Origin of the sequence: Segatella bryantii (genome assembly GCF_022024215.1) — a bacterium.
Taxonomy (GTDB): Bacteria; Bacteroidota; Bacteroidia; order Bacteroidales; family Bacteroidaceae; genus Prevotella; species Prevotella bryantii.
Genome location: NZ_CP091798.1, coordinates 288,358 through 346,028, shown reverse-complemented (window position 1 = coordinate 346,028; position 57,671 = coordinate 288,358). Strand labels below are relative to the sequence as shown.

At 38.2% G+C, this 57,671-nt stretch carries 35 protein-coding genes and 1 pseudogene (1 of these 36 running past the window's edge); 12 read left to right on the top strand and 24 right to left on the bottom strand.

Features of this window, described 5'->3' with window-relative positions; translation table 11 throughout:
• The first annotated feature begins 39 nt into the window (after nucleotides 1-39).
• Nucleotides 40-1,017 (top strand): family 43 glycosylhydrolase, encoded by a 978-nt coding sequence (locus tag L6471_RS05495; protein ID WP_006282891.1) that lies wholly within the window; start codon nucleotides 40-42, stop codon nucleotides 1,015-1,017.
• Nucleotides 1,018-1,355: 338 nt separating this feature from the next.
• Here the strand turns inward: L6471_RS05495 and L6471_RS05490 are convergent, their stop codons facing one another.
• The 12 genes from L6471_RS05490 to L6471_RS05435 all read right to left on the bottom strand — a co-directional run bounded on the left by L6471_RS05490 (nucleotide 1,356) and on the right by L6471_RS05435 (nucleotide 26,370).
• Nucleotides 1,356-2,216: a helix-turn-helix transcriptional regulator gene (locus tag L6471_RS05490; RefSeq protein WP_074550291.1), complete on the bottom strand. Its 861-nt coding sequence runs from the start codon at nucleotides 2,214-2,216 to the stop codon at nucleotides 1,356-1,358.
• Between the two features lie 180 nt (nucleotides 2,217-2,396).
• A complete protein-coding gene (locus L6471_RS05485; protein ID WP_237797538.1) occupies nucleotides 2,397-4,715 on the bottom strand; it encodes a glycoside hydrolase family 43 protein in 2,319 nt (772 codons plus the stop codon).
• 84 nt (nucleotides 4,716-4,799) lie between these two features.
• Nucleotides 4,800-6,608, bottom strand: a complete 1,809-nt coding sequence (locus L6471_RS05480) for a bacterial Ig-like domain-containing protein (RefSeq protein ID WP_237797537.1) — start codon at nucleotides 6,606-6,608, stop codon at nucleotides 4,800-4,802.
• A 71-nt stretch (nucleotides 6,609-6,679) separates the two neighbouring features.
• On the bottom strand, nucleotides 6,680-8,425 hold the full coding sequence (locus tag L6471_RS05475; protein WP_237797536.1) for a RagB/SusD family nutrient uptake outer membrane protein: 1,746 nt from the start codon (nucleotides 8,423-8,425) through the stop codon (nucleotides 6,680-6,682).
• A 49-nt stretch (nucleotides 8,426-8,474) separates the two neighbouring features.
• The gene (locus L6471_RS05470) at nucleotides 8,475-11,681 is read right to left on the bottom strand and encodes a SusC/RagA family TonB-linked outer membrane protein (RefSeq protein WP_237797535.1); all 3,207 of its coding nucleotides are present in this window, start codon (nucleotides 11,679-11,681) and stop codon (nucleotides 8,475-8,477) included.
• Between the two features lie 376 nt (nucleotides 11,682-12,057).
• Complete coding sequence (locus L6471_RS05465; RefSeq protein WP_237797534.1) at nucleotides 12,058-15,030, bottom strand: two-component regulator propeller domain-containing protein; 2,973 nt, start codon at nucleotides 15,028-15,030, stop codon at nucleotides 12,058-12,060.
• Nucleotides 15,031-15,184: 154 nt separating this feature from the next.
• The gene (locus tag L6471_RS05460) at nucleotides 15,185-17,098 is read right to left on the bottom strand and encodes a glycoside hydrolase family 13 protein (RefSeq protein WP_237797533.1); all 1,914 of its coding nucleotides are present in this window, start codon (nucleotides 17,096-17,098) and stop codon (nucleotides 15,185-15,187) included.
• A 16-nt stretch (nucleotides 17,099-17,114) separates the two neighbouring features.
• On the bottom strand, nucleotides 17,115-19,019 hold the full coding sequence (gene pulA, locus L6471_RS05455) for a type I pullulanase (RefSeq protein ID WP_027453072.1): 1,905 nt from the start codon (nucleotides 19,017-19,019) through the stop codon (nucleotides 17,115-17,117).
• Entirely contained in the window at nucleotides 19,016-21,148 is a 2,133-nt protein-coding gene (locus L6471_RS05450) for a glycoside hydrolase family 97 protein (protein ID WP_237797532.1), read from the bottom strand. Before L6471_RS05450 ends, pulA begins: the two co-directional genes overlap by 4 nt.
• A gap of 15 nt (nucleotides 21,149-21,163) precedes the next feature.
• A complete protein-coding gene (locus tag L6471_RS05445; RefSeq protein WP_237797531.1) occupies nucleotides 21,164-23,845 on the bottom strand; it encodes a 4-alpha-glucanotransferase in 2,682 nt (893 codons plus the stop codon).
• A gap of 139 nt (nucleotides 23,846-23,984) precedes the next feature.
• Nucleotides 23,985-25,286, bottom strand: a complete 1,302-nt coding sequence (locus tag L6471_RS05440) for an SLC45 family MFS transporter (protein WP_006282880.1) — start codon at nucleotides 25,284-25,286, stop codon at nucleotides 23,985-23,987.
• Nucleotides 25,287-25,344: 58 nt separating this feature from the next.
• The gene (locus tag L6471_RS05435; RefSeq protein WP_006282879.1) at nucleotides 25,345-26,370 is read right to left on the bottom strand and encodes a LacI family DNA-binding transcriptional regulator; all 1,026 of its coding nucleotides are present in this window, start codon (nucleotides 26,368-26,370) and stop codon (nucleotides 25,345-25,347) included.
• Nucleotides 26,371-26,699: 329 nt separating this feature from the next.
• Here L6471_RS05435 and L6471_RS05430 point away from each other — a divergent pair, with 329 nt between their 5' ends.
• The 7 genes from L6471_RS05430 to L6471_RS05400 all read left to right on the top strand — a co-directional run bounded on the left by L6471_RS05430 (nucleotide 26,700) and on the right by L6471_RS05400 (nucleotide 38,498).
• Nucleotides 26,700-29,792 (top strand): SusC/RagA family TonB-linked outer membrane protein, encoded by a 3,093-nt coding sequence (locus L6471_RS05430; protein ID WP_237797530.1) that lies wholly within the window; start codon nucleotides 26,700-26,702, stop codon nucleotides 29,790-29,792.
• 20 nt (nucleotides 29,793-29,812) lie between these two features.
• Nucleotides 29,813-31,426: a RagB/SusD family nutrient uptake outer membrane protein gene (locus L6471_RS05425; protein WP_237797529.1), complete on the top strand. Its 1,614-nt coding sequence runs from the start codon at nucleotides 29,813-29,815 to the stop codon at nucleotides 31,424-31,426.
• A gap of 31 nt (nucleotides 31,427-31,457) precedes the next feature.
• Nucleotides 31,458-32,666, top strand: a complete 1,209-nt coding sequence (locus L6471_RS05420) for a SusE domain-containing protein (RefSeq protein WP_237797528.1) — start codon at nucleotides 31,458-31,460, stop codon at nucleotides 32,664-32,666.
• Nucleotides 32,667-32,717: 51 nt separating this feature from the next.
• Complete coding sequence (locus L6471_RS05415; RefSeq protein WP_237797527.1) at nucleotides 32,718-33,737, top strand: lipoprotein; 1,020 nt, start codon at nucleotides 32,718-32,720, stop codon at nucleotides 33,735-33,737.
• Between the two features lie 232 nt (nucleotides 33,738-33,969).
• Nucleotides 33,970-35,976, top strand: coding sequence for an alpha-amylase family glycosyl hydrolase (locus L6471_RS05410; RefSeq protein WP_094448348.1), 2,007 nt, complete (start codon nucleotides 33,970-33,972; stop codon nucleotides 35,974-35,976).
• 114 nt (nucleotides 35,977-36,090) lie between these two features.
• Nucleotides 36,091-37,206 carry a glycosyl hydrolase 53 family protein gene (locus L6471_RS05405; protein ID WP_237797526.1) on the top strand — a complete coding sequence of 372 codons (1,116 nt, stop codon included), beginning with the start codon at nucleotides 36,091-36,093 and terminating at the stop codon, nucleotides 37,204-37,206.
• Nucleotides 37,203-38,498, top strand: a complete 1,296-nt coding sequence (locus L6471_RS05400) for a glycosyl hydrolase 53 family protein (RefSeq protein ID WP_083331674.1) — start codon at nucleotides 37,203-37,205, stop codon at nucleotides 38,496-38,498. The genes L6471_RS05405 and L6471_RS05400 overlap by 4 nt, the downstream gene beginning before the upstream one ends.
• A gap of 91 nt (nucleotides 38,499-38,589) precedes the next feature.
• On the opposite strand, the gene L6471_RS05395 is transcribed toward L6471_RS05400, so the two are convergent.
• The 6 genes from L6471_RS05395 to L6471_RS05370 all read right to left on the bottom strand — a co-directional run bounded on the left by L6471_RS05395 (nucleotide 38,590) and on the right by L6471_RS05370 (nucleotide 45,678).
• On the bottom strand, nucleotides 38,590-39,711 hold the full coding sequence (locus L6471_RS05395) for an efflux RND transporter periplasmic adaptor subunit (protein ID WP_237797525.1): 1,122 nt from the start codon (nucleotides 39,709-39,711) through the stop codon (nucleotides 38,590-38,592).
• Nucleotides 39,712-39,753: 42 nt separating this feature from the next.
• Nucleotides 39,754-40,998, bottom strand: a complete 1,245-nt coding sequence (locus L6471_RS05390; RefSeq protein WP_094448345.1) for an ABC transporter permease — start codon at nucleotides 40,996-40,998, stop codon at nucleotides 39,754-39,756.
• Complete coding sequence (locus L6471_RS05385; RefSeq protein ID WP_006281284.1) at nucleotides 40,995-42,257, bottom strand: ABC transporter permease; 1,263 nt, start codon at nucleotides 42,255-42,257, stop codon at nucleotides 40,995-40,997. Before L6471_RS05385 ends, L6471_RS05390 begins: the two co-directional genes overlap by 4 nt.
• Nucleotides 42,258-42,269: 12 nt before the next feature.
• Complete coding sequence (locus L6471_RS05380; RefSeq protein ID WP_006281285.1) at nucleotides 42,270-42,995, bottom strand: ABC transporter ATP-binding protein; 726 nt, start codon at nucleotides 42,993-42,995, stop codon at nucleotides 42,270-42,272.
• Between the two features lie 115 nt (nucleotides 42,996-43,110).
• The gene (locus tag L6471_RS05375) at nucleotides 43,111-44,787 is read right to left on the bottom strand and encodes an ABC transporter ATP-binding protein (RefSeq protein ID WP_237797524.1); all 1,677 of its coding nucleotides are present in this window, start codon (nucleotides 44,785-44,787) and stop codon (nucleotides 43,111-43,113) included.
• Between the two features lie 3 nt (nucleotides 44,788-44,790).
• The gene (locus tag L6471_RS05370; protein ID WP_237797523.1) at nucleotides 44,791-45,678 is read right to left on the bottom strand and encodes an NAD kinase; all 888 of its coding nucleotides are present in this window, start codon (nucleotides 45,676-45,678) and stop codon (nucleotides 44,791-44,793) included.
• Nucleotides 45,679-45,772: 94 nt separating this feature from the next.
• Between L6471_RS05370 and L6471_RS05365 the strand changes: the two genes are divergently transcribed.
• Genes L6471_RS05365 through recG form a run of 3 tightly spaced genes read left to right on the top strand, consistent with a single transcriptional unit; the run spans nucleotide 45,773 to nucleotide 49,125 of the window.
• Nucleotides 45,773-46,342, top strand: a complete 570-nt coding sequence (locus L6471_RS05365) for a DJ-1 family glyoxalase III (RefSeq protein WP_074548194.1) — start codon at nucleotides 45,773-45,775, stop codon at nucleotides 46,340-46,342.
• A gap of 9 nt (nucleotides 46,343-46,351) precedes the next feature.
• Complete coding sequence (locus tag L6471_RS05360) at nucleotides 46,352-47,020, top strand: 2-C-methyl-D-erythritol 4-phosphate cytidylyltransferase (protein ID WP_237797522.1); 669 nt, start codon at nucleotides 46,352-46,354, stop codon at nucleotides 47,018-47,020.
• 2 nt (nucleotides 47,021-47,022) lie between these two features.
• Nucleotides 47,023-49,125 (top strand): ATP-dependent DNA helicase RecG, encoded by a 2,103-nt coding sequence (gene recG, locus L6471_RS05355; RefSeq protein WP_237797521.1) that lies wholly within the window; start codon nucleotides 47,023-47,025, stop codon nucleotides 49,123-49,125.
• Nucleotides 49,126-49,631: 506 nt separating this feature from the next.
• On the opposite strand, the pseudogene L6471_RS14250 reads toward recG, so the two are convergent.
• Nucleotides 49,632-49,719, bottom strand: a pseudogene (locus tag L6471_RS14250) (transposase); the annotation flags it as partial.
• Nucleotides 49,720-50,053: 334 nt separating this feature from the next.
• Here L6471_RS14250 and L6471_RS05350 point away from each other — a divergent pair.
• The gene (locus L6471_RS05350; protein WP_027453087.1) at nucleotides 50,054-51,022 is read left to right on the top strand and encodes a M23 family metallopeptidase; all 969 of its coding nucleotides are present in this window, start codon (nucleotides 50,054-50,056) and stop codon (nucleotides 51,020-51,022) included.
• A 53-nt stretch (nucleotides 51,023-51,075) separates the two neighbouring features.
• Here the strand turns inward: L6471_RS05350 and L6471_RS05345 are convergent, their stop codons facing one another.
• From L6471_RS05345 to porU, 5 genes are all read right to left on the bottom strand, one after another.
• A complete protein-coding gene (locus L6471_RS05345) occupies nucleotides 51,076-51,852 on the bottom strand; it encodes a glycosyltransferase family 2 protein (RefSeq protein ID WP_006283573.1) in 777 nt (258 codons plus the stop codon).
• Nucleotides 51,849-53,123: a glycosyltransferase family 4 protein gene (locus tag L6471_RS05340; RefSeq protein WP_006283574.1), complete on the bottom strand. Its 1,275-nt coding sequence runs from the start codon at nucleotides 53,121-53,123 to the stop codon at nucleotides 51,849-51,851. The genes L6471_RS05345 and L6471_RS05340 overlap by 4 nt, the downstream gene beginning before the upstream one ends.
• A 390-nt stretch (nucleotides 53,124-53,513) precedes the next feature.
• A complete protein-coding gene (gene ispF / locus L6471_RS05335) occupies nucleotides 53,514-53,993 on the bottom strand; it encodes a 2-C-methyl-D-erythritol 2,4-cyclodiphosphate synthase (protein ID WP_006283575.1) in 480 nt (159 codons plus the stop codon).
• Nucleotides 53,994-54,010: 17 nt separating this feature from the next.
• Nucleotides 54,011-55,177 carry a type IX secretion system outer membrane channel protein PorV gene (gene porV / locus L6471_RS05330; protein ID WP_006283576.1) on the bottom strand — a complete coding sequence of 389 codons (1,167 nt, stop codon included), beginning with the start codon at nucleotides 55,175-55,177 and terminating at the stop codon, nucleotides 54,011-54,013.
• A gap of 49 nt (nucleotides 55,178-55,226) precedes the next feature.
• Nucleotides 55,227-57,671: the 3' portion of a type IX secretion system sortase PorU gene (gene porU, locus L6471_RS05325; RefSeq protein ID WP_237797520.1), read on the bottom strand. It continues 1,101 nt past the right edge of the window; 2,445 of the gene's 3,546 nt are visible here — the last part of the coding sequence; the start codon falls outside the window, past its right edge; it ends in the stop codon at nucleotides 55,227-55,229.

Sequence of the window (57,671 nt, the reverse complement as noted above, 5' to 3'; positions counted from 1 at the left end):
TGTATATTTACACCAAATATAACCTACAAAACTTACAACATGATATTAACTCTTTTATTCAGTCTTTTTACCTCATTTACAACGGATACAGCATTCGTTCATGACCCCGTTATGGCCTACGAGAACGGCATCTACTATATGTATTCTACTGGTCGAAATATCCAAGTGATGACATCGCCTAATCGAAAAAGCTGGACACTAAACCAAACTGGAGTTCTCCCCAATATCCCTTCCTGGACTCACGACAGTGTACCAGGATTCAAAAATCATATCTGGGCACCAGACATTATACAATGGCATCAACAATGGTGGATGGCCTACAGTTGCTCTACGTTTGGTAAAAACACTTCAGCTATTGGATTACTACAAGCTTCCAATTTAGCCATCAATCAGTGGACCGATAAAGGATGCCTAATAAATAGCCATGCAAAAAGAGATAACTGGAATGCTATTGATCCTAATTTTGTAAAAGACGAGGATGACAATCTCTGGCTTACATTTGGCAGTTTTTGGGATGGCATTCAACTTATCAAATTACAGGAACAAAACGGAACCTTAACTCAAGATCCTAATGTAGCTCAACTAACTATAGCAAGGAGATATCACAACAATGCTCCAAACAATATGAAAAACCCAACTTCAAAAAATGCAGGTATCAATGCCATAGAAGCCCCATTTATATTCAAACATGACAATTGGTATTATCTTTTCGTAAGCTGGGATTATTGTTGCCGAGGCGCAAAAAGCAATTACCGTGTAGTAGTAGGAAGAAGTAGGAGTATTACAGGGCCTTATATCGATGAAAATGGCATTTCCATGACAGAAGGTGGCGGAACACTCGTTTTAGAAGGAGATAAAAAAGTATATGAAGCTGCTGGACACTGCGCTGTATATCATTTTAATCACCAAGATCTATTCATATGTCATGGCTACAATCTGCAACTCGACGGAATGAGCACACTGATTCAGCGCAAAATACATTGGAAAGAAAATGGTTTTCCACAACTAGAAGAATAATGATGTTCAAAAAAGATGGGAGCGTCCCCAAGACGTCCCCATTGCTCTTATAAAATCCCTAAAAAACCTTTTTAAACTTAAAATACCTATTAAAAAGATCGATTCTAAATTTAAATAATGCGAATAAATTAACCTTTATAAACCTAATAAAACCAATTATATATTTTTATTCCATAAATAGAATGTTCTGTTTATCTTATATTGCAAATATAATTAATAATAAAATAAATATTGTAAGATATTTTTACGCAAACTATCATATTTGTGAAAACTTTTATCGAATATGTTGTTTAAAAGTAAATAGTACACTTGTGTGGTCGATAACATAAGTGGAGATTTTACAATTGTTCTCGCAAAATTCTTGCTGTCATTCCAAAATGTTTTTTACAAAACTCATTAAGATGGGTTTGCGAAGAAAAATTCAATTCATCAGCAACCTGCTTCAATGGCATATTCGTGTTATGGATATAATACAAAATTCGTTCTGCTTTACGTTTCTGTAACCAAACCTGTGGAGTCTCATTAAACTCCTTCTTAAATAAACGATGAAAATGACTTCGCTCTAATCCCATTTTCTCAGCAATAATAGTAATAGAAGTTTCTTGATCAGCCAGTAACTTTACTTTAGTCTTAAAATCGGAAGAATTATCATGAGTAACTTGAAATAGTTTTAAAAAGTCATGATTTGAGAACTGTGAATTTAAGACTATAAAAAGTTCACACTCTTTGAGACGATAAATAGCACTATAGACCATATCCATTTTGATATATGAATACACCGTTCTCAAAATATTTCGCACTAACTGAGGACTATTATAAGCAGTCTGCTGCTTATGAAAAAACATGGTTGGCTGTTTATCATCTTCAGGATGACTAAACTTGAGCCAATGACATAAAGTCTCAATAAACCCCGTTTGAAGTATGATTACTTCTGTTACCTGAGTTGCCTGCAAACATACATCAAACTCATTGGAGACAAATGCAAAATATCCCTCAGACACTTCTTCAAAAACCTCCTGCATTATGGAAAAACGCAAATGCCCGGAAAATACATAGATGAAGCGACTTTTAGTAGTGGCCAATACACGCATAGACTCGCCTGCAGCCAATCTATGCAACCGAAAACCGACTTCAGAATCATTTTCACTGCAATATTGGCCCACCAACAAGTTTAGACTATTATTCAAAATTGGTCTCATGGTATTCTATTAATGCGATAATAAATTTAGTTCGTAAAGATAAATTATATTTTCGAAAAATGCAAATTTATTTTTGACGACAGTTACAAAAAAGATGGGGATGAGCCTACTTCACAGTATTTTCACCCCCTATTTCATCAAGAAAAATATTTTCTATAAAAGTACAAAATCTATAAAAGACTATTTGCTAATTCTCTTTTTACCATTCCGGATAACAATTCCCTGATAATTATCATCTACAAGTTGCCCCTGCATATTATAGGTTTTACCGTTCTGTACCAAGGTATCATCACACGAAATAGAATTAATCCCAAGAGTCAATCCATCAATATAAGAGCCTTCATTTACAAAGAATAGAAGTATATTAGATGGAGCACCATCTATAGTTTTCTCAAAAGAATAATTATACTTTTTGCCAGTATCTGTATTTATAACCGATTTCATTGTGAACAAACCATCTTTAGAATAAGTAACGGTCATATCTACTAATGAACCATCCATATCCTCCTTGAAAGTATCCCAATTAAAATCAGACGTACATCCCGTATTATTGGCAGCCGTATTATTATAATTATCATTTCGTACACCAAAATACTCCTTATAGCCACCATCATTAGGAGCTACGTTTGCACCATAAAGGCACCAGTTATGCCAATTATTAGCCTTATCACTATAATTATAAAAATGAAAGTTGAGCTGATCACCGAGCTCTATAGCATACTGGTTTTGAGAGAAATTCTGCCACCAACCAGAATTTGTATTTTTTATCACAGATGTAGGATAAGCAGTAGTTAGTTTATCACTGCTATTTTCTACTTTATAAAGCCACATCGCCTGTTGGTAATTATTCGTACCACACACTGCAGAAATAGCAACAGCTGGCGTGTTAACCATTTTATCTACATTCTGGCGAATCATGACACCAAAATAATTCAAACCTCCTATTGTTAACTTGATATACGACTTCGAATTATCTGTAAAGCTCCATGTGCCAGTTTTTCCACCTGTTATTTTACCATCAGACGTTAATGTAACAGTTATAGCCTCAGAGACCTGTTTTTTTTCATAATCCAATCGATATGGATGAACTATCAATTGGTAAGAACCCGCTATCTCCGTTTCATCAAAAAGGCGTTTACTCTCAATATCTTTTTGAGTAGTCTGCTTACCTGTATAACGGAAAGGAGATGCGACAAGATACCCATTCTCATTAACAAACAGCTGACGAACACGTACCTGATGACCTTCGCCACCATCTACAAAACGACTATGGTAAACCAAGAAAGCATCACCATTCTCATCCACAAGTACAGAATTATGTCCTTGAGCCAATTCCCCCTCATTATTTGCGCCCCATGCACCCATTGCGCCAAGAATACGAGCACCACGCTTATCACCACTAGTACCAAAGTTCTTCACATAAGAAGAATATATCGCATTATCATAAGGACCATCAATGCTCTTAGAACGGAATACACGCATTTCATATCCTCCCGTAGAAGTAAGACCACCATAAGAAAGGAATAGATAATAATATTCACCGATTTTCTCTATATATGGACCTTCGCCAGAAACATAATAACCACCAGCTATCTTTTTGCCAAAATAGGGGTCAGAAGTACAGTTTGCATTAGCTGCTCCAGGAGTAGTAACTTCTCCATTTATCTCATAAGGATAAATTGCGGTATAATCGCGTAAGCCCGTATTTTGATCTAACTGTATCTGGAAAATTCCACCCGACCATGAACCATATGTAAGATAAAGTTTACCATTATCATACTTCACACACGGATCTATACAGTTTGGCCAATAGGTGCCCCAATGGGTAGAAACATTATAACGTTCAGGAAGAGATGTTGCACCAGTTGCTATAGCTAAATCTGTATGTTTCCAATCATCAGAAGCACTATAGCCATTATGGATATACGTTCCCTGAAAACCAGAAAAGACAACCGGTCCCTGATAGATATAAGGACCTTCTATCTGATCAGCTGCAAGACATACAATAGCAGAGCACCAATTGCTACCATTAACAGACATATACATCAACCACTTCCTCATGGTTGGATTCCAAATAACATCTGGAGCCCACTGATTACCTTGGATATTATCACCAGTATACTGCCAGTCATGAATATTATAAGTACCAAAAGTTACTTCATTTCCCTGGTAATCTTTTACCCGTGTTACAGCGTTAGAGTTATAAGCATCAGCATAGGTTACTTGATGACCAGAAGGATTAGCAAAAAGTGTACAAGCACTTGTTTCACCACCACCAACACCAGAGGTCCAGTTAATCAAATCTGTAGTCTTTGAAACGGCCAAATGGGAACCAAAAATATAATATGTTCCTGCATTGTCATAGACAACAGACGGATCGTGGACAGTCGTCTCTGCATAAGATTCTCTTAAATTGGAAGCCTGTTGACCATCAGTCTGTGCTAAAGAAGTACAAGCCAAGGATAGAAAAGCTATTGATATTAAAAACGGTTTATTCATGATTATATTTTTTCTTGAATGAAAGATAAGAGAAGGAGTGGAAACTTGCTATTTCCACTCCCTGGTTATAAAAATTAAGTATTGTCATCTACGTATAAAACAATGATTGCTCTTAGCCTGGGCACTATTAAATATCAAGTGGCTACCATCAACCGTAAATGCAAACTGCAAATCATTCGGATCTACAGTGCTGAGACCAATATAATACTGTGTATACAGATTATTGTCAGTACCAGTCATTACTGCTTGAACGTCTGCAGTACCATTATTACAGTTGGTGATATAAACTGTTACATCAGAACCATTCATAGCAGCAAGCCATGTTGCCCAATCACTTTGTCCGCCACTCAAAAGAGCCGTAGAATAGCCATTTCCCCAACCATAATTATCTGCACGAACAACAGCATATTCTGTTAAAGCGGCATTACGAAGAATAACAACGAAGTTATTCCAATTGGCAGAGCCCGCATAGTTTTTGAAAGAAACAACATATGTCTTACCTGCAGGAACCTGAATATCATTAGAGAATGCAGTCCACCAAGCGGTAGAATTATCCTCTGCACCTATATTAGTTGGAGTAGGAACAACACCGACTTCTTCTGAAGCTTCAACGTTTACATTGACAGTTGCAGTCTTTCCATTATTAGTAGAAACAGTAACCGTATGTGTACCAGGGGCTGCAGAGACAGCCGAGAATGTAAGTTTTGAGTTATCAATAACTGCAGTTTTTCCACTTACATAAGTAGCAACAACTTCCATGCCTGTAGGATCAAAAGCCATCGTTCTATTTACGAGATCTGAAGTAGCAATTGACTCATAAGTATAATAAGTTGTACGAGTAGGCTGTTGAGTAATCGAAATAGATTCTATCTGCTGCACAACATTAAACTTGGTGTTAGCAACAATTGGAGTAGAAGCAAGTTCACCCTTAAATGTCTTGTTATAAATGGCTACGAGAGTTTTTTCACCTTCGACATTCATATCATTGATAGCAGAGAAATAAAGTTCAGAAGCAGGCACGTTCTTCACGACACCTTCCTCGAAGGTAATATCTGCAGATACATTGGCCATTGCCTCATTAAGATCAGAACCAATATTAACTTCATCAGGTACATTATTCAATACCATAGAAATAGGCTGTTTATCATTAGCTGATGTATAACCACCTATAGGTTCGATATTTGACTGTAAGAAGTTAATATAAGAGCCTTCAGGAACAAGGAAACAACGAATGTTAGCATTCGCTGCATCTGTATTAAGATTACTCAATTTATAAGGTTGGGTATATGTCTTTGTCACAGTACCATTGGTAATTTTGATAAAGAATGTATCAGCTTTAGAACGGTCTACAGTCAAAGTTACTTTACCACCTAACTTTTGCACATTAGCATCTAAATTACTAGCATCAGGCGCCATCAACATGCTACTATTCGTATATTTAAAATATAAGTTACCCCATTGTGAATTATAAGTAGCAGAGTCACCAGTTGCATCAAAACGAAAAGCTCCATACTCTGCATAATTTGTTGCGCCACGATCTTCATCGTTTGTAATAACAAGAGCAAAATTTTTATAATAGGTATTATCAGAAGGATTAATATTCAAATTGAACACAGCATTCCATTTCTGATTATCAGGGATGACATAATACTTTGAGAATGCAGACCACCATCCTGAGGTAAAATCGGTTTTGCCAATGGTATATACATCTTCCTGCATTCCTTCAAGAACTTCTTCGTCTGTTGTTTTAGAATTTTCGATAGAATCAATCTTCGCTGCAATCCAATCTGGTGAATCTATTTTATACAGATCACCCCCCTCACAACTTGTCATCGCCAACAATCCTAAGGCTGTTGAGCAAAATAGAGTTGCTATTTTATTGAGATATTTCATATTTTTAAATTATTTAGGTTTGGAATGCTACCTCATAGCCTATATCTACTCCATGAGGTAACATAAAATCATTATTTACTCAAGTCAACAACAGGATGAACGGTCCATCCTTTCTGTTCAAAGTATGATTTATTACTTTCACTATTATTTGCAGAGTTGCCAACAAGATTAGGATTACTATTCATCAATGTCTGAACAATAGGAATAAATTCGTGTCCCTGAACATATGTATCAAAAGAACACTTCAACTCAGAATCAATTCCTACCTGCGCATAACTTACAGGATCTTTTGCACGATGCAAAGAACGACGGAAGGTTTCATGTTCTTTCAACTGCTGCTGACGATCTGAAGTAAGGAAGAATCCCCAACGTATCAAATCAAAGCCACGACCAAACTCACATCCAAATTCCTTAGGACGCTCTACATTAGCTATTTGCTCAAAGAGTTTATCCTTGGTATCAAAGTCAGTCAAGTTTAAATCGGCCAAGTTAGCACGCTCACGCACCTGATTAATCCAGTCAATAGCCTGCTGTGTAGGGCCATTTACTTCATTCTCACATTCTGCAGCACGAAGCAACACATCAGAATAACGCATCATACGAAGATTGATACCATCATGTAAACCAGTGGCTACACTTGAATATAGACCTGTACGCATATTGGTATTCTTGGCAATAGGAAGACCTCCATTGGTATTATTGGTCATGATCGTGTCTGTGGCTGTCATTGGTACAGTGTAGCCAACATTGCCATATTCAAACCCCTCCCAATCTGCTTCATAAGTACCAATAGTCCAATACAAACGCGGATCGAGTTTACCTGCAGTAGTACGTTCTGCTTTAAACAGATTATAAAGCCATGGAGAAGCAGATAAGTCAGCCCAACCTCCATATACACCTGGACAGAAATTACTTTCTACAGCAGAACCTTGAGTTGCATTTTTACTCGTATTTACAGGAGTCCACTCGTCATCTGTACCTTGCGAACCATAATCAAGGAATTGAATCTCGAAGAGGCTCTCATCATTATTCTCATATTGTGAACCTTCACGGAAGTTATCACCATAATTAGCCATAAGCTTATAAGTACCATACTTTTTGTTGATAATATCCTTAAGTACGGTAAGAGCCTCGCTATATTTGTGGCGTTGCATCAGAGCACGAGCATAGTAACCTGCAGCAGCTCCACATGTTGCTCTACCTTTAGCCCACTCACCACCAGCATCACGTGAAGGAAGCAAAGTCATAGCCTCTGCTAAATCTTTCTCTACCTGATCAAGAACTTCATCGTAAGAGGAATTTTTAGCATAAAGACCATCGAGGGTAGAATATGTGCTATAATCCGTAATCAAAGGAGGATTCTGGAAATATCCTGCCAGATTATAATAGGCAAGTCCACGAAGGAAAAGGAATTGTCCCTTAATACGTTTCATTGACTCTGAAAGCACAGTATCATCATCACCACATTTAGAAAGACCGAAATTACAAACATTAATGGTATAATACCATTCACGCCATATCCACCAACCAATATCACCATCTTCTGGAAGATTATAATCATCGAAAGGCATATACCACACCTGCGATGAATTCCAAACCTCGTCGCCACGTGTTACGTCAATCGTATAACCAACACGGGCATACGATCCCTCCATACGAATATGGTTATAAGCAGCTACTACATTTTCCTCCAATTCGTCAACACCAAAGTTGGCTGTAGTCTGTTCATTTGGATTTTCTACATTCAACTTGTCACTGCACGATGTCAATGTACTGATACCTAATAACATCGCCAAGGAAATATTATATAATTTCATATTTAATGATTCTTATTTAAATAATTGTCAATTCTGTTTCTCTTCATGATTAGAAGGTAAAGTGGACACCACACATAAAGGTACGAGGTGTTGGGAAAGAACAGAAGTTATAACCTGGAGTAAACGTTCCACCTGCATAGTCTACATTATAGCCTTTATATCCAGTGAAAGTATACAAATTCTGAGCAGATACATATATACGTGCATCTGTTACCACACCACCAAACCATTTATTAGGCAAGTTATAGCCTAATTCTACATTAGCTATTTTCCAATAGGCAGCATTCTGAATCTTACGTGAACTGAACAAATTGTTCCATGCCATACCTGTATTTACAGCATATGTACGTGGCACATCAGACAGATATGTTAATCCATCTTCAGAATAACGGTTAGCATCAAGCATAGCAACATCCTTGTTTCCATAGCCATAACAAGAGTTCAAACTATTATAGATTTCATCTGATACATGATAGTTAAGTGCACCAAAAGTCTGGATACTCAAGTCAAAATTCTTATATTCAAAACGGGCACTGATACCAAAGTTTACCTTAGGAAGTCCACTTCCCAATACGACACGGTCTGCAGAGGTTATTTCGCCATCACCATTTACATCTTTATAAAGACAATCACCTATACCAGCACCAGTTTGTGTTATCACAGTACCATTCTCATTGACATGGTTGTCTAAATCCGCCTGAGTTCTGGCAATACCCTCATAAACATAACCATAGAATTGACCTATTTCCTGACCAACAATGGTAATATAGTCACCAGAAATATAGAAATTAGGACCAAAACCTAAAGACTTAACCCGATTTCGAAGTGTACTGACATTAGCACTTAAATCATACTTTAAAGGATGATCATGGTTACGATAAGTGGCAGAGAATTCAAAACCACTATTGTCCATGGTGGCTGCATTCATGGTCACGGTTGTATTAGAAACACCTGCATTCTCTGGTACAGGAACACTATAGAGCAAATCTTTTGAACGATTTCGATACCACTCTGCTGTAAATTCTAAACGGTTATTAAACATGGCTAAGTCGATACCTATATTAGTCGTAACTTTCTTCTCCCAAGCTATATTCTCATTAATAAAGGTAGAGATAGCAGAACCTGTAACTACAGTATTACCAAAGCTATAGGTCATATTATTACGAGCCATCGTTGCCATATACTGATATTCACCAATATTCTCGTTACCTAATTCACCATAACTTGCACGAATCTTAAACAGATTTACTACATCATGACTAATCGGGAAGAATTTTTCTTTATCAAAACGCCAACCTGCTGATACAGAAGGGAAAGTACCCCAACGAATATTACGAGAAAGGCGAGAACTTCCGTCACGACGAATGACTGCAGAAAAAAGATATTTCTCATCAAAGTTATAATTCAAACGACCAATAAAAGAAGCCAAAGCATGCTTATATTCGTATGAAGAAGCATCACGGGTTGCAGCATTTTGTATCTGTAGAAAATAAGGTTCATCAAATTCAATACCCCATGCTGTCAAAGTATTGGTATGTTCCTCCTCATAAGTCTGGCCAAGAACCAAATTAATATTATGTTTAGCAATATGCCCATCATATGTAAGTGTATTCTCTATCAAAGCATCAGAATAATCGCGTGATCCTTTGGTTAAACGTTCATTGGCCTTGGCCAAATATACACGGTTACTCTGAATCCACGAAGGAACCCAGGTTTCATCTGTTGCATGAGTTTTGCTATATGACAAGTTGATGTTATAATGTAAACTATGATTCTTGCTGTGCAAACCAACCATATTCATAAGATCAACATCTGCAGATGCAGTACCTACAAATCTATCAGCTATAGTATTACGAGTTAACAAATTATTGATTAACAATGGGTTTGAAGCTGATATATCACCATGAATAGTGTCATAGTATACACCATACCCGTAAGCATCATATTTATAACCATTAGCAGAACCTACTTGATCATCCAACACCCATGTTGAATTATCGTATGCCTTAATAGTTGGCTGCATTAACAAAGTACCACGAAGCACATTAGTAACATCACCATAAAGACCCTGTACATATTCTGAAGCATTAGAAATAGCCATGTTATCCTGGTCTGAGTGAGAATATACTACACTCGTACGGAACTTAATAAACTTAGTATCCATCGTGTTATTTACACGAGCTGTATATCGAGTATAGTTAGGTCCGGCACCTTCGATTGTACCTTTCTGCTGGAAATAATCAAGACCAATATTATAGGTATTATTGGCACCACCACCACTTAAATTGACATTGTGGTTCTGACGAATACCAGTTTTAAAGACTTCATCAAACCAATCAGTATTGGTATCGTCCATAAAATGATATTTGCCATCTTCCCCTTTGCTATAACCACTAGGGATCGTTGTAGCTGAATTTTCTAATGCTTGACCAAGATACTGACTATACTGATCAGCATTCATGACGTCATATACACTTTTAGAAATTTTATCGACACCAAAATAGCCTGTATAGTCAACCTTCAGAGGTTGATCTTTTCGACCACTTTTTGTTGTAATAATAACTACACCATTTGCAGCACGAGAACCATAGATAGCACCAGCTGCTGCATCTTTCAATACCTGAATAGTAGCAATATCATTAGGAGAAAAATCACGGATAGTAGTACCCACAGGCACACCATCAATTACATATAACGGAGCAGTACTACCGAAAGAACCAATACCACGAATACGTACAGATGGGTCTGCACCAGGCTGACCATCAGAAGTTATCTGAACACCAGGAACTTTACCTTCAAGCATCGTAGAGATATTTGAATTAGAAACCTTCTTCATCTCCTCCGCATTCACAATAGATACAGCACCCGTTAAATCGGCTTTTTTCTGTGTACCATAGCCGACGACAACCACCTGATCTAACACATGATCATCTGTGGTCAACTGAATTTGCTCGATTTCAGAACGGCCTCTTACGGCTACTTCACGGTCTTTATAACCAACATAGCTGATAAGTAAGACAGCTTGAGATGGTGCCTCCAACTGGAAACGACCATCAAGATCTGTGACCGCCCCCTTATTTGAGCCTTTCACTTTAACAGTTGCTCCAATAAGAGGATTACCTTGTTCGTCAACAACCAGGCTACTTACCTTAATTGTTTTTGCCTGTGTCACTGAAGCCATTACTGGAGTTGGACAAATAGTAAGTCCACTCATAGCGCCTAGACATAGCATAGCTGAGAATAGTTGTTTTCTCATTTTACAAGTATTTAGGTTATTAATTGATAGAATAGTTATCTTGTTTTTCTTGACCAAAAGATTATTATACAATTCTAAAACTGGTAAATATTCACTGTCGATTTATTTTACATCCGAAAGTTTACTATTATAATTGAAATAAGAACGATTCCAATACCAGTCAGAAAGATATATTATGTTTTTACAGCATAATTTTATTAGGTTTTCATTCTTAGGTCATTAATTATCTGAGATACACTCATTTGTCTATGCCGCAAATATATACAAAGTGCAGTTTTGCAAGGTGGACAAAATAATCTATTAGGTGGACAAATAAAGATTCGTGTTGTAAATTCTCTATTTATCCACCTAGCATTTATTAATTCTCGATATCTTCTTAATTTACAGGTGCTTCTCCATTATAAACCGATGGAGATACACCATACTGTTTTGAAAAACAACGAGTGAAATATTTCGGATCATTGAATCCTACACTATAGGCAATCTCTGTAATATTTCGTCCACCTGTAGCATCCAACAATAATTTACTTGCGACTTCCAAACGATAACGACGTAAAAATTGTGCTGTCGAATCTCCAGTCTCATTAGTTAATTTTCTACTTAGAGCACTTCTACTCATTCCTAACTGATCGCCTAATTCAGACACACCAAATTCTGAATTTTGATAATTTTCTTCAACAATACACATTACCCGTTCCATAAATGGAACATTATTTTTCTCAACTTCCTTAAGTGTAGCCTCAACGCTTTTAGACTGGCTCTCTGCATATCGCTTTTGAGTTTGAAGAATCTCTTGTATACGCGTCTGTAGCTTACCAGGTTCATTACTTTCTTTTAAAGCTACTTCCAATGGACGATAAAGCTTTTCGACTTCACGATCATGCAGCACTTTAATTCGACGCTTATACAAATAGCGAGCTATAACTACAACCAAAAGTAATATTAATAGGAAAAACCACCAACTCTTCCAAAAATAAGGAATTACATGCACATTTATAGAGATACTATTCTCATCAGTTTGTAAAACAGATGAGTATTTCACCTCGAAAGTATAATCGCCCGAAGGCAGACTCGTATAACGTACACTATGCTGTCCTGGTTGTAACTGAATCCAATCATTATCAAACCCCTTAAGACGATAGCTATAAACACCTTGTGTTTCGCTACCAAAATTTAAGGTCGAGAAATCAATCATAAATGCCTTGTCACTCTCATGAAGATAAATATCATGAGCTATAGATATATCTTCCTCTAAAAAACGAGAACCAGCATATGCCTCCCTCTGATCGATCGTAAGTCCAGTAAAACGTAAATGTCCCTTATAAATACGTTCTACATTTTCTCCATTCAACTGTATTAATCCAGCGGTGGTACCTAAATACAAAGCTCCAAAAGGCGACTTCACTGCTGAATTAAAATAGAATTGTGAAGAAATTAATCCATCATCCTCTGTATACTTCGTAAATACTCCGGTTTTAGGATTTAAATGAGTTAAGCCATAATCTGTAGTTATCCATAAGTTTCCTTTCTGATCTTCTACAATTCCTTTCACACTATTATTAGAAAGGCCTTGAGCCATAGAATAATTTTCATAAGATACCTTTCCATTCTTATTGACAACCCTTTTGTAAAGTCCATAGCCATTACTTCCTAACCATAAAGTGCCATCTTTCGCTTCGTAGAAGCTACAGATTTTATCAATGATTTTACTTTTAGGATTATCCAATTTATGTCGAATATGGCGAAAAGAAAAATACCCTTTTCTACTTTTACGAGATTTTAAGTCAACTACAACCATTCCTTCTACACATCCTACATAAAGCATCCCCCCTCGAGTTATAATAGAACCTATACAACCACGAATGGTTCGATTTTCTAAAAACGGCTGCTCCAAGGAATTAGATTTGAAATTATAAAAGAAAAGACCGTCATTCGTTCCTATCCACAATCCATTATTTATGCGATCATACGTCAGCGTTCCCACAAAGAGCAATGACTCCTGAAATTTTGCAGGTATCTGAAGAGGACGAATATCTTGCGGATAATCTATTTGCATTTGATGTACACCTCCTCCCCAGGTACCAACCCACATCATATTTCTCCCATCAGTAGTAAGACAAGAAACACTATTATGGGTAAGAGCAGAGTTAGACTTATTAATATGCAAGAAAGACGACTCTCCACTTTTCTTCATATTCAAACCACCCTCTACTGTACCTACCCATAATTGCTGACGCGAGTCTATTAACATTGAGTTTACTGCATTCGGTGAAATCGAAGCAGGATTATCTGAGTGAATATAATTAGTCAACAGCAATTGACGAGGAGATAACTTGGTTATACCTCCAGACTCTGTACCTATCCATAAATTACCATGACTATTCGAGATGCAATGAATAAAATTACTACTCAACGGAACTGTTTTATGACATACATCCCAAACATCAAATACTGTTTTACCAACTTGCAATACATCTATACCACAATATGTACCAACCAACAAAGACTTGCCGAAAACAGATAAACACGAAATAAAATCATGAGACAAATCTCCTTTTTTTCCCGTATATCGAAAAGCCTTTAAAACAGTACCATTAGGGTTCATTATATACAAGCCATGATTAGTCCCCAGCCAGTATTTTCCTTGATACTTAATAAGTGCTGACAAAAAAGCGATTCCTGTATTTTTAAGAGATGATATTGTTTTAGCCACCTGAAGCCTCCCACCTTGAGCCTTCAATTTCACCAATGTACTATTAAGACAAACCCAAGGACAACCATCCTGATCGATATCAGTAATTATCACATCTGGTGTATTGGCCTTATAGCTAAACGAAAGTATCTGCACAACTTCACCTTGATTATTAAAAGCTATACGATAAATATAACCCATCGTAACCAACCAAATACATCCTTTACTATCTGTCATAACTCTAACAGAACGTTCGGATATTATTTTATTTAAGTCTAATATACCAGGCTTTACTTTTGGCATAACCTGTCGCATCATATCCAAATCTACGATACTTGTACCCTCATCAAAAGAGACCCATAGACGATGAAATCGATCTTCAGTAAGATTTCTACAAGAATTACTTCGAAGTGACAAGCCCTGAATTCTTGTTCCAAAATAACAATTATAGCCATCATAGCGTACTAATCCTCCACTTTGAGTAGCAATCCATACAAAACCACGACTATCCATAAAAATATCATTAACAAAGTTATTAGGAAGCCCTGTCATAATATTTAAATAGGATACATCATATTGCTCAAAAAGTTGTATTTGAGCGACACTATTCGCCATGGATAATAGTTCTATCAGTAGTGTTAGTAGTACATACTTCATAGGATTTTTCAAGTATAATTGGTTTAGGTCGACTACAAAAGTACAAAAAAACTAATAATATAAAAAAAAAATCGCTTAAAATTCCGAGACCTTCCCAAAATAATCTCATGAATTTTAAGCGATTGCAATAAATATTTCTATACGATAAATATGATTATTTTATCTCTATAATCAATGTTTGTCGAGGAGATAAACGAATATTCTGATCCAAACGGACAGTGTCTCCCGAAATAATATCAGTAGCCTTCAAACGCCCACCAATAATCTCAGCATAACGTTTCACCTGACAAATCGCATCATGATCGGTACCATTCAATATTGTCATGACCGCCTTACCCTTATACTGACGTGCAACGACATAAACACCATCCACAGGAATAAACTGAGTCTGTTCACCATGAACAATCACCTCGTTTCCTTGACGCCAATGCAACAGTTTGCTTACCCAATCAAACATGGCATTTTCGTCATGAGTTCTTCCATCTTTACTGAAAGCATTGTGAGTATCTCCAGGAAAACCTCCAGGAAAATCTTTACGTACATTTCCATCAGTAACCTCTTTGGTACCATTCATCAATATTTCAGTACCATAATAAAGTTGAGGAATACGTTTAATAGTCAATAACAAAGCCAAAGCCTGTTTCAGATTATTTACATCCTTTCCATTACCCAAAAAACGATCAGTATCATGATTCTCTATAAAAGCCATTACACTGGAAGGATTAGGATAGAGATAATCATAACACAAACTATTATAAATTCGATGAAATCCCTTTGACCAATGATCAGTTTCCTCTGTCTTAGCTTGATTAACTCGTTCAAAGAAAGCAAAATCCATAACGGTTTTCAAATAGCTATTCTTTTTACTCAATTTACTATCTTTCTGCCATGCAGCCGTATAAGCAGGTTCAGCTACCCACGTTTCACCTACGGTATTAAAATTAGGATACTCTTCATTGAGACATTTCATCCACTCAGCCATTCCGTCTCTATCGGCATACGGATAGGTATCCATACGGATACCATCAATACCAACAGTTTCTATCCACCATTCAGAATTCTGAATAAGATAACGCATCACATGCGAATTACGTTGATTCAAATCGGGCATAGAGGGAACAAACCAACCATCCACTGTCTCATGCATATCTATCTTAGAAGCATACGGATCGAGAACAGGAGTTAACTTATAAGATGTCTGCAAATATGAAGAAGCAGTCTTTTTATCGCCCATTCCCGTATTACGATCTACACCTGAAGCATTGGCATCCTGCGCCTCACTCAGCCATTCTGGGGTATTAAACCAGTCTTTGCTTGGCATATCCTTTACCCAAGGATGCTCAAAACCACAATGATTAAAGATCATATCCATAACCACTTTCAAGCCCTTAGCATGCGCATCTTGAACAAGTCTGATATATTCCTCATTCGATCCAAATCGAGGATCCACTTGATAATAATTCGTTGTGGCATAACCATGATAAGTAGAATAGCCATGACTATCTGGAGAATTATTTTCTAAAACAGGAGTAAGCCAAAGTGCCGTTACACCCAATTGATTAAAATAATCTAAATGTTGACGTATGCCTTCCAGATCACCTCCATGTCTCAAAGATGGCTCTGAACGATCATTAACATATGGATTCATTCCCTTAATCTGATCATTTTTACTGCTTCCTGAAGCAAAACGATCAGGCATCAACATATAGAGAACATCTGCATTCGTAAAACCTACATGATCTTCACCGGCCATCTGTCGATTATTTAACGGATAGTTGACAATTTGTTTATCAAACTTCAGTTTCATCGTTCCAGCCTGAGCATCTTTCACATTCAGATAAACCAACAAATAATTTGGAGAATCCAATCGTACAACAGAATCGACCTTCACTCCTGGGTAATCCGTAGAGAATTTAGCTTGACGGATATTTTTACCATAGACCATCAGTTGCAATGACGGGTTTTTCATACCCACAAACCAATTGGCAGGCTCAATTCGTTTTACTTTCGTCGCTGCACCTACATGTAAGCAACCGCATAACAATGCTAATAAAAATATTTTTTTCATAGTTGTATTCGTTCTATTAATCATGAAATATTAACGCAGACTGTCCATCTACCATCACCTTTCCGCCAGTCATCTTATCGATACCATCTTCATTGATTATTCCATCACAAGCTACTACTGTATATAATCCCTCAGGAATTATTATCTCCTGTGCATCACGATTACCATTAAGGATGACATATATCGTTTTCCAAGAATCCCCCCCAGCATACTCCTTTAATACAAATCCAACCATCGCAGGCTGTACCGGCAAAAAAGAAAGATGCTTACGCACTAAATCTGCATCACCTAGTCGGAAAGCAGGATGATGCTTACGCAAGCAAATGAGATTCTTATAATAAGAAAACACTTGAGGATATTTTTTCAGATTATTCCAGTCTAGCTGATTAACTTCATCTGAAGAATTATAACTGTTATGAACCCCTTTCTTGTCACGAAGCATTTCCTCGCCAGACAATACAAATGGTACTCCCTGAGAAGTAAACACGGCAGTCTGAGCTAATTCATCCAACCGAATCAACTCATCGTCCTTGATACCTGGCAACTCTGCACGGAGGCGATCTACCAAACACATATCATCATGACAACTAACATAGCTAATTTGCTGGGTAGGTTGCAAAGCAAATGGCTTTTTATCATAATTTACCTTACTCATATCGACATCATCATGTGCAATACCTCCAACGATACCAAATTTCAAGCTTTCTTCTTCACCTGACAATCCCGCCAAAAATGCACCTTTCCTATCATCCGAGAATGGACCACGCAAGGCATCACGCATATCATCACTAAAGACTGCAATACCCGGCATTTTATAAGTAACCGCTTTCATCGCCAACATATCTTGTGGATAAGCACAACTACCAGCACTCCACCCTTCACCATACACAAAGATAGAAGGATTAATTCGATTTAATTCAGTGCGTACTTCATTCATCGTCTCTATATCATGCACCCCCATCAAGTCTACACGAAAACCATCGATGTGATATTCTTGAGCCCAATACTTGAATGATTCTAACATAAACTGGCGCATTAATGGCTTATCAGATGCTGTTTCATTACCACACCCAGAACCATTTGAAGGCGTCCCATCGGCATTAAATCGATAATATGCATTCGGATATGTCTTCTGAAAATTACTATTATCTAAATCAAAAGTATGATTATATACCACATCCAAGATAACACGGATACCCGCCTTATGCAAAGCCATAACCATCGCCTTAAACTCCTTGATACGAGTAGATGGATTATATGGATTCGTGGAATAAGAACCTTCTGGAACATTGTAGTTCAAAGGATCATATCCCCAATTATACTGAGGCTGATCTAACTTGGTTTCATCTACAGAGGCATAATCAAAAGAAGGCAAAATATGAACGGCATTTATACCTAATTCCTTCAAATGGGCTATTGCCTTCGGTTCTGTTAAAGCCAAAAATTTTCCTTTGTTTCGTATGCCCGAGGATGTGTCGATGGAGAAATCACGATGGTGCATTTCATAAATGACAAGATCTACTGGCGAACGAAGATTTAGAATATGATCCAACTCCCACCCTTCAGGGTTAGTGGTTGCCATATCCAGTATGAAACCTCGTTTGCCATTTACACTCACAGCCTTAGCAAAGACACCAGGAGTTTCTCCCTTCCCCATATCAAAGGTATAATATTTACCTACCAGATTACCTCTTACCGTTTGTATCCAAAGATCTTTTCCTGATTTCTTTAGAGATATGGTTTTCCATGGTTTATGAGTTTTGTCATTCTGATATATTCGCACTTTCACCTTACTAGGTGCATGAAGTTTAAACACAGTCTGCTCAGGACTGTAAGATACTTCTTTAAAAGTATCCTGCGCCTGAGCAGATGACATCAACATGAGAGCTGTCATAACAGCTATTAGTCTATTTACTTTCATTTAGCTATCAATGAGATGGCAAAGCCACCACCAGGAGCCTCAGTTAACTTGAGGGTATCACCTTTTTTAACGATGCGATGGGTAATGGTATATGCCTTTGGATTTTTTTGATAATGTGCATTTTTAGCGTCTGCATAAATGGTACAGTCGTACTTCCTTCCCTTATCCAGGAAATCGAGTTTAAGGGTACTCTTATGACCATTTTCGTCGCATTTACCACCAACAAACCAATTATTAGTACCTTTTGCCTTACGGGCTACAGTAATATAGTCTGCAGGCTCTGCTTCCAAATACTTACTATCATCCCAATCACAGGCGACGTCCTTGATAAACTGAAAGGCATCACGATATTTGGCATAATTTTCTGGAAGATCAGCAGCCATCTGCAATGGTGAATACATAGTGACATAAAGGGCCAACTGACCAACCAATGTAGTACGAACCCATGAAGTATTGTCACTCCAAGTATTCAACTGAGTTTCCAATATACCAGGAGTATAATCCATTGGGCCACCTTGCAAACGAGTAAATGGAAGTATCACGGTATGATCTGGTTTATTTCCACCAAAAGCTTCATACTCTGTACCTCGCGCACTCTCGTTGCCAACCAAATTAGGCCAGGTTCTGCAAAGTCCCGTAGGACGAGTTGCCTCATGCCCGTTAACCATAATATGATGTTTAGCAGCAAGCTGTACATTATAAAGATAGTGATTATTCATAGACTGCGAGAAGTGATGGTCGCCGCGAGGAATTATATCACCAACATAACCCGTTTTTACAGCATCATAACCATACTTATTCATCAGGTTGAATGCATTTTCCATGTGACGTTCATAATTACCAACACTTGAAGAAGTTTCGTGATGCATCAAGATTTTTACCCCCTTTGAATGTGCATATTCGTTCAAATACTTAATATCAAAATCAGGATAAGGAGTAACAAAGTCAAATACATCACGTTTCCAATGATTAGCCCAATCTTCCCAACCTACATTCCATCCTTCAACCAATACTTCTTGCAATCCATTAGCAGCAGCAAAATCAATATATTGCTTTACTTTTTGTGTATTAGCAGCATGTCGACCATTAGGCTTTACACTATTCCAGTCAATCTGATCTAACTTAATTGATGGAAAATCATCTGTGTAATGCCAAGAACTCTTACCTACAATCATTTCCCACCACACACCACAGTATTTAGTAGGATGAATCCAAGAAGTATCTTCAATCTTACATGGTTCATTCAGATTCAGTATCAAGTTACTTGAGAGCATATCACGCGCATCATCACTAACCATTACGGTACGCCAAGGACTCTGACATGGTGTTTGCATATAGCCCTTCATTCCTGTGGCATCAGGAGTTAACCATGACTCAAATACCATATTTTTATCATCCAAATTCAAATGCATTGTAGCATAGTCGATGCAAGCGGCCTCATGGATATTGATATAAAGTCCATCTTGAGATTTCATCTGCAAAGAGGTCTGTACTCCAGTTGGTGAGAATACTGATACAGAAGAGTTATCCCAGTTGACTGCATCATGGAAGCGACTGCGAATCTGTGAAAGCTTGCTTTCCTGTGTTTCCTGCTCTTGTGTATCATAGTCACCTGGCAACCACCAAGCAGTATGATCACCTGCCATAGCAAACTGTGAATGTTCCTCCTTAATCGTAAAGTAGGTTAACGAATCCTGTTGTGGAAATTCATAGCGGAATCCCATACCATCATCATATACCCTAAATCGAATTATCATCTTACGCTTACTTTCCCCTTGATTCAGATCTACTTCTAATTCGTTATAATGATTACGAATGGTAGCAGTTTCACCCCAAACAGGTTTCCAAATTTCATCAAAAGTAGATGATTTTGTGTCTAAAATTTGAAAACCATCCATTAAACTGGTTTCACGAAGTCCTTTAGAGGTATGCTTGTCTTTTGCCAGTTCCAGTCCTAAATGAGAAGGTTTTACCACGGCCCTACCCTTGTAAGTCATTTCATAAGTAGGCTGCCCATTTCCTGTTAATGAGAAGTTGACAATAATCTGTCCATTAGGAGATTTGACGGTCTGAGCCGACACGAGAAAAGGTGTCAGCAACAGACTGAGTAATAATGTTACTTTTTTCATTTTTGTGTTATAAGGTTACTTTCTTCCAGCCTCGAGTATCAATTCTGATACACAATGCGAGAAATCTTGGTTATTTATTAAATCCTCAATATTCACATGCATACGATAACGCCAGTAATGGCGTGGATTAGCCGGTATATTGATTCGCTCTGCATTTTGGTCTGCCAAACGAAGTTTTTCATCGATAGCCATCCAGTCTTGAATGCTCAAAACACAGAGCATAGAAGGTGATGCAAGATGGCGACTGATAATATTGCGAGCCAGCCATCCTGGAAGTGGATGTGGTGCAGGCCCCTCACGATGCAACATCGTATTATAGTATTCTTGAGTACGTTCCCAATCTTCATCCCACCATTGACGCAATGTTGGCATATCGTGAGAAGATATTGTACATACCGAACGGTATGGATTTCTACTCAAATGCCCAAACTTAACGGTAGGGTCCTTTGGCATACTCTGTAGTTCTAGGCTTAAAATGCGAAGCTGATTCATAACCCATGGCACACAATCAGGAACCATTCCCAGGTCTTCTGCACAAACGAGCATACGAGTAGCCTCTACAAGTCTAGGCAATTTCTTCATAGCTTCACCATACCAGAACTGATTGTTTCTACGATAATAATAATCATTATAAAGCTTATTAAATGCGGCTTTGTCATTATCCCAAAGTGCTTCATAAACAAAATCAAACTGCACCGAGATTCGTGGGTGAAACTTGCTTGGATCTTTACTGTCACGTATAAAGAGTACATCACTAATAAGTGAGTATAACCCATCTCTAATCCAGATATCCTGATCTGAAGTTTTACCTTCAAATATCGCCTCAATCTTACGCTGAGTATCGTATTCTGGTTTCATTTCTAGAATATCATCATGTACACGATTCAGATATTTGGCTTTGACTTCATCCGCATGTTCTTTGAAAATACGCTCTACCACCCAGTCTGCAATAAATGGTTTAGTAAACTGTTCTTCCTGAAAATGAAGTCCATATCCCTCGATTTCGTCACGGGTCATCCCTAATGATGGAGCAAACTGACCTAACAAACCATGGACGGAATTAACAGGTATTTCCCATATGCGGAAGAAACCAAGTACATGGTCGATACGATAAGCATCAAAAAACTTCGACATATTCTGGAAACGGTGAACCCACCAGACGCAACCATCCTTAATCATTTCATCCCAATTATAGGTTGGGAAACCCCAGTTTTGGCCATTGACGGAGAAATCATCAGGTGGAGCTCCTGCCTGTCCATTCAAGTTGAAATATTTTGGCTCCATCCAGACATCACAACCATATCGATTTACCCCAATAGGAATATCACCTTTCAGAATAACACCCTTTGATTTAGCATATTCATGTACGCTTTGCATCTGTCGATTCAAGATAAACTGCACATAATAATAAAAAGCTACATGTTGATACGCTTGCGATTTATGATCTACTAGTATATCTCGATCAGCCTCATTCCAAACTTGATGGTCTGGCCAAGTAGAGAAATCAGCAGTACCATACTCTTCCCTCAAATAACTATACTGTGCATAAGGCACTAACCACCATTCAGCCTCCTTGAAGAATTGTTTAAAGTCGGTAGACTTAAGAACCTTCTCTCCCTCCTGAGCAAAGAGTTCCTTAAGATATTCATTTTTAGCCTCATTCACACGTTCATAATCTATTTGCTTCAGAGCATTCAATTCCTCACGAAGTTTCTCGAAGTCATTTTTCTTCTTTACATTCTTCAATGATGGTAAAACTGTAAAGTCAACATATTGCGGATGTATAGCAAAGATACTAATACAACTATAGGGATAACTATCCGTCCATGTATGCGTTATTGTCGTATCATTGATTGGCAACACTTGAAGAACTCGCTGATGGGTCTGTGCCACAAAAGTAATCATCTTCTTCAAATCACCAAAATCACCGACACCAAAACTTGTTTTTGAACGAAGCGAGAATACAGGCACAAGAGTACCAGCCAATTTTCGATCGTATATTTCGAAGAAAGCCTGGTCTAATTCATACACTTCTACATCACCAGCTTTCATTTCTGGTAAATCTATAGTACGATTATACCCCGTTTCCCATAAAGGACTATAATCAGCTTTCTTATTCTTTGCAATAAACTTAAATTCGAGATGATAAGTATTCAAAGCCTCAACATTGAGGTCAACTACCCACTCATTATAATTATGCTCAGCCATAGGAATAGCTTTATCAGCATTCCATTTTCCTAAAGCTTCAATACTTCCACAGAGAAATAAAGCTTCATTCTCACGCAATTGTGGAGCATGAACCTTTATCTTTACGGTCTTTGGATAAGCATGAACCGGTTCTTCTCCTAACACAATATGGTTAATACAATCAGTGTAAGCTGAAGAATATAAATAAGAATCAGCAGGAATATCATTCCATCGGTCGTAAGTAACATAGTGCTCGCCTTTCAAAGAAGACAATTTCAAGATATGCGGAGCCAATTTCCATTCAGATCGCACCTCCTGATTTCCTCTTACTACACTATAATAATAAGACAATATCTTTAACTCCTTATGACTACCTTTAATAGAACCACTCCAATGGAGTCCATCGCATGTTGACAATCTACATTGGCTTTTGGCATTACTGTTTATTACATTCAGCACCAATTCTTCTCCGAAGACGGTCTGATAAGCTATATTGAATTCTATTTTCATAGACTAGTTATTAATTTTGTTGCTAAGTTAGTAAAAAAATCTAATAACTTGTTTGCACAATTTACATGATTTCTGAGAATTCGTGCGCTAACGATTGCACACTATTCTTTTACTAAACAAAAGAAGCTGTACCACATGTCTATTTTTCCTTAATAATACTTACAGACAGCGCACCCAAAATAAGCAGAATACCTGCTAAAATCATCATGTTGCTCTGTACAGAACCGACCATATTCAATAAGATGCCACCCACAATGGCTGCAACTATCTGAGGGATACAGATTGTACCATTAAATAGTCCCAAATAAGTACCCAAATGACCATATCCCTGGAGGGCATTGGTAACAAAAGTAAATGGCATGGCCAACATAGCGGCCCAAGCACATCCGATGAGCACAAATGGAGCAAACATTAAATACTGATCATGAATAAAAGCTGTCCAAGCAAAGCCGATACCACCAAGAATAAGACTCAACGCATAAGCGAATTTACGATTTTTAAACTGCGGTAACACTGCAGCCCAAATTACAGAGCCAATAGCTTGTACTGCAAAAAGTATACCTACCCAGTTTCCTGCTTCCTGATAACCTTTACTGGCTACGTCTGTTGTTCCCCAACAGTTATCAGCGACAGTACCATTCGTATAAGTCCACATATACATAAAAGCAAACCAGCAAAAGAATTGTACAAGTCCCACTTTCCAGAAAGTAGAAGGTGCTTTCTTTAACAAACTTACCAAGTTAACTTTTTCAGCATTCAAAGGTTCTTTTAAACCATTATATTCTGCATATTCCTGTGGATTCCACTCTTTTACTTTTAGTGTGGTATAAATCACACAGATAATCAATATCGCTGCACCTATATAAAAACTATAAATCACAGAATCTGGTACAACACCTTGAGGAGCGACATTAGAAATTCCGATATAGGTAAACACAAATGGGAACACATATCCTACAAGGCTACCAGCATTACAAAGAAAGCTTTGTATCGAATAAGCCAATCCTTTCTGTTTTTCGTTAACCATATCACCTACTAGCATTTTGAATGGTTGCATGGCCATATTAATACTAGTATCCAAAAACATTAAAGCACACAAGCCAAAAATCATGGCCGTTGAAACATGCATACCAAACGAACCTGCATTAGGTAACAGGCACATCACCAATACTGCAGCTGCTGCACCTACAAAAAGATAAGGAATACGTCGACCTAATTTGCACCAAGTCTTATCACTACATGCACCAACAATCGGTTGAACAAGAATACCCATCAATGGAGGTAAAATCCAAAAATAACTCAGATTGTGTGGGTCTGCACCCAAAGTTGCAAATATACGAGAAATATTTGCACTCTGTAAAGCGTATGCAATTTGTACGCCAAAGAATCCGAAGCTCAAATTCCACAGCTTCCAGAAACTCATATTAGGTTTTTGTTTCATATAGGTTTTGTTTTAGATTGCTTAAGACAACATTTTTCTCCAAGAGAAACTACTATATTTATCGAGTAGTGCCACGAATCACGAGACGAGTACGCACCACTCTCTTTTCAACTTTATCTTTAGGAATAGATCCTTCTACATGACCTATCAAAATATTGGCAGCTTCCTCACCAACCAGTGTACCTCGTTGCTCAACAGTAGTAAGCATCGGGTCACAAGCCTTAGCACGATTACCATTAGTAAAACCACAAATGGAAATATCATCAGGTATACGAAACCCCATGCGTTTAGCTGTATAGAGAATACCTATAGCCGTATCATCATTGATAGCAAAAAATGCATCTGGACGATTCTCTTTCGATAGAAGATCTGGCGTAATCGCTTCTGCCGAAGCACGATTATCACAGATATGAATCAAACTTTCGTCCAGTTTGAGACCATGCTGCAACAAAGCATCTTTATAACCATTATAACGATTCTTAGCAATTTCCATCGTCATAGAAGAGCCATAGTATGCAATACGTTTACACCCAGTATCAATAAGATGTGTTACAGCTGTAAAAGCGCCCATATAATCATCGACTACTACACGAGAACAGTCTACTCCCGTGCAAATGCGGTCATAAAAAACCAAAGGTACACCACTATTTATTAGTTTCTGAAAATGGTCATGCTTCGTTGTATCTTTAGCTTGTGATACAATGATACCACAAACCTTATTTTTATAAAAAGAATCGCATATTTGCACCTCACGCTCATAGCGCTCATCACTTTGGGCCACCATAATACGATACCCTCTAGCACTAGCCTCTTCTTCAATGCCTGTCAGAATAGAAGCAAAATAATAATGGATAAATTCTGGAATAATCACACCGATAATCTTCATCGGCATAATTTTGCTAAGACGGAGCGCTTCACCTATCACATTCGGATAAAAGTTGTGCTCACGTGCATAAGTTTGAATACGATCCCTTTGTTCCTTACTGATACGGGGACTATCCTTCAATGCTCGCGAAACGGTAGCGACTGATACATGCAGTTCGCGAGCTATATCTTTCATTGTTATAGGCGATTGTTCTTTCATAGGTTATGTGAGCAAAAAAATACTTTTTATAGCATTCCATGCAAAGATATACAAAAGTAAGATATGTCGTTTTTATTGGATATTAAATTGAAAAGGAAAAGTGCGCAAACGTTTGCGCAAATTAAGATGCAATTTTAATATTGAAAGAGAACAAACAATCGTTAATTAGTATATATTTGCATCGAAATATTATGCCAAAAGGACATACCGCCAGAACCTAGCGAGACATATATATACTATCTTTATGCGACGCTTATCTATGTCCAGGCCTATTAAATACAGAATAATAACTAAAAACAATAATACGTTAACTAAAAAATCAAAGCAAAATGAAGCAGGTAAATTTCAAATTGCCTCTAAGGAGTTTCGCTATTGCTAGTGGAATATTCCTTTCAGCTACAGCCCTTGCACAATCTAATACTGCAAAAGGACAAGTTAAGGATGCTACTGGAGAACCTGTTATCGGTGCAACAATCATGGCTAACGGTAAAGCTGTAGGTGTAACCGATTTCGACGGTAACTATTCTGTAAACGTCCCTAAGGGAACTGAGCTTACTATTACTTATGTAGGCATGATACCTATGAAAGTAAAAGCAGGCGAAAATCAAGTCATTACTCTTACCGCTGACGACAAGACACTAAACGAAGTTGTTGTTATCGGTTATGGTGCCGTGAAAAAATCTGACTTGACGGGCTCTGTATCAGCCTTAAAACCTGATGGTAAAAATAAAGGTGTTGTTGTCAATGCACAGGATATGCTTGCCGGTAAGGTTGCCGGTGTAAGTGTAACGAGCAACGATGGTACACCAGGTGGTGCTACGACCATGCGTATTCGTGGTGGTTCTTCACTTAACGCTTCAAATGACCCTCTGATTGTTATTGACAATGTACCAATTGATAATAACGGTGTAAAAGGCCTTTCCAATATTCTCTCAGCTATCAATCCTCAAGATATTGAGAGTTTCAACATTTTGAAGGATGCTTCTGCTACAGCTATTTACGGTTCTCGTGGCTCTAATGGTGTTATTATCATCACTACCAAAAAAGGGCATAAAGGTGGTGTAAAAGTTTCATACAATGGAAGCATGACCATCAGTATGAAAAAGAAAACTGTTGATGTACTCAATGGTGATGAATTCCGCGCTTTAATTAAAGAAAAATGGGGAGAAAACTCTGATGCTTATAATGCATTGGGTACAGCTAATACAGATTGGCAGGATCTAATTTATCGCACTGCTATTAGTCAAGATCATGGTGTAACTATTTCTGGTTCTGCAGGTGCTTATTTGCCTTATCGTGTATCTCTTGGCTATACTGATCAGCAAGGTATCTTGAAGACTTCTGACTTCAAGCGTTACACAGCTTCATTCAACTTGAATCCTTCTTTGCTGGATAATCACTTAAACATCAACCTGAATGCTAAGGGAATGTATGCTCATAGCAAGTATGCAGATACTGATGCAATCAGTGCAGCTGTAAACATGGACCCTACACAGGATCCGTATTCTTATACCTCAAATTATCACAAAACTACTTACGGTGATAACCTGACAGGTCTGCTTAACAATTTCAATGGCTTTTTTGCATGGCCAAAATCGGGTAACTATGGTGATCCGACATGGCCTTATACTTATAATGAATTGGCAACCAAGAACCCACTATCTGTACTCAGTGAGAAAAACGACCGTGCTAACAGCCGTGAGTTTATCGGTAGTGCCGACTTCGATTACAAAGTACATGGCTTTGAGGATTTGAGACTTCATGCTACTTTAGGTGCCGATATTGCTAAGGGTAAACAGACTACAGACTATTCACCATCTTTCCAAAATAATAATAATGCATACTATGGAAATTATGGATGGGAATCTATTTTGAAGAGAAACCTCTCTTTAAGTACATATGCTCAATATTTCCACGACTTTAACGATAAGGCCAAAAATCACTTTGATATCATGGCAGGTTACGAATGGCAACATTTCTGGAGTAGTACTAGAAATAACTACTGGGGATATTACGGCATAAATAGCACATTAACTGATACCAAAGGCAACAGTCTAGCTGGTCAGAAATACAATGAGTCCAACTATGCTACCAAAACAGAAAACTATCTAGTATCTTTCTTCGGACGTGCCAACTGGAGTCTTATGGATCGTTACTATGTAACAGCTACTGTCCGTGATGACGGTTCTTCACGCTTTAAGGATCATTGGGCTGTATTCCCATCTTTCGCTTTCGCATGGAAAATCAATGAAGAAAACAAATTCAAGGAGATAAAATGGTTATCAGACTTGAAACTTCGTCTTGGTTGGGGTAAAACTGGTCAGCAAGATGTCAAAAATGATTACGCATGGATTCCTACTTACACCATTAACACTGGTACGGGAGCATACTATTATGCAGATGGCGATGGTGTACTATACAGACCAGACAACTATACACCTGATTTGAAATGGGAAACCACAACTACTTATAACTTAGGTTTAGACTGGGGTATTAACAATCAGCGTCTCTCTGGTACTATAGACTGGTATTATCGTGAAACTACAGACCTATTGAACTACGCTCCAACAAAAGCACTCTCAGCTTTCCGCAATCAGGCTTGGCAAAATATCGGTTCTATGAAAAATACTGGTGTCGAGGCTGCAATCAGTTGGAAGGCTATTCAAAGTAAAGATTGGTATTGGACTATTGATGCTAACTTTACTTATAATGCTAACACTATTACAGATTTATCAGGCACAAGTTCAGACGGAAGTCCTGTTGCTAATACCAATATAAAAATTGGTACAGATAAATACTTAGAATACAATCAGGTAGGTCATCCTATGAACTCCTTCTGGGTATTCCAGCAAGCATACGACGAAAATGGAAAGGCTATTGAGAATGCAGTAGTAGACCGTAATGGTGATGGTCAGATTACCAATGATGACCGTTATTTCTATAAAAGTCCAGCTGCACCAATTACCGTTGGTTTATCTTCTCGCTTAGAATATAAGAACTGGGATTTCAGTTTCTCTATGCGCGGTAACATTGGTAACTATGTTTATGATGCTGTAAGTCAGGGATTCCACAATGTAAGTGCTAATGCTCTGTGGGCATCAACCAACTTCTTGATTAATAAAACTTCTGATGCCGTACTCGACAATTGGCAGACCGATGACGTATCAGCTATTCTTTCAGACCGTTGGATTCACAATGCATCTTTCTTAAAAATGGAGAACATCACTTTAGGCTATACCTTCGATAAGCTCTTCAAATCAGGCAATTGGCATGGAGTGAGTGGACGTGTTTACGCAACTGCTTCTAATGTATTTACCATTACCAAGTATGACGGTCTGGATCCTGAAGTTTACAATGGATACGACAACAATATCTATCCACGCCCATTCTCTGTTATCGTTGGTCTGAATCTTAACTTCTAACCTTTTTAGCGAAATCAATCATGAATAAAAATATAAAAAGTCTACTTAGTGTAGCTGTCATGGCTCTATCTTTGAGCACGACATCATGTACGGGTGATTTGGACGTAACACCTATCAACCCTAATATGAACACCAAAGTTCTATCATACGCACTTTTTAACAAATGCTATGCAAACTTAGCTATGGCCGGTAATAGCACAGGTGATGGCGAATGTGATATTGATGGCTTGGATGGTGGAACATCAGGCTTCGTTCGCCAGTTGTGGAATTCCAACGAGTTGACAACCGACGAAGCTATCTGCCACTGGGGAGATGATGGTATACGCCAATACTGCTATAATACCTACGATGCTAGCCATCCTATGCTGAATGGTTTATATGCCCGCCTTACTACAGGTATTTCTTACTGTAATCAATATATCAATGAATGTGGCGCAGACGATGCTACAAAAACTGCAGAAATTCGCTTCATTCGTGCTTTGGAATACTATTTTCTGATGGATGCTTTTGGCAATATACCTTTTGCCACAGAATTAACAAATCCAACACGTAAGACCCGCGCTGAAATGTATGAATGGTTGGAGTCCGAGCTTCTTGAAATCGAACCTGAAATGTCTGAAGCTAAAGCCAAGAATTCTTCTGATGCAGGCTACTACCGTGCAGACAAAGCAGCAGTATGGATGCTTCTATCTCGCTTATATCTCAATGCAGAGGTCTACACAGGCACAGCGCAGTGGTCTAAAGCAGCAGAATATGCAAAAAAAGTAATCGATTCTGACTATCAGTTGAATACTACTGGTAGTGGAAAATGGAGCGCATATCAGATGTTGTTTATGGGCGACAATGGTGAGACTTCTGCAGCTAAAGAAGGTATTTTCCGTATCGGACAAGATGGTTCTACTACAACCTCGTGGGCTGGTACATTGTTCCTGATGGCATCTACTTTCGATGGTAATATGCATGCAGACGTTTCTGGTACCTATGCCAAAGATGCTACCAATGGTACCGGTCAGACCTGGGGCGGTAACCGAGCTCGTACTGATTTAATCAACAAGTTCTTTCCAAATAATGATGCACCAAATGTCAGCTGTACAGAAATGCCAGAAGCTGCAGGTGACGATCGTGCTATCTTTGATGGCAAAGATCGCAAACTTGACAATGGTGACGGTTGCCTTGGAACCTTCACTGATGGTTTTGCCGTAGCAAAATGGATAAACTTTAAGACCGATGGTTCTGCAGGTCACAATGATACCTATCCTGACACAGACTTTTTCCTCTTCCGCAAAGCAGAAGCATATCTTACCTACGCAGAAGCTACAGCCCGCGCCAATGGTGGAACGCTTACCTCTGAAGGTGTAGCGGCTGTCAATGCACTTCGTGCTCGTGCGCATGCAGAACAGAAGGCAGGCTATACACTCTCAGAACTCTGTGATGAGTGGAGCCGCGAGTTCTACTTCGAGGGACTTCGTCGTCCTACTTTGATACGTTTCGGTCGTTTCGGAGGTAATAACAATTATAACTGGAGCTATAAAGGCGGTACTAAAGCTGGTCGTAACTTTAGCGCAGACAAGAATATCTTCGCTATCCCAGCAGAACAGGTTACTTCTACTATCACCCAGAATCCAGGGTATTAATCTATATCGATTTCATTAAAAAAGAATTACAATGAAAAATATATTAAAATCAACTATACTGTTGCTATGCGGTACCTTTGTTATGGCTTCATGTAGTGACGATCGTGAGAACAATCCCGTTCTCTTATCACCTACTACCTTTACCATGAATGTACCTACGTATTCTACCCAGACAATAGATTTGGCAACATCATCGGCTCTCGACTTTACATGGTCGCAGCCTGCTTATGGATACCCTGCAGCTGCAGAATATCAAGTACAGTTCTCACCTGACAATAGTTGGACAGTTTCTACAGATGAAGCCAATGCAGACAAATCGGGTACTTTAAAGGCCGATTATGCCAATGTAGGCTTAGCCACGAGTACATGTAATGCCTCTGTAGAAGCGGTCGATATCGATAAAGCCATTCAGCAAATCAAACAATACAAAGAAGATGAAGTTCCTGCTAATCTTAAGGTTTATGCTCGTGCGTATGCCGTATATGCAGGCGATACCATCTACTCTAACGCTGTATCGTTCAATGTTGCACCTTACTATGTAGAATTACAGGATGCAGCTCCAGAACTTTGGTATCTCATCGGTAGCTGTATTGGTGATGGTTCTTGGAGCGCAGATCAGGTAATCCCTATGTATACTATCGCAGGTAATGAATATGATTCTAAGACCGGTCAGGGTGTCATTTCTTGGACAGGTTATCTTACCACAGACGGCTTTAAACTCGTTAAGACTCCTGGTGCCTGGAATGATCAGATCGGTTCCTCTGATGGTGGTGTCGACCTTGTTAAGAATAATGGTGGTTCTTCTAATATCTGTGTCCCTACTAACGGTATTTACACCATTACTATCGATACCAAGGCTCTTGCTGGTATAGCCGCTGAAGCTTCTTGCAATAATGCCATCAAGATTGAAGCTTACACCGGTACTCCTAAAGTATTTACCTCTATGGCTATCCCTGGCTCTGAAAATAAATGGAATCAAGTTACAGGTAATGTTATGTCACCACTCAATTCTTCCGTAGAAAACCATGACTGGACAACTACTGTAACTTATAACGCTGACGCTGCCAGCTCTGATGGCTGTAAGTTTGCCGCTAATGGAACATGGGATTCCAGTTGGGGTTCAAGCAGCTTCCCTTATGGTACAGGAACAAATGGAGGCTCTAATATTCCATTCAAGGCTGGTACATATAAAGTATACTTGAACGATATTACTGGCCAGTATATGTTTATAAAACAATAATACAATGGTAGGGGTGGATTTCTCCACTCCTACACTTTAAAAGATAATAGCATGAAAAAAATATTTTATATCATAGGAATAGCTTTAACTCTAGCCAGCTGTCAACAGACTGGTTACGAACCTTGGGCTGACATACAGAGCAATACTGAAAATGCAGAAACGGTTACGTTAACTGTCTCAGAAGCACCAGCTATCGACTTTGCTACAGTTTCCACTGATTCTGTACAGTTATTTATCCCAACAGTAACATCTTCTGTCAAAACAACCGATAACTTTGTTGCCAAACTTGTAAATGGTGATAAATCTGAAGCCATCAATGCAGACTCTGCTGGATATGTTGCTGCTAACGAGTTGAAGACAGCTATACAAAAATTATATGGTAAAAAACCAGAAGAACGTGATGTAAATATTGTAGTTACAGGGTATTCGCTCATTGGCACTCAGAGTATTCAGAATACAGCCAATGTCAAGGCCAAAATAACACTAGACAATACTTTCACTGAATTCATTTACGAAATTGGTGAGAACACAACTTGGGGTGACGCTCTTGCACTATATGGACCAGACTTCGATGGTAAATATTATGGTGCTTTGTACTTGAAATCAGGCTTCAAATTCCGCTCAAATCTCGGCAATTGGGATGGCGAACTTAACCTTGGTCTTGATAGCAATGGAAATTTAATCAGCGATGGTGGATCTAGCAACATCACACTGGATGAAAATGGTTTCTACAACGTTACTGTTAATGTTGCTGATATGACTTACACACTCAAAAAGTTTGAGTATATCGAGATTATTGGTGACGGTCAAGGTAGTTGGGATAACGGAACCAAGATGACCTACAACGAAGCAGACAGAACCTGGGTAGCCGACAACGTTACCTTATCAAACGGCTCTATTAAGTTCCGTTCTGATGGAAATTGGGACAATGTCAACATCGGTGGTTCGTTGAATAATCTCGTTCAGGGCTCTAACGACAATATTCCTGTAACTGCTGGTACTTATAAGGTGGTATTACATCTTGAGAATGCTGCAGAAAAAGCTCCTTATGCAGAACTGATTGCTAAGTAAACTCTTATTTACTCTATATCTAAAGAGGGAAGAAAAAAGATCATATTTTCTTCCCTCTTTTCATAGATTTATCCTTTATATCTACTTTTTAGGCTTTAATAAGAACAACTTGTTATTGCTAACGTTTGCAAACGTTTGCACAAAGATAATTTGTTGATTTGTAAGAATTGAGAACAATCAACCCACATTATGTGGTAAATTTGGAGATGAATAATAAAAAAACTAAACCTATATGAAAAAATTCTATTCCACAGCTTTTGCTCTGTTTATGTCAACTAGCTGCATGCTGGCACAAGGTTGGCCTGCTAATTATAGTGGTGTAATGTTACAAGGATTCTACTGGGACTCATATACAGATAGTAAATGGACCAAACTGGAGAAACTTGCAGACGACCTTAGTCAGTATTTCTCCCTCGTATGGGTTCCGCAGAGTGGTAAATGCCTAGAAAGTTACAACACTATGGGGTATACGCCTTATTATTACTTCAATCAAAATTCGAGTTTTGGTACAGAGGCGCAACTTCGTTCGATGATTAAAACCTTTAAAGAAAAAAATATTGGAACTATCGCTGATGTAGTTATCAATCATCATAACACTGACGGTTGGTTTAATATGCCAGCCGAAACTTATAATGGTGTAACTTACCAGCTAAAATCCACTGATATTGTTGGCGATGATGATGATGGGGCAACCTTAACACAAGCTAACTCCAGTGGAGTATCACTCAGCACGAATAATGATGAAGGCGAAGGTTGGCTAGGTATGCGAGATCTCGATCACCAAAGTTCCAATGTACAGACGATTGTGAAGGCATACGAAAAATATCTTAAAGATGATTTAGGATATATAGGTTTCCGCTATGATATGGTCAAAGGCTTTGATGCTTCGCATATTGCAGACTACAATGATGCCTCTGGCATAGAATACTCTGTAGGCGAATACTGGGATAACAATACCAAAATAGAAAATTGGATTGATGCAACCAACAAAAAGAGTGCAGCTTTCGATTTCCAGTTCAGGTATAATGTTCGCGATGCCATTAATAAAAGTGACTGGAGTCAACTGAAGTCAGACAACAACTTGGTACACGATGAAAACTATCGTCAATATTCCGTTACCTTCGTAGAAAATCACGATACACAATATCGCGATGCCAACAACCCACTCGACCCTATCAAAAAGGACACACTAGCCGCCAATGCTTATCTACTCGCCATGCCTGGTACACCATGTGTATTCTACAAACATTATTTAGCTTATCCTAACGAGATTAAGGCGATGATCGATGCACGTAAGGCTGCAGGTATCACTAATACTAGTTCTTATAGCAACTTCAGAAGTACTACAGCCTATTTTGCCAACAAGGTATCGGGCTCCAAAGCAAATCTTATTGTATATGTTGGCAGCGGCTTTACTGCTCCAAGTACTAGTTTGTATAAGCAAATTCTAAGTGGTCCAAACTATGCATACTACATGTCATTATCTGCCGAAATACCTTTTATAGATCAGCCTTCAGGCTCTTACGATACAGATATAAAAACAACACTCACTGCCGTATCAGAAGATGCCAACGCTAAACTGGTATATACCCTTGACGGTACAGAACCAACAGCCTCAAGTACCACGGTTAATAGTGGTGAAACAATAACCATCGCTTATGCACAGGGTACATCTACAACTCTTAAAGTAGCTTTACTCAAAGAGGGTACGGTAAGCAGCAGCATTACTCGCACTTATACTTTTCCTACACCAAAGCAAATAGAATTTGAAACGCCTGCTACAGGCTATACCTATACGGCTTACTTCGTTGCACCTGTTACCTGGGGGGAATCTGTAGATGTGTATGCATGGGTTTGGGATAGCAATAATAACTATACTGGTGGTAACTGGCCAGGCGATAACGAACATGTATATTGTATCGGTCAGAACGATAATGGACAATATATCTGGCAGTGGTGCTACTATGGTGAGCTAACTTCTACACCTTCCAATATTATATTCAACAATGGCAGTGGAGGTACCAATAACCAGACCAACGATAAGATATTTACCAATGGAGGCTGGTATCAAATGAGCAGTACTACATCGGATGAACCGACCCTGGGTGTTGATGATATAGAAAGCCAAATATCATCTACAATTAACAAAGGTACACGATACAACCTCTCAGGTCAGCATGTGACCGAAGGTTACAAAGGTATTGTCATTCAAAATGGCAAAAAATTCATTGTTAAATAAACATACTTTCTTTCATTCATTATTGAAACACAAAACAGTGCATACTTAATTCATAAAGCTATGCACTGTTTCCTTACAAATTTGTAACTTTGCATCATACTAATCATATCATTAATGAAAAACTACATTTTTTTGTTCATACTCTTCTTATATTCTTCTTATTTCTCTTCAACTATAAAAGCCCAGAAATACTTTGGAGGTGATGCTTCTATGTTACCTACTTATGAAAAACAAGGTAATATCTATTATACAGAAAAAGGGAAAGCAATGCCATTTCTTGATATGGTCAAAGAAAGCGGATGGAATACCATTCGTGTACGCCTATTTGTAGAGCCCCAATATGCACCTCAAGCTCATCAGGACGAAGGTGTAATTCAGGATTTAGCCTATATTATTCCCTTCTGCCAACAAATACAGGACAAAGGCATGGATATCATGCTCGACTTCCATTATAGTGATACTTGGGCTGACCCTGGCAAGCAGTTTATACCCCAAAGCTGGCTTAAGGCTTCAAAAGATGCACTCGCCGACTCTGTATACAATTATACCAAGCGTAGCTTAATAACCCTAAAGAATTATGGTATCACACCAAAATTTATCCAGGTAGGTAACGAAATAACTTTTGGAATGCTTTGGCCTGCGGGTAAAGTGAATCCCTTAGAAAACGATAATTGGGATTATCTCACCCAATATATCAGGAGTGGCAGCAAAGCTTGCAGAGAAATTTGTCCACAGTCTAAAATTATTATCCATACCGAACATGCTCAACAACTCAAGACCACATTGAGCTACTATAACCATCTGAAAGAATATGGAGTAGATTACGATATTATCGGTCTGAGCTACTATCCGATGTGGCATGGCTCTATCCCGCATCTGAGAAGAGTTCTCAACGCATTATCTGATCAATATCCAGATAAAAAAATCATGATTACAGAAACAGCTTTCTATTATTCACACCAAAAAGACCAATGGGCTAAAAGTGCAAACCAATACGGCCAATATTATTCTATTACTCCAAAAGGACAGGCTAAATTTACCCGTAAATTGATTACAATGCTTAATAAACAGCACAATGTTATTGGTGTTTTCTGGTGGTTCCCTGAAGAGAACGAAAGTAAATATCCTGTTCTAAAAGGCTGGATTAATCGAGGCTTATTTGATAATAATAACGGAAAAGCGCTTCCTGCTTTCTATGAATTTATAAAATATAAAAAAAGCTTACCATGAAATTACTGAATATGTATGCAACAGCCTTACTCTGCTGCACTCTTAGTAACGTATCGGCACAAAAGTATGCTGGTGGCGATATTTCATTATTACCTACTTACGAGGAACGTGGAGCTAAGTATTTTACACACGAAGGCGAACCCATTACTAATGTCCTTGACTATCTGAAAGACCAAGGATGGAATGCACAACGTGTCCGCCTGTTTGTAGATCCGAATAATGCTTCTGACGAAGCTAAGGAACAAGGGGTGCGACAGGATTTAGCTTACATTCTCAAACTAGCTAAGCGTATCAAAGAAGCTGGCTTTGCTCTCATTTTAGACTTTCATTACAGTGATACGTGGGCGGACCCAAGTAACCAATGGACACCTGATGACTGGAAAAATCTAAATAATGTTCAACTGGGTGAAAAGCTCTATAGCTATACTAAGGATGTACTCGAACAACTAGTAGCAGAAGGGGCTACCCCTGACTTTATCCAAACTGGCAATGAAATAAGCTATGGTATGGATTGGGGGACTTCTGCTTTAGACGCCAAATACTGCTACCCTTCCAATCAGTATACCTCTAACTGGACCCGGTTTAATAGTCTTCTCCAAAAGGCTACTGCAGCTTGCCGAGAGGTATGTCCAAATGCTAAAATAATACTACATACAGAACGTGTATCTTCGAATACAGATTTACAAAAAGATAATAGTAATTATAACGCCTTGACCTATTTTTGCAACAATATGAAGGATAATGCCATCGATTATGATATCATAGGCCTGAGTTATTATCCTTATTATCATGGTGACCTGAGTCAACTGGAAGGCGCTATTAAGAAAATAGAAAATTATAACAAAGATATTATGCTGGTAGAAACTGGTTATCCTTCACAATGGCCAGTTAGTGATGCTTATGACTATACGAAAACCTTTCCTTATACAGATGCTGGCCAGAAAGCTTACACAGACTCACTGGTTACGATGCTCAATAAATACGATAAGGTAATAGGCCTATTCTGGTGGTTCCCCGAAGCCAATGAATATAATATAGACTGGGCTACCAATCATGTTACTAAAGAATGGTATCATGCAACTCTTTTCAATAATCAAGATGGAAAAGCATTCAGTGCTATTTCGTCTTTGAAAAATTTTATCTCTGACCCTACGGGTATTATAAACGTAAATATGGATAATAAGATATCTACAGACAATAGTTGGTACACCTTACAAGGTATAAAACTTCAAGGTGAACCTCTACAAAAAGGCTTCTATATCTATCAAGGGAAGAAAATTATCAAACGATAAATCAACACTGCCGAAAAATATAAACTAAAAACTTAAATTAGATTATTAGTTTATATTTTTCGGCAGTACCGTTATAGATTAAATATAATCTTTATTTATTCGCTGAAGAATCAGTATCAGTGACCTTCTTAGGTCCACGGACCTTATCCTTAGCAGTTATACCACTCTTTATTTCAATATTAATACCATCGCTCAAACCTGTTGTTACCTTAGTACGTTTATAAGTTTTCTTTTCACCTTCACCCTTGATGACATAAACATACGTATCAGAGCCCTGGAACTCAATAGCACTCTCCGGAACAGTAAGAACATGATTAGCTTGTGCTAAAACAATCTCTGCATTTGCACTATATCCAGAACGGATCTTGTTACCGTCTACCCCTTTGATTGCAGCTTTAATCTCAAACTGGTTAGCCCCATTACTCGTTTCTGCCTTAGGAGCTATATACTCCAAAGACGCTGTCAGCTTTTCATCCTGAAGAGCACCAATCGTAATTTTCATCGGCATACCAGTAACCAACTTTCCGACTTCAGTTTCGTCGATATTACCATCAAAAATCAAGTCACCCATATTAGCAACTGTAGCAATAGTAGTACCATCATTAAAAGTATTACTCAATATGACCGTATTACCTACCTTCACTGGAATATCAAGGATAAGACCTGAGATCGTAGATCGAATCAATGTACTACTCATATCAGCATTACTACTGGATACACCTTCGCGTACAACTTCTAAGTTATCGTTGGCAGCCTGCAATTCTTCTGCATCGCGCTGATGTACAATACGAACCTTCTCATACTCATCAGCGCTAACCAACCCCTTGTCGTACAAGAGTTTTTCACGATCTAAATCAGTCTTAGCCTGCTTCAGATTAATTTGAGCCAAACGAACACGAGCCTGTGCACTAGCTAGCGAACTCATGTCTGGAATAACTTTCACCTTAGCAATTACCTCTCCTGCAGTAACCATCTGTCCAGCCTCTTTATATATTTCGGTAATAATACCTGAAATCTGAGGCTTTACAGAAATTTCATTACGTGGTTGAATTTTACCTGTTACCACAGTAGTTTTCTTGATGTCGGTTACTTTCGGAGTAAACTCCTCATATTCCACTGGTTTAGGTTGACTCTGTATCCACAAGAACACAAAAGTACCAATGAAAATCACGGCAACAAGACCAGCAACGATAAACTTAATGTACTTTTTCATATCTAAATAGTATTTATTTTCTTATTAATCTATTAATTAACATTATTCATCTCGCATAGCATCAACTGGCTTGATACTCATAGCACGTAAAGCTGGAGCCAATCCTGCCAAAACACCTAACACACTCAACAACAAAAGTGCTCCAATGGCAGTCCAGAACCTAATTTGGTAATGTACAGAAACAATACCATCAGATGTATTGGCCAACTGTAACATTTGGAGAATAAAAACAGCAAAGAGGATACCACTCATACCAGCAACAATAGTAAGCAGAATACTCTCTGTGATAATCTGCGAAAGAATCATCTTTGGTGTAGCACCTATAGCTCGACGTATACCGATCTCCGTAGTTCTCTCACGAACGGTTACCATCATAATATTGCTCACACCGATAGCTCCTGCCAATAAAGTTCCAATACCGACAAGCCAGATCAGAAAGTTTACACCACTGAAAAGACTATCAAGCATGCCAAACATTACTTCTGTATTAATAATCGTTATCGCTTTTTCATCATCAGGCGATACATCATGACTACGCCCTATGATCTCACGCATACGTGGCATCAAGTCTTTCATGTGTGTTCCCGCCCGAGCTGTAATACACAAGAGGTCGATATTATCTCCCTGGTTATATAACTGCTGATACAAAGCAGCCGGTACTGCAACTGTCTCTTCGGCAGTACCTCCAATGTTTACACTACCCGAACTATAGTCTACACCAACTACTTGATAATACGAGGAATCAACACGAATTTTCTGTCCACAAGGATCACCACCTCCTGGAAAAAGTGTTTTATACACCTTTTTACCGATGACACATACTCGTCGACGCTGTGCCACATCCATCTCATTTATGTATCGTCCATAGAAAAGTTTCGGTTCTTCTATTTTCTGATATTCAGGCTGTAAACCTTTGAAACTACAAGAAATATTCTTTTCGCCAAAATAAGCAATAGATCCCCATTTCGCTAACATCGGACTGACAACAGTCAGTTCTGGAATCTGTTCCTTAAGACGGGTTACATCCTGCATAGTCAGTCCCCAACTACGCCCTTTACGAAAACCATGATAAGCCTTCGTAGTAGCTTGCGGATAAATAAAAGCACTATTCGTGGCAAACCCTTCGAAGTTTTTAGAAATATTTTCCTTGGTGCCCTGACCGCCACCTATCAAAGCTACCAACATAAAGATACCCCAAAATACACCAAAGCCAGTTAGGAAAGAACGGCCCTTATTACGCGTAATGGTATCGATTATCTCTTTATATGTATCAATATCAAATTTCATTCTGCTCTCAATGCTTCTATAGGTCTAATTTTTGCAGCTTTTCTTGCCGGTATCAATCCAGCTATGGTACCTGCAATAACCATAACCAGAGTAGCTTCGATACAGACATCGATGCCTACTGTAGGATTCAAAAAGGTATGGATAGCCTTACCAGACCCCATCGTAATGGCTTCCTGCCCGATGGTAGCATCCATATACTGATTGGCGGCAATACCCAACAGCATACCAATGTATCCGAAAAAGGTAGTAATGATAATACTTTCTACAATAATCAAGTAAAGAATATTACGTGGTTTTGCACCAATTGCTTTACGAATACCAAACTCACGGGTACGCTCCTTTACAGATATCAACATAATATTACTTACACCAACAATACCACTGAGCAGGGTAAATATACCCACAATCCATAGAGCGGTACGCACGATACTCATACCTGCATTCATCTGCATATTCATCGTAAAACGATTCCATACCCAAATTGCTTCCTCGTCACCCGGATCGGCATTATGATTTCTATTAAGCACAGATTTATATTCTTTCTCGAAATCCTCATTTGCCTCTTCTGTATCAAGTCCCTTAAAAGAGAAAATGATATTATCAGCTTTATCGCCACGTCCATACATTGTACGAAGCGTGGTAAAGGCTGTATAGGTATCGGTACTCATGCTACTCCCATCACTTTTATTAATACCCACTACCCGATAGGCAAAATTATCTACCTTAACATAGTTACCAATTAAACTGAAGGGTTGATTAGGGGCCAATTCCTTGGCCTGATTTTCACTAATCACGATAGATTTACGCTGTTCGCTATTATCAATATCATTGATAAATCGTCCATGCAACATTTCTATCTTATTGATTTCGCCCACATTAGGATACACACCATACAATGTACTACTTACATAGTTTTCACCATACGTAATGGTTACACCATCCTGTCTAATCTGTGCACCCAAGGTTTCAATATTTTTAGAAAAATGATTCTGAGTAGAACTTATATCGGCATCATTCAAATCTATTGATCTTCCTTCTTTCATACCCTTATACGCCTTAGAGGTCTGTCCACCAAAAATTTGCATAGAATTAGCTAGAAAGCTACCGACATTACTGGTAATACCATTAATAAAACCATTACCAGCTCCAAGCAGGAAAATCAGCATGAAGATACCCCAAGCCACAGCAAAACCCGTTAATGCCGTTCGCAATTTATTGCGACTAGAGGTGGCCCATATTTCTGCAATAATATCTCTCATCGGCTTACGAATTTATTTCATATATCCATTAATACCAAACGGACTTGCGTGATGATCAAGATTTTCCTCGATATTTTCGATGAGTCCATCCTTGATATGCACGATTTTATTGGTTTCATTAGCCACACCACTCTCATGGGTAACTACAATAATGGTCTTATGCTCTTCCTCATTCAATTGCTTGAGAAGTTGCATTACTTCTACAGAAGTTTTGGAATCGAGTGCACCTGTAGGCTCATCAGCTAGGATTATCTTTGGCTGCGTAATCAGAGCTCTGGCTATAGCAACACGCTGCTTTTGTCCTCCTGACATTTCATTAGGATAATGATCTGCCCACTTAGAAAGTCCAAGTCTGTCTAAATATTCCATAGCCATCTGGTGACGTTTCTTGCGGCCTACTCCTTGATAGAACAGAGGAAGTTCGACATTTTCAACAGCTGTTTTAAAGCCAATCAGATTAAAACTTTGGAAAATAAAGCCAATTAATTTATTTCGATATTCAGCTGCCTTCGTCTCACTCAAATTTTTAATAAGTGTTCCTGCAAGTGTATATTCACCTGTATCGTAATTATCAAGAATACCTAATATATTCAAGAGTGTAGACTTACCGGAGCCTGAAGCGCCCATAATAGAGACGAATTCACCTTCTTCGATGTCTAAATTAATTCCTTTTAATACATGTAAGGGTTGAGCTCCAAAATAGGTCTTATTAATATCATTCAAATGTAGTAAACTCATTGGTTATATAAGTTATTAAATAGTATCAAAGATAACAAATTAGTATGTTTTTACAGAATACTGTTCGCAAAGATACACTTATATATCCAATTATACCAACAATGTGTCAAATATTTTATATTTTTTTGATTTTTAAGATTTGGTCACAATACTCTTTGACTGCTGGTCTATGAGTAATAAAAATTACGGTCTTTCGATGGTTACATAAAAGATTATGCAAAACTTGTTTTTCTGTTTCTGGATCTAGGGCACTAGTGGCCTCATCAAAAAGCATAATACTACGATTGCGCAACAGACTCCGAGCTATGGTAATACGCTGAGCTTGCCCTTCACTTAATCCTGCCCCTCGTTCAGAACAAGGCGTATCTAACCCTTTCGGCAAATCATATACAAAATCGGCACAACACAATCGTAATACTTCCTGTAGCTCTTCTTCTGTAGCATTCTGTTTTCCCAATTTAAGATTATCTCGAATTGTACCACTCATCAAAGTATTACCTTGTGGTACATATACAAGATTACAACGATGACGTGGAGAAATAGGATTACTAACATCTTCATTATAAATTTCAACAGTGCCTTTCTGTGGTTTGATAAGAGCTAATATCAAACGAATAAGAGTTGTTTTTCCTGCACCTGTTTCACCTAATATAGCTGTACTGCTTCCTGGTTTGAAATCAAAATTTAAATCTTTGATTACCTCATCATCTTGCTGATTGTAAGAATAAGTTACATGATTCAACCGGATTCCACACGGTGCACCAAGAAAAATAGGTTTACCCTGTTCTTCAAGAGGATTTTCTTCTAACTCCATCAAACGTTCTGCTGCAGTAAATACGCTAACAAATGCAGGGATTAACTTTGTAAGATCTCGGGCTGGTCCCTGAATTTTATTAACTAATTGCAGAAACGCCGTCATACCGCCAAATGATAAAGTATGTCTGCTTAAACGAACAGCAGCCCAGAAAAAAGCCACCAAATAACCAAAAGCAAAACCGAAATTGATAATGAAATTACTTAAAACCGTAAACTTCGTTTTACGAATCACATTGCCACGAAGCTCGCTCTGTGTATTTTCTAAACGATTTACCATCTCAACATCACTTTCCATTGTTTTGATAAGCATACGATGCTGAATGGTCTCCTGCAACACACTCTGAACCTTACTATCAGAATCGCGCACCTTGCGGGTAAGCTTACGCATTTGCCCGACATAAATCTTACTGACCGCTACAAATAAAGGCAACATGATAACCACCAACACTGACAGCAATTTATCCATTGAAAATAAATAAAAGAAAGCTCCCAGGAACATGGCTAATACAGATATTGCACTAGGAATAGTTTCTGTTAGAAAAACAACAACATTATTAACATCAAACTCTAACCGGTTGAGCACATCACCTGAATGCATACGTTCGCGCCCACGCCACTCTGAACGCAAGATACGCTCTAACATCTTCTGCTGCATACGATTCTGAGCTTTAATTCCTAATATATTTTTAATCCATACACTAGATATGTTTAAGCCAAAACCAGCTAAGACCAACAGACTTATATATCCAATAGCCAAATAAAGATTGCCCTGAATAACTCCGGAAGCAACATCTATGGCATACTTAAAAGCAGCAACCTGTAACAGACTCACTGCCACAGAAACTAAGCCGACTAAAGCATTGAGCAAGGCCTGTTTTCTATTGCCACACCAAGCTTTCCAAAGCCACCTCATAATAGCCCTGGAACCATACTTATATTTAGGAATATGGATAAATTTGTGCAGAAAATGTTTCATACTTTATTGGCGCTGATCAGCACCCCACATCAATTTTTCGCGCAATGTAGAGAAATAACGACGACTACATGTTTTAACGATTTTAATCGTGTAAGGCGCCTTACGTATTGTCAGTTTGGTACCTTCCACCAATTTCTGACTTCGGCCATCGACAGCCACTAAGAAATTATGACTACGGCTCTCAACATTTAATTCAATGACACTGTCATCATTTATAACAATAGGGCGAATATTCAAACTATGAGGGGCAACAGGTGTAAGACATAGACTACCACTCTGAGGAACGATAATTGGTCCACCATTAGACAAATTATAAGCAGTACTTCCCGTTGGTGTACAAATAACGAGACCATCAGCCTGATAGTTTACTAGAAAATCACCATTGACAACAGCTTTAATCGTAATCATCGAAGCATTATCACGCTTCAAAACAGCTATATCATTCAAAGCAAACGGATTACCTTCAATAGGCTCACCATCAGCTTCTATCTGAATAGCCGTATGCTCTTCCACCCTATAGTTTTTGGTGAAGATCGCATCTAGCGCTTCTTCTATTTCACTTGGAAGCACATCAGCCAGAAATCCCAGACGCCCCATATTGACACCAATAACAGGAATACCCTTAGCCCCAACACGACTGGCTGCTTTTAGGAAAGTACCATCCCCCCCCATCGAAATGACATAATCGACATCAAAATTATAACCTTCGAATACACCATCAGCCTCAACATCGATTTTCTGATTATTGATGAGAAAATCATAAAACGTCTTATCAACATATATTTCAGCTTTTTTCAGTTTCAGGTAGGAAAGAATTTTCTGAATACTCGCAGACTTCTTAACCTGATATTCATTGCCAAACAAGGCAAATTTAAGTCGTGATTTAGCCATATTCAGTACTTTAATTTTGTGAATTCTATATTTTTTGTTACATTTGCAAATGTACATTTTTTTATTGAAAATCGACTTTATACAAGCATAATTTATGGCAAAGGTATATGAATTTCTTGCTAATGGCTTCGAAGATATTGAAGCTTTGGCACCTGTAGATATCCTCCGTAGAGGTGGTGTAGAAATCAAGACTGTCAGCATTACTGGCAATGAATGGGTTGAGACATCACATGGTATCACCTTGAAAGCTGATTTGAAGTTTGAAGATATAGACAGTTTCGAGGATGCTGATATGCTACTACTCCCTGGGGGCATGCCAGGTTCTGCTAATCTGAATGCACACGATGGGCTGAAAAAAGTACTATTAGCTCAAAATGCAGCAGGAAAACGCATCGGTGCCATCTGTGCGGCACCTCTCATATTGGGTGGATTAGGAATTTTAAAAGGCAAAAAAGCTACTTGCTATCCTGGATTTGAAAACACTTTAACTGGCGCAGAGTATACACCTGTTCTAGTACAAGAAGACGGCAATATTACTACAGGTGAGGGGCCTGCTGCTGCTTTCCCATATGCTTACAAAATACTCAGCTATTTCGCAGGCGAAGAAACTGCCAAAAACGTTGCTGACGGCATGATGTATACTCATCTCATGAGTAACAAATAAACAAGAATCATGGATTACATCATCATCACGGCAGGTGGCAAAGGATTACGCATGGGCTCGGATATTCCTAAACAGTTTTTACCTGTTTCTGGTATACCTGTGCTCATGCGCACGATTAAACGGTTCCGTGAATATAGCAAGGAACTACAGATTATTCTGGTTTTGCCAAAAGCTCAACAGGATTATTGGAAACAATTGTGCCAAAAGTATAACTTCCAAGAAGAATACTTCCTTGCCGACGGTGGGGAAACTCGCTTCCACTCTGTGCAAAATGGACTGAACCTGATACCTAATAGCGAAACAGGTGTCGTAGGTGTGCACGATGGCGTACGTCCGTTCCCAAGTATTGAAGTCATCAAACGATGCTTTGAAACGGCAAGAACAGCCAAAGCTGTCATACCCGTGACTCCTGTCGTGGAAACGCTGAGATTCGTTCCGGAAAATAAAAATGTATTGAGAAGCGACTATAGACTGGTACAAACTCCACAGTGCTTCGACATCAACCTGCTAAAAAAAGCCAACCAACAGCCTTATAGTGAAAAATTCACAGATGATGCCTCTATCGTAGAAGCCATTGGTCAACAAGTAACCATGGTAGAAGGTAATCGGGAAAATATAAAGATCACGACACCATTCGACCTGACTATAGCGACAGCATTAGTAGCGAACCAAAAATAAAAATGAACAGTATACTAGATCAAGACATTATGTACCTTTCGGGCGTCGGTCCGAAACGTAAAGAGATACTAAGCAAAGAGCTCGGTATCAACTCATATAATGACTTGTTAGAATACTATCCCTACAAATATGTAGACCGAAGCCGAATTTACACCATCAACGAACTGGTATCTGATATGCCTTTTGTACAAATAAAAGGCAAAATTCTCAGTTTTGACGAATTCGAAATGGGACCAAGGAAGAAACGTATCGTAGCCCATTTCTCAGATGGAACTGGAGTATGCGATATCGTATGGTTTAGAGCCACACAATTCGTTTACAAAAACTATAAAGTACAACAAGAATATATTATATTCGGGAAACCGACCCTATTTAATGGACGGTACCAATTTGCTCATCCTGATATCGATGATGCGAGTAAATTGGAGCTTTCGCAGATGGGCATGCAACCTTATTACATAACCACTGAAAGAATGAAAAAAATGGGACTGACTTCAAGGTCGATGGAGAAATTGACAAAAACTCTCATCGAAAAACTTAGTCAGACTCCAATACCCGAAACCTTGCCCGACTCTCTTACACGCCGCTTACACCTCATAAGTCGACAACAAGCATTCCATTGGATTCACTATCCCCAAAATGCACATGAAACTCAACAAGCAAGAGAGCGCCTGAAATTTGAAGAGCTTTTTTACGTACAGTTGAATATTTTACGTTATGCCAGTGACAGAAGAAAAAATTACAGAGGTTATATTTTTGGTCATATCGGACAAATATTCAATGATTTCTACAGTCAAAACCTTCCATTCCCACTCACGAATGCTCAAAAGCGTGTAATTAAAGAGATAAGACGAGATATGAATAGCGGCAAGCAGATGAACCGCCTTCTACAGGGCGATGTGGGTTCTGGAAAAACTCTAGTAGCTCTTATGTCTATGCTTATCGCATTAGACAATGGCTATCAAGCTTGTATGATGGCACCTACAGAAATATTGGCCGAACAACATCTGCAAACCATCAAAGATTTTCTACACGGCATGAACATTCGAGTGGAATTGTTGACTGGTATTGTAAAAGGCAAAAAACGCCAACAAATACTTGAAGATTTGGCTTCTGGAAAAATTCAGATTTTAGTAGGAACTCACGCCGTTATTGAAGATCATGTACAATTCGCTAGACTCGGTTATGCTGTAATAGACGAACAGCATCGCTTTGGGGTTGCCCAACGTGCTAAGTTATGGGGGAAAAGTTCATTTCCACCACACATACTTGTCATGACAGCCACTCCGATACCAAGAACATTAGCTATGACCATATATGGTGATCTAGACGTGAGCATTATAGATGAACTACCTCCTGGCAGAAAGCCTGTACAGACAATCCATAAATACGACTCACAGATGACCAGCCTCTATTCCGGTATTCGTCAACAGATACACGAAGGTAGACAAGTATACATCGTCTTTCCTCTCATCAAAGAAAGTGAGAAAAGTGACCTTAAAAATTTAGAAGAAGGGTACGAAGCACTACGCGAAGTATTTCCTGAATTTAGACTCAGTAAGGTACATGGAAAGATGAAACCTGCAGAAAAAGAAGAAGAAATGCAGAAATTCGTAAAAGGTGATACACAGATACTTGTCGCAACTACCGTTATTGAGGTAGGTGTAAATGTACCTAATGCATCAGTAATGGTTATTTTGGATGCACAACGATTCGGACTATCACAACTACATCAGCTTCGTGGACGTGTAGGTAGAGGAGCCGACCAATCATATTGTATCTTAGTAACTAATCAAAAACTGTCAAAAGAAACTCGTAAACGCATAGATATTATGTGCGACACGAACGACGGATTCCGTATAGCAGAAGCCGACTTAAAATTAAGAGGTCCTGGTGATCTTGAAGGTACTCAGCAAAGTGGCATCGCATTCGACTTAAAAATCGCAAACATTGCTCAAGATGGACAAATCATACAACTTGCACGAGACGAAGCACAAAAAATTATTGACAATGATCCGAATTGCAAAAAAATTGAAAATAGCATTTTTTGGAATCGTCTTAAGGAACTAAGAAAGACCAATATCAATTGGTCCAGCATCAGTTAAGGCTAATATGCCACTTATTTAATGATATCGAGGCACAGAATTCTAACACTACGATTATCGTTGTATAGTTGCCCACTTCTACAATCTGTAATGGATACTACTGTCAAATAAAAATGTCAAAAAACAGCACTTTCAAAACTCGTCATCTAGCTCAAAATCTTTAGCTTTTGATCTGCCTATTTGAAATTTTCTACACACACCGCCACCTCCTCCCGACAAAACCCAAGGTCCTAGGGGTCGAAACCTAAGACTTTATTCGCTAAACTCTATGACTTTATCGTGTTAACCCTAAGCTTTCGACCCCTAGGACCTATGGTTTTGTCGCCCTTCTATTAAGTCGACGAAACGACAAACGTATAACATACTGATATTCAAGCAAATATAAAAATGCTTCATAATTCGCATATTTGAAGACTTCTAGCATATCAACTACAAATAAGCAAATCTCAAGACGATTTATGTCAACTAAATTCAAAAAATACACTAAAGTACAAATATCATCTCATAATGGTATATTTTGCCATCATAGCATCAAAAATTGCAGAAATCATCTGCCAAACAAAATATTTCAGTAACTTTGTCCTTGCTAATCATTAAATTTTCAGACACTTACAAATCGACAAACTCACGTTACATTTATCAAAAAGGTCACAACTTCTAACAAGAAACTAAACTGTGGTTTATTCACAAAAAATTCAACAAGACAGATTCATTTTGTAAAGTTGAGTTAACAATTTTATGTGTTAAAAGGTTTATAAAACTGTTAACACACTAGCAAAATCCATATTTTTTTAGTATATTTGCCATGTCTTCTAAAAAATTTGTTGGGTTTTTGTAGTTCTCAATAAATTATGCCTTTATTTTATCCGCACCGGAATATGAATTATTCCATAGTGACTTAAACCTAAAATTAATAGAATCAACACGAATGGATTTTAATAAAAAATTAAAAAAAATCGCTATTTGTGCCGTTTGTGCCATGACAGTAATTCCGACGTATGGTCAGGATCTGTTAGCCCGACAGGCACCAGTAGATAGAAAGATGAAAGCTGTTGATACTTTGGCACTTCAAGAAATTGTTGCCAGAGAAGAAATTGAAACACCCGCAGCTCAATTATATGACGACTGGAATAATAAGTATGCTCACAAAGCTACCAAATTACCTAGTCATTACAGAATAGACCTCCGTCATTTTTGCATGCCTACTCGTAGCCGCGTTGTAACCAGCAATTTTGGTTCTCGTTGGGGTCGCCAACATAAAGGTCTCGATATTAAGGTTTATATTGGCGATACCATACGTGCTGCGTTTAGCGGTAAAGTTCGTATTGTAAAATATGACGGTAATGGCTATGGTAAATATATTGTTATTCGCCATAACAATGGTTTAGAAACAATTTATGGACACCTCTCTAAGCAGATCGTTGAAGAAAATCAGGTTGTTCGTGCCGGCGATCCTATTGGATTAGGTGGCAATACTGGTCGAAGCACTGGTTCACACCTGCATTTTGAAACACGTCTTTGTGGTGTAGCTTTAAATCCAGCCTTAATGTTTGATTTTCGCAATCAAGATGTTACCGGAGATTTCTATACCTTTAATGAGGATACTTATACAGATGAAAGTGTAGAAGCTACTGCATTACGTGGAAAAATTGGTAATGGTGGCTATACACGTGACCTGATTTACGGTGTCCTCGGTTCAAGTGAGAACAGTAGTGCTATTAGCAAGCAGACAAATAACCCTTATGGCAACGAAGTACGTTATCACAAGGTTAAAAGTGGTGAAACAATTGTTACTATCGCTCATAAGCGTGGTGTAAGCGTTGAACAAATTATAAGATTGAATCACTTGGGCAAAAACCAAAGTGTAAGACCAGGTCAGATTCTAAGATATTCTTAAAAATAAGTATAGTATAAAAAAAGCATCTTCGTCTTGAAGATGCTTTTTTTATGCTATTTCTTTACTAAACTTCTTACTACAAAATAACCATGCATGAATAAAGTCAAGATTAAACCATAGTTGGCACACATCACGCGAAATCTCTCTTTCAAAGAAGCCCTATGATACTTGATACTCATACCTCCATCAAGATAATTAACCACTACAGCTTGAACATTTCGAAGTGGTAAACCTTCACGCTTAGATTCCTTCATAACACGTATACACCAATCAACATCAGCAGAGTACCTATACTGAGTATTATATAAGTGTTTTTTGGCTAAATCTGTACGAGCATAAAAGGCTTGATGACAAACTAGCATACCTTTACAGAAAGAACGCCATGTCAACCGCTTAGGAGGAACCAATCGACGATGACGAATAAAGTGTCCCTGATCATCTACAATATCAGTATCACCATATAACACACCTGGAAGCAATTCCTGCTCACCTACAGACGCAGCAATAGTCTCTAAGGTATCTTCATTAGGAAAGCAGTCACCAGCATTTAAAAACACGATATAATCGCCTGTAGCTTGCAGAATACCCTTATTCATAGCATAATAAAGTCCGTCGTCTGGTTCAGAAGTGATACGAATTTGGTGTCCTGTTTCTTTCTCTATGGATTTCACCTGATAAGCATGCACAAGCGATAAAGTATTATCACTCGATGCACCATCAATGATAAGGTGTTCCACCTGCGAATAGCTTTGCTTAAGTACACTATTCAGTGTTCGCTCAACTACCTGCTGGGCATTATAAGTAATGGTTACTACCGTAAAAGTGATCATAATTTATAATTCCTAAAGGCCATAGCCTGATTATATACATCAATATATTTCATGGCAACTGCTCGTTGTGAGTATTGTACCGAAACTTTATGAATAGACTGATAGCTTAATTCTTTTCTATCAGCCTCCGCAAGAACCCAAAAAATACCTTTAGCCAAATCATCAGCATCACGATATTTTGCCACATATCCTGTTTTCTGATGATCTATCATTTCTGGTATGCCACCTGTTTGGAATCCAACACAAGGAACACCACAAGCCATTGCCTCCATAATTGTATTCGGCAGATTATCTTCTAGAGAAGGTAAAACAAAGACATCTGCAGAATTATACACATTAACAATCTTACGCTGATCATTTACATAGCCCAACGAATAAACTGGCAATGAAAGTTGATTTTCTAATTCCTCCGAATGCCCTCCTAAAATAGCAATCCCCGTATCTTCTTTCATTTCAGGATGCATGGCAACCAATCGCTCAATGCTGTGAATAAAATAATTCATGCCCTTGCGCTCATCTGTAACCTTTTGTGAAACGAAAAGAATGAGTTTTTTATTATCAGGAAGACCTGCACGAAGTCTGGATTCCTTCTTATCTTGCGGCAAATATACACGAGTATCTATCGGATTAGGTATATTGGTGATGCGCTGTCCTACAAAAAGCCTACTTTGTTTAGCTTGATCTTGTAACCATTTACTACAAGACACAAAATAGATATTGCCATCCTTATAGAGTGCTTCCTTTTTTCGCCAAACCTTATTAGACAAATCATGTACGCCACCTCGATGAGGCAAGAGTAAACAATGAGAACACATGTTTTTCAATCGCTCACACCCTCTTGCATAATGACAGATACCTGTAGCTGGCCACAAGTCATGCATAGTCCACACGACGGGTTTACCACTATTCAAAATTTTACGGATACCTTTTAATGACAAAAATCCTTGATTAACCCAGGAAAGGTGGATGACATCTGCTTCCTGAAATTCACGAAGTTGTGTGACATCCGAACCACAACAAGCTGTATCAATCTCCCAAAGATGCTTTTTGCAAAAATGTAAATGACGAAATATAGAAAAACGTTCCCACAGAAAATTCCAACTAACTCGAAGTGACGGTCTTAATCCTACTACGGTAATATCATCTGTAGTCTTATCTCTTACTAACATTTTTGCCTTGACACCATTGTTGTTCAAAGCATCCTTCAAACGGTTAGCAGCAACAGCAGCACCTCCCGTGTTTTCAGAAGTATTGATAATTAATACTCTCATAAGTTTCTTATTTGCGACAAAAGTAATAAAAAGTATTGGAAATGACAAAAAAAATACGCTACAACTCACCACGAGCTGAAGCGTATACCTATGTTTAACTAAAAATCTTTTCTAAAGTAAAGGGAGCCTCTCGGTTCACCTTGTTACCACTTTGTTAAACAATCTTTAAAATCTACCTTAAAAACCTAATAACTAAAAACCTAAATCTTTATTACTAACCTAAACAATCTATTAACCTTTTGATGATGCAAAGATAGATTATTTTGAGTAATAATGATTCAGGTTCTTACCTATTTTCTTGAATTATTAGTACTTTCTTGATATATATCAAATTTTTTGTGTGCGCAAACATATGTTGCAAAACATAAAAATACAACTATACGTACTATCTTAACCTTTCTCTATTAATGCGACAGCATAAGCAGACATACCTTCCTGCCTACCTGTAAAACCAAGTTTTTCGGTAGTTGTAGCCTTAATAGAGATTTCATCTTCATCAATACCCATAACCTGTGCGAGACACGCTTTCATTTGAGGCACATGAGGATTAATTTTAGGCCGTTCTGCACATATCGTAGCATCAATATTACCTACACGATACCCTTTTGTGGCTATCAACTCTACCACTTTACGAAGTAGTATCTTACTATCTACATTCAAAGTGTCTGCCGAAGTGTCTGGAAAATGATAACCGATATCTCGCATATTAGCAGCACCAAGAAGTGCGTCGCAAATAGCATGAATCAACACATCTGCATCACTATGACCTAAAAGACCCATGGTATGGTCTATCTTAATACCTCCTAAAAAAAGGTTACGACCCTCCACAAGCTTGTGTACGTCGTAACCCATTCCTACTCTTATTTTCATATATTTAAATTCTAAATTTATCTACGGAATAAATCTTTTATACCATCCATATCGAAGGATAAGGTAAATCGTAAAGTCTGATCAAGCGGATTACTCTTTGCTGTAGCAATAACATAACCAGCATCAATAGCCATGACATTCATCTTGAATCCTGCACCAACTGTAAAATACTTACGATTTCCTTTATTCTCACTTTCATGATGATAACCAGCTCGAAGAGAGAATTTATCATTATAAGTATATTCAGCACCTAGACTCCACTGTATCTCCTCTAACTCCTCTTTAAATCCACCTGGTGCATCGCCAAAACTCTTGAAAATACCACTAATACTTGAAACATTATAATATTCGTCTATGACACGCTGATTATAAGTTACATCATCTTCACCCTCATTTTGCACAGGATAAGTAGGAACAAGCAGTTTGTTAGCATCTAACGCAACCGTAAAACGATTATATTCATCTATAGGTACCATCAACGAAGCACCAAGTCGAAGATTAGTCGGAATAAAGTAATTACGATCATCGCCACCAAACTTTATCTTACTACCTATATTCGAGATATTAAGACCAAATCCCAATTGACATTCACGAGAACCAAGATTAATATAATTCTGATAATATGCAGCCAAATCAGCAGCAAAAGCACTTCCAGGCTTTGCATCGCTCGTATTTTCAAATTTTAAATCTGAATAAATCCATCGCACAGCTGCCGCCATTGAAAATTTCTCACTCAACATCAAAGAATAAGCCACATCAACAGACATTTCATATGGATTGATACTTTCATCTAGATCTGAACTAGTATACACAGTACCCATATTGAAATAACGAACTGATCCTGAAACTGCACTATAGTCGCCTATACGATAATAACCTGACAAATAAGCCAAATTCATATCATTTACCAACTGCCGTAACCATGGTGTATAGTTAAGTGCTACACCTGCTCTAGATATAGTAAACGGATATTTGGCCGGATTCCAATATTGAGAGTTTACATCAGGATCTGTAGCTGCTCCCACGTCACCCATACCTGCTGCACGAGCATCAGGAGCTATTGACTGTGAAGTAACAGAAGTCGTTACCGGATTAAACATATTATTTTTATCTTCTTGAGCATAACCCTCGGTCACCGTCAACGCAAAAGCAACAAGGCAAAATATCTTATAGAATTTATTCATCATTTTCTTTTTGGGTTCTACACTATAATTTCAAAACGCATATTATCAACTAATTATTGTTTACGATTATTAGTTTCTTAGCCTTGGTCGCTGTCGAACTGCCTTCTGAAGAGATTTTTGCACGATATATATATACCCCAGTTGAAAGTTTTCCTCCTGCAGAGGATGACAAATCCCAAGTGGTACGGTAGGTATGGTCTTCAGAAGCACCACTACCACTATGCGACCATACAATTCGTCCTGACGTGTCAAAGACTTCTATTTCTACATTAACACTGCTGTTAATACGATCGTGTACCACTATAAAGTCCGTCGTTGTTGAAGCTGGATTTACAGAAGTATAAATATCACGCAAAGTAGGGGTTAAACCATTCACTACATTAAAATTTAAAGTAAAAGTGCTAGAATTATTCAAAGTATCCCATGCTCTAAAAAGTAAAGAATGCTTTCCTTCTGCTAATTCTGGTATAAGATAACCCACTGTTCCTTCTTGATAAGTACCAAACTTTGGACTAAAATAGCTATTCAGATTATAAGTTTTTGAAGCATCTCCATCAATAATCAACTCCAGATCGTGTCCTATACCATTACCTGTGGCATTAATTCCTGAAGTGTCTGATAACTCGGCATAAAAATAAGGTGTAGCATTTACATTACCACCATCCATAAATGTTTCATAATTAAGATAACTAAATATCTTTGGACCTATACTATCGGATAGAGAAACATTACTTCCACCTAATTTAAATTGGACAGTATACCCATTTCCCGTCAAAGTATGATCGGTATTAACAACATAGAAATTCATCAAGCCTGAATCACTAGAATACTTAATATCCTTAGGCACTGCAAAAGAGAATTCAAACTGCCCATTGCGAACACTATCATTTCCAGAATAAAGCACTTTGTCATAACTAGTAAAGACAAACGGCTCAGATGTTTCTGAGATATCATTAACTTTACAAGTAATCGTATCCTTACTATCGAGAATAGAAACAGAAAGGACACCATTAAAATTTGATGCATTCTCTACATGGCCCTTAACTGTAACTTTAGAACCAGCTTTCAATGTTGGTACTGAATCTGATATTGACACACCGTCAATATCGTCGACAGTAACCGACAACGAAGGAAGATTCAAAGCTAAAGCGGGATCACCCAACAGAGAATACTGCAAATGATTTGTAGTTCGATCTGACTCTCCATTATATCCAGTACCATTAATCATGTCATTCTGGGCAAGTACATGAGCCTCTCCCAAAGTATAAGGCTTACCATTTTCATCTCTACCTAATACATATTTCAAAAAAGCACGATTTAATTTCTTATTCAAATCTGCATATACTGTACGTGTTGTACCATAGAAAGCCATTGTACCACCATTAGCGTTTAATACAGACGCTTCGCCTATCGTTTCTTTGACACCATCGAAAGGCATGATATCGCAAGAAGCTGTAATCCACAATGGTAAACGAGTATTTGTAAATTCTTCAAAATCTGTTATTTTTAATACTGCCTCGTGAGATAACTGACTTTCAGAACCATGACCAGCATAATCAAACAAAAGAGCCCCATTAGCCATCTGTTGCTTGATTAAAGAAGTTACCTCTGGATAAGTATTACCAGTAGAAGAGGATTCGCGTGTATAAGCATCCCACATTACCTTATTCATAAGAAAGCTAGGATAAAGCTGAGATATATAATCGGCAACTTCATTTTCATCACGCATATGCAGATTATCATTACCATCATCCCCAAGGAAAAGAATAGAATTCTGCCAAGCTCCAGCATTATTATTAGTAATATAATTTATGGTCTTATCAACCATAACTTTTGCTTCGTCTGCTGTCACTACTGGAAAACGTCCTACACCTACATCTATCTGTTCGATGGAAGGATTAAGTCCCTTACCATCTTGAAGGATGCCATACCAGCTATCATCTATGTAACAGGAGATCTCATTAAAAGAATTTTCACTTTCAAAAGCTAGAAGATAGTCATCAGGATTTAATGAGGAGCAGTCAGAGGTCAACATTCTATTATCCCAGACACAATCGCCAAAAAGCAAAAAATATTTCAACGTTTTTGTGGCATTCGTCGCATTGGCTTTATCATAAAGCATCTTCAGATATCTACGATAAGCCATTGCATCAGGTGTTCCACTTGAAAACTCATTATATAATTCGTCTGCCGGTACGATATTAACAGAAAGACTATCATGAGTTTCATGGAAAAGCTTTAAACGTTTAGCTTGTTCTAGCAATTTTTGGCTCGTTGGTATCACAATAACCATATCAGCCAGACTATCTGCATGATGGTCTTGATTGGTTATATTACAAACATAAGTTGGAGCTGAAAAATTGTCGGTAAGTAAATTTGGCCTAGGTAGAATAGAATCCCAAACCATCGTAAGATAATCTAATCGAATAGGACCACCCGACAAGACCTTAATTTGTATGGTATCTCTTTCTCCGAGATTCTTGACTAAAAAAGA

Bases quoted from the DNA above. Each gene is read 5' to 3' on its own strand.
- L6471_RS05385 (WP_006281284.1), bottom strand. From the start codon at position 42,257: ATGAGAGATATTATTGCAGAAATATGGGCCACCTCTAGTCGCAATAAA.
- L6471_RS05420 (WP_237797528.1), top strand. From the start codon at position 31,458: ATGAAAAATATATTAAAATCAACTATACTGTTGCTATGCGGTACCTTT.
- L6471_RS05435 (WP_006282879.1), bottom strand. From the start codon at position 26,370: ATGAAAGAACAATCGCCTATAACAATGAAAGATATAGCTCGCGAACTG.
- ispF (WP_006283575.1), bottom strand. From the start codon at position 53,993: ATGAAAATAAGAGTAGGAATGGGTTACGACGTACACAAGCTTGTGGAG.
- L6471_RS05365 (WP_074548194.1), top strand. From the start codon at position 45,773: ATGGCAAAGGTATATGAATTTCTTGCTAATGGCTTCGAAGATATTGAA.
- L6471_RS05400 (WP_083331674.1), top strand. From the start codon at position 37,203: ATGAAATTACTGAATATGTATGCAACAGCCTTACTCTGCTGCACTCTT.
- L6471_RS05445 (WP_237797531.1), bottom strand. From the start codon at position 23,845: ATGAAAATAGAATTCAATATAGCTTATCAGACCGTCTTCGGAGAAGAA.
- L6471_RS05460 (WP_237797533.1), bottom strand. From the start codon at position 17,098: ATGAAAAAAATATTTTTATTAGCATTGTTATGCGGTTGCTTACATGTA.
- L6471_RS05395 (WP_237797525.1), bottom strand. From the start codon at position 39,711: ATGAAAAAGTACATTAAGTTTATCGTTGCTGGTCTTGTTGCCGTGATT.
- L6471_RS05485 (WP_237797538.1), bottom strand. From the start codon at position 4,715: ATGAATAAACCGTTTTTAATATCAATAGCTTTTCTATCCTTGGCTTGT.
- L6471_RS05375 (WP_237797524.1), bottom strand. From the start codon at position 44,787: ATGAAACATTTTCTGCACAAATTTATCCATATTCCTAAATATAAGTAT.
- pulA (WP_027453072.1), bottom strand. From the start codon at position 19,019: ATGAAAGTAAATAGACTAATAGCTGTTATGACAGCTCTCATGTTGATG.
- recG (WP_237797521.1), top strand. From the start codon at position 47,023: ATGAACAGTATACTAGATCAAGACATTATGTACCTTTCGGGCGTCGGT.
- L6471_RS05440 (WP_006282880.1), bottom strand. From the start codon at position 25,286: ATGAAACAAAAACCTAATATGAGTTTCTGGAAGCTGTGGAATTTGAGC.
- L6471_RS05405 (WP_237797526.1), top strand. From the start codon at position 36,091: ATGAAAAACTACATTTTTTTGTTCATACTCTTCTTATATTCTTCTTAT.
- L6471_RS05370 (WP_237797523.1), bottom strand. From the start codon at position 45,678: ATGGCTAAATCACGACTTAAATTTGCCTTGTTTGGCAATGAATATCAG.
- L6471_RS05380 (WP_006281285.1), bottom strand. From the start codon at position 42,995: ATGAGTTTACTACATTTGAATGATATTAATAAGACCTATTTTGGAGCT.
- L6471_RS05465 (WP_237797534.1), bottom strand. From the start codon at position 15,030: ATGAAGTATGTACTACTAACACTACTGATAGAACTATTATCCATGGCG.
- L6471_RS05390 (WP_094448345.1), bottom strand. From the start codon at position 40,998: ATGAAATTTGATATTGATACATATAAAGAGATAATCGATACCATTACG.
- L6471_RS05450 (WP_237797532.1), bottom strand. From the start codon at position 21,148: ATGAAAAAAGTAACATTATTACTCAGTCTGTTGCTGACACCTTTTCTC.
- L6471_RS05425 (WP_237797529.1), top strand. From the start codon at position 29,813: ATGAATAAAAATATAAAAAGTCTACTTAGTGTAGCTGTCATGGCTCTA.
- L6471_RS05340 (WP_006283574.1), bottom strand. From the start codon at position 53,123: ATGAGAGTATTAATTATCAATACTTCTGAAAACACGGGAGGTGCTGCT.
- L6471_RS05470 (WP_237797535.1), bottom strand. From the start codon at position 11,681: ATGAGAAAACAACTATTCTCAGCTATGCTATGTCTAGGCGCTATGAGT.
- L6471_RS05480 (WP_237797537.1), bottom strand. From the start codon at position 6,608: ATGAAATATCTCAATAAAATAGCAACTCTATTTTGCTCAACAGCCTTA.
- L6471_RS05495 (WP_006282891.1), top strand. From the start codon at position 40: ATGATATTAACTCTTTTATTCAGTCTTTTTACCTCATTTACAACGGAT.
- L6471_RS05415 (WP_237797527.1), top strand. From the start codon at position 32,718: ATGAAAAAAATATTTTATATCATAGGAATAGCTTTAACTCTAGCCAGC.
- L6471_RS05345 (WP_006283573.1), bottom strand. From the start codon at position 51,852: ATGATCACTTTTACGGTAGTAACCATTACTTATAATGCCCAGCAGGTA.
- L6471_RS05360 (WP_237797522.1), top strand. From the start codon at position 46,352: ATGGATTACATCATCATCACGGCAGGTGGCAAAGGATTACGCATGGGC.
- L6471_RS05410 (WP_094448348.1), top strand. From the start codon at position 33,970: ATGAAAAAATTCTATTCCACAGCTTTTGCTCTGTTTATGTCAACTAGC.
- L6471_RS05475 (WP_237797536.1), bottom strand. From the start codon at position 8,425: ATGAAATTATATAATATTTCCTTGGCGATGTTATTAGGTATCAGTACA.
- L6471_RS05490 (WP_074550291.1), bottom strand. From the start codon at position 2,216: ATGAGACCAATTTTGAATAATAGTCTAAACTTGTTGGTGGGCCAATAT.
- L6471_RS05430 (WP_237797530.1), top strand. From the start codon at position 26,700: ATGAAGCAGGTAAATTTCAAATTGCCTCTAAGGAGTTTCGCTATTGCT.
- L6471_RS05350 (WP_027453087.1), top strand. From the start codon at position 50,054: ATGGATTTTAATAAAAAATTAAAAAAAATCGCTATTTGTGCCGTTTGT.
- porV (WP_006283576.1), bottom strand. From the start codon at position 55,177: ATGAATAAATTCTATAAGATATTTTGCCTTGTTGCTTTTGCGTTGACG.